Genomic DNA, 57053 nt, shown 5'->3' on the forward strand with positions numbered 1-57053 from the left:
TGACGACGTCGGCGTGAACATTGTCGAGGACCGCCCGCGTCTGCTGGACGGCGCGGCGCACCCGCCCGGGCAGCCGGACCAGATCAGCGGACGGTTTTCGGGGCAGCGGCACCGGCGTGATCAGTTCGAGGTGGTATCCGCGTTCGGGGACGAGTCGGGTCTCCAGCCCCCGTTCGGTGCCCAGTGCGGTGATGCGCACCCCGGGTTCCAGCGCGGTCAGGGCGTCGGCTACCGCCACCGCCGGCGAGAACCACCGAGATCGCCCTCACCCGTAACGCTGACCTTCCAGTGTGCGAGCCCGTCGGCCCTGCTTGCGCTGGCCAGCACCATATCCGACCGACGACCTGCCGACCGAAACCGGCTGCTTGCCACTGGAACGCGCAGACCGGCGCACCGGCCGATCATTCGCGCTGTTCGCCGGGGTCCGCTTTCTGGCCTGCTTCTGTTTGGCCTGTTTCTGTGCAGACTTGGTCGACGGGCCTGCCGAACGCGACTGCAGCCGATCCCGCAGAGCCTCGGCGCGGGTCGGCACGTACGGAGCCGGCAGAGGCAGGCGCAGCAGTCTGTTGACCCGGTCATCGCGGCCGGCCCGCAATGCCGCCACCGCCTCGGGTTCGTGACGCGCGGCGTTGGCCATGATGCCGATCATCAGCAGCGTCGTCGCCGTCGAGGTGCCCCCGGCCGAAATCAGCGGCAGCTGCAACCCGGTGACCGGCAGCAACCCGACCACGTAGCCGACGTTGATGAACACCTGGCTCAGGATCCAGAGGGTGGCCGCCGCGGTGAGCAACCGCAGGAATGGGTCGGCGGACCGACGCGCGATCCGCATGCCGGTGTAGGCGAACAACCCGAACAGACACAACAGTCCGGCGGCACCGATGAAGCCCAGTTCCTCGCCGATGATCGCGAAGATGAAATCGTTGTGTGCGTTGGGCAGGTAGTTCCACTTCGCTGAACCCTGCCCCAGCCCGTCGCCGAAGATACCGCCGTTGGCCAGCGCGAACCTGGCCTGTCGCGCCTGGTACCCCGAACCCTGCGCGTCGGCACCCGGATTGAGCCAGGATTGCACGCGATCGGATCGATAGCCTTCCGACATCGCGAGAATCGCGCCCGAGACGATCACCGCTCCCAGCGAGCTCAGAAACACCCGCAGCGGCAGCCCCGCGTACCAGAGCAGGCCGAGCAGGATCACGCCCATCGACATCGTCTGCCCGAGATCGGGTTGGGCGACCACAAGCGCCAGCGCGATCACCGCCGCCGGTACCAGCGGAACCAGCATCTCGCGCAGCGAGGCCCGCTCCAAACGACGCGCGGCCAGCAGATGTGCGCCCCAGATCGCCAGGGCGATCTTCGCCAACTCCGACGGTTGCATCGAGAAGCCCGCCACCACGAACCAGCCGCGAGATCCGTTGGCCACCTGTCCGATTCCCGGGATCAGCACCATGATGAGCAGGACGACGCTGATGGCGAACCCGGTGAACGCCAGCTTGCGCATCAGATGAACCTTCATCCTCAGCGCGATATAGAACGCGAGCAGGCCGATGACCGTCCACAGCACCTGCTTGCTGAAGACCGACCACGGTGAACCGGCCTGGTCATAGGAGTACACACCCGAGGCCGAGAGCACCATGGTCAGGCCCATCGTGGTCAGTAGTGCCGCGACCGCGATGATCAGGTGGAACGAGGTCATGGGGTGTCCGAGCCAGGCCCCGAACCGGGTGCGCGGGCCATGCGGCACGGCGACCGCCGACGCGCTCCGATCCTCGGCGGCGGGGTTGGCGCGTCGATTGCGCAACCGGGTGAGAATGCTGCTCACAGCATCTTCGCTGTCATCGCCATCGTTGGCCCGACCCTGTCAACTATCCGACGACGGCGCGCACCGCTGCGGCGAACGAGTCCCCGCGGTGTCCGTAGCCGCTGAATTGATCGAAAGAAGCCCCCGCCGGGGCGAGGAGCACGGTGTCACCCGGCCGGGCCAGGTCGCCGGCGGCGTCGACAACCGCCGCCATCACAGCCTCAGCCGCCGACCGTCCCCCGATCTCGACAGCTTGAGTCACATACGTAACACCTGACCCATATGAATCAGTTTTCACAACCACCCCAGAATCCTCCCCTGTCACAAGCTCCACAACGGGGACATCGGGTGCGTGTCGCGATAACGCCTCGCCGACGACCGTTCGGTCCTGCCCGATGAGCACCACACCGACCAGGCGGCCGGCGACCGCCGCGACCAACGCGTCGACCGAGGCGCCCTTGAGGAGACCCCCTGCCACCCAGACCACCCGGGGATAGGCGCTGATCGACGCTTGTGCTGCATGGGGGTTGGTCGCCTTCGAGTCGTCGACGTAGGTGATGCCATCGGCAACCGCCACCACCTCAGCCCGGTGCCTGCCCACCCGGAATGTGGCCAGCGCGTCGGCGATCGCCGATGCCGGCACGTCGACCGCGCGCGCCAGGGTGGCCGCGGCCAGCGCATCGAGGACGCCGACCGGTCCAGCCACCGGAATGCTGGCCGCCGGGGCGAGCACCAGCGCATCGCCGAATGCGTTGTCAACGATCGCTCCGTCACGAACACCGACCTCCCCGGATCCAGGTTCGCCCGACCGGAAACCCACCCGCGTCGCGGCCGGGGCCGCCTTCAGGAGGCGGGCAGCGGCGGGATCATCGAGTCCGCCGACGGCCACCCGCCCGGTCAGGGCACGAGCCTTGGCCTGCGCGTACGCCTGCATCGAGCCATGCCAGTCCAGGTGATCTTCGGCGACATTGAGTACCGCACCCGCTTCGGGGCGCAGTGAGGGCGCCCAGTGCAGCTGGAAGCTCGACAACTCCACGGCCAACACATCGGCGGGCTGGTCCAGCAGGTCGAGAACGGGTTCACCGATGTTGCCGCACAGCAGCGCACGTCGACCAGCCGCCTTGAGCATCGCGTACAGCATCGAGGTCGTCGTGGTCTTGCCGTTGGTGCCGGTCACCACCAGCCACTGCCGCGGCGAACCGAACCGACCCGACTGATCCAGCCGCCAGGCGAGCTCCACATCACCCCAGATCGGGACCCCAGCCGCAGCTGCGGCCGCCAACACCGGCGCCGTGGGCGGGAACCCGGGGCTGGTCACGACCAACGCAAAGCCCGACATCCGTGCGACGGCATCGCCGGGGTCGATCACCGCCACCCCCTGCTGGGCATACGACGTCAGCGCCGAGCGGCTGTCGTCGGTGAGCGTTGCGCTCGCCCCGAGCGGGGCCAGCGCGGCGAGCACGGCGCGCCCGGTGATCCCTGCGCCCGCCACCAAGACAGGAGCGCCGGGTTCGATGGACTCCAACACCTCAGGCACCGACGGTGGTCAGCCACTCGCCGTAGAACAGCGCAACACCCAGCCCGCATGCGATCGCGGTCAACAACCAGAACCGGATGATGACGGTGGTCTCCGCCCAGCCCGCCAGCTCGAAATGGTGATGGAACGGTGCCATCCGGAAAACCCGGCGGCCCGTAGTGCGGAAGGCCATGATCTGCACCACCACCGAGGTGACTTCGGCGACGAACAGAGCGCCGAGCACTACCGCCAGCATTTCTGTGCGGCTGGTGATCGACAGACCCGCGATGATGCCACCCAGGGCCAGCGACCCGGTGTCGCCCATGAAAATCTTGGCCGGCGCGGCGTTCCACCATAGGAAACCGATGCACGCCCCCGCCGAAGCCGCCGCGATGATCGCGAGGTCAAGCGGGTCACGCACGTTGTAGCAGCCCACTCCCGGGCTCGTAGAGCACGCATTGCGGAACTGCCAGAAGGTGATGATCACGTAGGCGGCCGACACCATCGCCATCGCGCCCGCCGCCAGCCCGTCGAGCCCGTCGGTGAAGTTCACCGCGTTCGACCAGGCGCTGACGATCACGACGCAGAACAGTACGAAAACGGCCGGAGCCAACGTCACTGTCGCGATCTCCCGCACGTACGACAATTCCGCGCTGCCCGGCGTCAACCCGTCGGCGTTGCGGAACTGCAGGGCCAGCAGGCCGAACAGCACGGCGGCCACCAGCATCCCGACGGTCTTGGTGGTCTTGTTCAGTCCGAGGTTGCGCGCCCGCCGGATCTTGATCAAGTCGTCGACGAACCCGACGGCACCCAGCGCGGTCGCCAGCCCCAACATGAGCAGTCCCGACGCGGTGGGTCCCCCGCCGCCGATCATCAAACCGACCAGGTGGGTGCCGAAATAGCCGGCCCAGATGCCGGCCACGATCGCCACGCCGCCCATCGAGGGGGTGCCGCGCTTCTTGTGGTGGCTCGGTGGGCCGTCCTCGCGAATCTCCTGACCGAACCCCTGCCGAGTGAACAGCTTGATCAGCACCGGGGTCAGCAGTATCGACACCGTCAGCGCGATCCCGACGGCGATGAGTATCTGCCTCATCGCGGGCCCTCCCCGACGCCGGGGACATCAGCGACCAACGCATCGGCCAACGCGCCCAGCCCCGCAGAGTTGGATGCCTTCACCAACACCACATCGCCGCCGCGAAGCTCAGCCCGCAGCAGCTCCAGGGCCGCGTCCGCGTCAACGACCGCAGTGGCCTCGGACCCCCACGACCCCTCCATCACCGCCCCGTGAAGCATGGCGCTCATAGGCCTCCCGGTTCCGACGACGATCAGTCGAGACACATCTAATCGCACCGCCAGTCTGCCGATGCCGTCGTGCTCGGATATCGCGTCTTCGCCGAGCTCGGCCATCTCGCCCAGCACCGCCCACGTTCGACTTCCCGCAGGGCCCCCTCGCCCCATCCACGCCAGCGCCTTGAGACCGGCGCGCATCGAGTCGGGGTTGGCGTTGTAGGCGTCGTTGATGAGGGTGACGCCGTCCTCGCGGGCGCTGACCTGCATTCGCTGCCGCGAAACCGGGCCGCTGACACCCAGTGCGGTAGCCACCTGGACCAGGTCGGCGCCGCACTCGAGAGCTACAGCCGCGGCGCATAGCGCGTTGGACACCTGATGGTCGCCGTGCACCGCCAGCGAGACGTCGACCCGGGCGCCTCCGGCATGGAGTGTGAAGGCGGCCCGCGCCAGCGGGTCGAGGATGACGTTCTCCGCCCAAATGTCGGCGTGCACCTCGGCTTCGGAGGCATCCGAGCACCGGCCCACCCGCACCACGCGTGCGGCGGTCTTGGCCGCCATCTGCGCCACCACCGGATCATCGGCATTGAGAATTACCACCCCGGATGCCGGAACCGCCTGAGGTAGTTCCGACTTCGTCGCGGCGATGGCCTCGCGTGTTCCGAACTCGCCGAGATGGGCAGTGCCGACATTCAGGACGGCCGCGATGGACGGCGGCGCGATTGCGGCCAATGCAGCGATGTTGCCCGGATGTCGCGCCGACATCTCCAGCACCAGGAAATCCGTGGCTCTGGTGGCCCGCAACACCGTCCAGGGATGACCGAGCTCGTTGTTGAACGAGCCCGGCGGAGCGATGACCTCGCCCAAAGGAGCCAGCACCGCAGCGATCAGGTCTTTGGTCGACGTCTTGCCGGACGAGCCGGTGATGCCGACGATGGTAAGCCCGTCCTCGACCAAGTCGGCGGCCACCGCCGAAGCCAGTTTCGCCAGCGCCGCGAGCACGGCGCCACCCGAGCCGTCGGCGTCGTGTTCGAGGACACCCGCGGTGCGGCCAGAGGCGGCGCCGGAGTCGGCGTCAGGGGCAGGTTCGACGACTATCGCGGGCACACCGACCGGGCGGGCCGCCAACACCGCCACCGCACCCGCGGCGACGGCAGCCGCCGCGAAGTCGTGGCCGTTGGAGCGTGCGCCGGGCAGCGCCAGGAACAGCCCGCCCGAGGTCACCGCCCGCGAGTCGAATTCGACGGTTGCGGTGACGTAAGTGGCTGCGGCCTGCTCCGCGCTGATGTCGGTGAGGCGGCCCCCGACGATCTCGGCGATCCGGGCCAGTGACAGTTCGATCACCTGCGCGACCCTCGCGACGTTACGGCCTCCAGCGCGACGGCCAGTTCATCGCGGTCGTCGAATGCCCGCGTGCGGCCCCTGGTGGTCTGCCCCGCCTCGTGACCCTTGCCCGCGATCAACACGATGTCGTCGGCCCGTGCCCAGGCCACCGCATGCTCTATCGCGGCCCGCCGGTCCCCGATGTCTACGACCTCAGCACCGCCTTTTTTCGCGCCCACCGCGATCGCCGCACGAATAGCCGCCGGATCCTCGTCGCGAGGATTGTCGTCGGTCACCACGACCAGGTCGGCCAGTTCGGCGGCCACCTGCCCCATCGGTTCTCGCTTGCCCTGGTCGCGGTTGCCGCCGGCGCCGAAAACTACCGCGAGCCGGCCGGCAGCCTGCAGGCGCAGGGTCTGCAGGACGGCGCGCAGCGCCCCCGGTTTGTGCGCATAGTCGACCAGGGCCAGGAAGGGTTGTCCACGGTCGACGGCCTCCAGTCGCCCAGGCACGGTTGCCTCCCTCAGCCCCGGCGCGGCCTGCTCCGGCGACACCCCGACCGCATCCAGAAGTGCCACCGCGAGCAGACAGTTGGCCACGTTGTAGGCACCCGGCAGGCTGATCTGCAGCCCGTGCTGGACGCCGGCGGGATCGACGACCAGAAATTGCTGCTCGCCGCCCTCGCCGATGGTGATGTCGTCGACAGCCCAGTCCGCGGTTCCGGTGACACTCACCGTCACCGCCCGGTGCGCACGCGCGGCCATCGCGCGACCCCAGTCCCCGTCAACACACACCACCGACTGCGCGGCGTGGGTATCCGACTCCGAGTCGAAGAGTCGCGTCTTGGCCTCGAAGTAGTCTTCCATCGAATCGTGGAAGTCCAGGTGGTCACGCGACAGATTCGTGAACCCGCCCACCGCGAACGCCACGCCGTCGACGCGGCCGAGCGCGAGCGCATGGCTGGACACCTCCATCACGACGGTGTCCACGCCCTGCTCGACCATCGCCGCCAGCAGCGCCTGCAACTGCGGGGCTTCCGGGGTGGTCAGTCCGCTGGGTTGCTCGCGCCCGTCGATTCGGACGCCGACCGTGCCGATCAGCCCGGCCACCCGGCCGGCCGAACGCAGGCCGGCCTCGATCAGGTACGTCGTCGTCGTCTTGCCCGACGTACCGGTGACACCGATGACCCTCAAGCGCTCCGATGGATTGCCGTACACGGCCGAGGCCACCGCACCCAGCACGGACCGCGGGGCAGGGTGGACCAGCACCGGCACCCCCAGCGGGTCGCCGCCTGAGGATCTGACGATCTCAGAGACCCCGTCCGGGTCGGTCAACACCGCAACCGCACCGCATGCCACGGCCTCGGCGGCATAGCGGCCACCGTGCGCCCTCGCCCCGGGTAGCGCGGCAAACAGGTCTCCGATTTGGGCATTCTGGCCCCGCAGCGTGACCCCGGTGATTCGGACGTCGGATCCTGCGGGTCCCATCGCGGGTTCTACGGACACCCCGGCGAGCAGATCGACCACCGCGGCGAGCGGCAGACCGACGGGCTGGGAGGGGCGCAGATTCATAGCCATGACACAGTACCGGCCTCGACGAACAACACCGGCCTGGACGAACGACTCAGCCAGTCTGAAGTGGCTCAGCCGGCCTGGAGTGTGAGCGGCGCACCCGGATCAGCCGATAGCGGCACATTCTCGCGCTGCAACAACCAGGACGCGATGTTGCGGAACAGCGGTGCGGCCGACGAACCCGGCGAGCCGTCGGCGGCACGATGGGGTGCGTCCAGCATTACTCCGACCACATACCGCGGGTCGTCGGCGGGAGCTATCCCGGCGAAGGTGATCCAGTAGACGTCGTCGTAGTAACAACCGCAGGCCGGGTTGATCTTCTGCGCCGTGCCGGTCTTGCCCGCAACCTGGTAGCCCTCGACGGCCGCCTGCGGACCGGTGCCCTGCTGGATGCCACGCGGATCGCGTTGCACGACCGAGCGGAACATGTTGCGCACCGTACGGGCAGTCTCAGCCGATACCACGCGGACCCCGTCGGGCCGGGCTTCCTCGGAGGGGGTGCCATCGGCTGCGACCGTCGCCTTCACGATCCGCGGGGAGATGCGCACACCGTCGTTGGCGACAGCCTGGTACATACCGACCATCTGCAGCAGCGTCATCGAAAGACCCTGTCCGATAGGCAGGTTGGCGAAGCTACTACCCGACCACTGGTCGATGGGAGGAACCAGCCCGGCGCTCTCGCCAGGCAGACCGACGCCGGTACGCTGACCCAAACCGAACTTGCGCTGCATCTCCGCGTAGCGCTTGGGACCAATACGCTGCGCGAGCATCAGCGTGCCGACGTTGGATGACTTCCCGAAGACTCCCGTGGTGGTGTAGGGCATCACCCCGTGCTCCCAGGCGTCGCTTACCCGCACCCCGCCCATGCCGATCGAACCCGGCACCTGCAGCACCTCATCGGGGTCGGACAACCCGTACTCGATAGCTGCCGCGGCGGTGACGATCTTGTTCACCGAACCGGGTTCGAACGGTGACGACACTGCCAAATTGCCCAGTTGGCGGTCCTCCTGCCGGCTCAGATCCTGGGAGGGGTCGAACGTGTTGTCGTTCGACATCGCCAGCACTTCACCGCTCTTGGCGTCGAGGACCACCGCCGAGGCGTTCTTCGCACCGGACAGGTCCTTGGCCAGCTGCACTTGTTGCTGCACGTAGAACTGGATGTCGTCATCGATGGTCAGCATCACCGTCGACCCGTTCACCGCGTCGTGGCGATTGCGATAGCTGCCCGGGATGACCACGCCGTCAGAACCGCGGTCGTAGGTGATCGAACCGTCGGTTCCGGCCAGCACCGCGTCCAACGAATCCTCCAGGCCGAGCAGGCCATGTCCGTCCCAATCGATGCCGCCGACGACGTTGGCCGCCAGCACTCCACCGGGGTACTGGCGAACGTCCTGGCGCTCGGAGCCGACTTCGGGGAACTTGTCGGTGATCGCTTCCGCGAGGGCGGGATCGACCGCTCGCGCGAGGTAGACGAAAGTCTCGTCGCTGCGCAGTTTCTTGAGCACCGTCGCGCTATCTGGCTTGTTGCCCAGCACGTCGGCCACCCCGGCTGCGATCTCGAGCAGCCTGCGGTCCGGGTCCGGCGCGTCAGACGACTGGGACCTGGCTTCCTCCAACTGCTTGCGCATCTTGAGAGGTTGAAACGTCAGCGCACGAGCCTCAATGGTGAAGGCCAGTTTATCGCCGCGTCGGTCGACAATCGCGCCGCGCAGCGCCGGGTCGATATCAGTCACCTTCAACTGGCTGGCCGCCTCGGCGCGCAACCCTTCGGCGCGTGGCACCTGCAAGGTGAACAACTGGGCCGCAGCCACCACTAGCAGCAGGAAGATCGCCGCGTTGCCCGCGCGGTGCCGGAAGACGAACGAAGCGCTGCGCAAACCATTCGGGGGCGCCGCCTGACGGATACGCCGCGCACGGGCCGAGTGCTCCTGACTCGGCGCAGGTGTCGCCTTATTGGACGTCTTGGCGGCGCGCTCCCGGCGGCCCTGGTCGCGGCTCACGCGGGCGCACCCGGCACTGGCGCAAACTGCTCGGTGACCGACGGAACACCCTGCTGGTTGGCCGCCTCGGGCAACAGCGGCATCTGGTCGGCGTCCAGCGGTGAACCGAGTTGACCTTCCAGCGGTAAACCGAGTTGATCAGTCGGCGGCCCCAGTCCGGCGCCCGGCGCTCCGGGTGGCAGCGGCGGGACGGGCCCCGGAGTTGGCAGCCGGTCGGTAACGGCATGCGGCACCGCGACGCCCGGCGCAACGACGGAAGGCGCTGCGGGTGCTGAGCCCACCCCCAGGGCCGGGCTCGGCGCCGCCCCTGCTGGCCCCTCCAGAGCACCCGGGACAGCAGAAATTCTGACCGGGACCTCAAGAGGTTCGACTATCCGCGGTGCGGGCGGCACCGGGTCCGGCAGTGGTGTGTTCAGCGGCGGTGGCGAAACCCCCTCGGCCGGCTTGGGAGTGCCGACGACCACCCAGTTGCCCGCCGCATCCTGGACGAGATGAGCGGTATCGCGAGAGGGGATCATGCCCAGATCCCGCGCGGCTTCAGCCAGCGCCGGCGCGGCCTGGGCCTCGAGCACATCGCGCTCCAGCGCCTCCTTCTGCTGTATCAGGTCCTGATTCACCTGACGCGCGTTGCCCAGTTGATACGAGCGCTCAGCGGCGTCGGTGGACAACCACAGCGTCACGCCCAGCCCAGTGCCCAGGGCCGCAATGATCAGAACGACGAATGGAACCCGCGCGACGAGGGCGCGGGGATTAACCTCGACGGCAGCCAGCTTGGCCAGAATCCGCTGCCGAAGTGGCGTACGAACTACCTTGGGCGCCTTCGCCTTCCGCGCTTTGGACCGAGCCTTGGCCTGGCTGGCGCTCTTGGGCCGTGCGGGGCTGCCCACGGGCCGACGTATCGGGCCGGCCCGCGGCGCCGACCGCTGCGGACGCGCTTCGCGGGTCGGATTGCGCCTACGCGGCGGCGCGTCGCGTAGGCGCTTGGCTTCCCGCGCAGACCCGCGACCACCGCGGGTCTGCGACCTCTTTCCAGACGTGGTGCCGCGTGCGGGCCGCTTTGCCTTCATCGCTACTCCCCCTCGACTCGTTCCAGTGCGCGCAGCCGAACCGGCGCGCTTCGTGGATTAGCTTTGATCTCGTCGGGACCTGCACGTTCAGCACCGCGGGTCACCGCCACGAATTCGGGTCCGTGCCCCGGCAGTTCGACCGGCAGACCTGGCGGTGTGCGGGACGCGGTCGCGGCAGCGAACTCACTCTTGACGATTCGATCTTCGAGGGACTGGTAAGCCATCACGACGATTCGACCGCCTGGGCGCAAGGCCGCCAGGGCCGCGGGTATCGCGCGGCGTAGCGACTCCAGCTCGGAGTTGACCGCGATGCGCAGCGCCTGGAACGTGCGCTTGGCCGGGTGCCCGCCGGTGCGGCGCGTTGCCGCCGGGATCGCCTGGTAGAGCAGTTCGACCAACTCGCCGGTCGTGGAGAACGGCATGGTCGCGCGGCGGCGCACGATGTGAGCGGCGATTCGGCCGGCGAAGCGCTCCTCGCCGAACTCGCGCAGTAGTCGCGTCAGCGCCCTCTGGTCGAACGTGTTCAAGATCTCCGCCGCGGTCAGGTCCGACTCCGCGCCTTCCGCTATGCCGGCCCCCGTGTCCTCCCCCATGTCCATTCGCATGTCCAACGGCGCGTCCGTCGAGTAGGAGAAGCCGCGCTCCCGACGATCAAGCTGCATCGACGACACACCGAGATCGAAGAGAATCCCGTCGATAACGCCGCCACCTGGCACCGCGTGACCGATACCGGTCATGTCGATGCCGGCCATATTGATGCCGGCCATATTGTCGAAGCGAGTGCGCACCAGCGTGAGGCGATCCGCGAACGGCGCAAGACGCTCCTCGGCGATTCGCAACGCTTCGGGATCGCGATCCAGACCGATCAGGCGGAGGCCGGCGAACTGGGTGAGGAATCGCTGGGCATGGCCGCCGGCGCCGAGGGTCGCATCCACCAGCACCGCCCCCGTGCCGTCGGAGTCATACCGGGTCAGCGCCGGGGCGAGCAGTTCGACGCACCGGTCGAGCAGAACCGGGATATGGGGCTCGTTAACCAACATCGCAGCACCCCGGGAGATTGGGACGGACCGTGCAGCGAGGTCCCTGCCCGAGTAGCCGAACCTGACGTCGGGGAAGTACGCCAGGGTCGGTTCGGGCAGAGGCCACGCTGCACGGGCCTGCGGGCCAGTGGCCGGATCAAAGAATGTCGCCGAGTGCTTCATCGCTGGCCGCGGAGAAGTTCTCTTCGTGAAGTTCCTGGTAGTCGTGCCAAGCTTGCGCGTCCCAGATCTCCAGGAACCCGATCGACCCTGTCACCACGCACTCCTTGGTCAGGTTGGCGTAGCGGCGGTGCTCTGCAGACAGTGTGATGCGCCCTTGGGTGTCGGGGTACTGCTCGTCGGTGCTTGCCGCCAAGTTGCGCAGGTAGGCCCGGGCCTCGGGGTTTCCGCGCTTGGCCTTGCCTGAGATGTCGGCGACCATCGCCTCGAACTCCGCCCGCGGGTGCACCGCCAGGCTGCGATCTTGACTCTTGGTGACCATCAACCCTCCTGCAAGTGCGTCGCGGAACTTGGCGGGCAACGTCAGTCGCCCCTTGTCGTCGAGCTTCGGCGTGTAGGTGCCGAAAAACATCTCGCCACCTCGCTAGCCCTGCTCTCGAACGGAGCTCCGGTCGCTCCGTTGTCCGCCACTTTACCCCACAATCCCCCACATTGCTCCAATTGGAAGGTCGCGTTTCCCTCCATGCCCCACCCGCAGGGCTCGACACACTCGATTCGGGTGCTTCGCCACCGAGTGATGGGCACTTATGCGTCCCGAAATACCTGCTCAACAGCATCAATTGCGGTCTGGTGCGACCCTTGGGGGCGCGGTGGGGCCGGGTGGGGCAAAAAAAGGGGGGCAGTCCTGAGGACTGCCCCTGGTGTGAAGAATCGCTTACTCGTCGAAGCGTCGGCGGAACCGGTCTTCCATCCGACTGGTAAATGAACCGCTCCCGCCTTTGGCCCGCTTCCGTCGGGCTGCGCCGATGTCCGTGGCACCCTCGGGCTTCCCGCTGACTTTCGGGCCGGTGATCGCGAATACCACCCCACCGAACATCACGATGAAACCGATCACCGAAAGTATCGGGAAGCTGCCGATCATCGTGGCCTTGAAAGCCACGCCCGACACCAGCAATGCCAGCCCGGTCACGAAAAGCGCGGCGCCCTGCAACCTGCGCCGAGTGGAGGGCGCGCGCAGAGTTCCGCCACGAACGCTGGATGCGAACTTAGGGTCCTCGGCATAGAGCGCGCTCTCGATCTGGTCGAGCATGCGCTGCTCGTGATCAGAGAGTGGCATTCGTCCCTCCCTCTTGCCGTAGGGGCGTCGCAGTCGTTCGAAGTCGGCGTATGTCCACGTGTGGGGCACTTGCACCATAATGATACGAGCTCAATCTGAGCCGTACCACCTGGTTCAACCGACCATTCTATGACGAACGTCGTCACGGGGAAACAGCACCTGCTTATCTGGTACCCGCCGATAACTCCATTGGATAATGGTGTGAGCCACACGAATCACCCACCGGAGGAACAGATCCTTGGCGATGACCCTCATCGATCTCTCGCCAAGCGATATGGCGCACCGGCTCAGCGACGCGCTGGCCGTGTACGTGGATGCGATGCGTTACCCGCGGGGCACTGAAGGCCAGCGTGCCTCGATGTGGCTCGAGCACACCCGCAGGCGAGGCTGGAAGGCCGTCGCTGCCATCGACCTCGCCGACGCCGACGTCACCACGGCGACCGCGCTGAGCGCTGGGCCCATGCTGGGCATCGCCTACGGCTACCGCGGAGCCCCCGACCAGTGGTGGCAGCGGCAGGTCGTCGCCGGGTTGCGCCTCACCGGCGCTGATCAGACGCAGATCTCGGCGCTGATGGACAACTATTTCGAGCTGACCGAACTCCACATCCACCCCCGCGCCCAGGGCTGCGGTCTGGGTGAAGCGCTGGCCCGGCGGCTACTCGAGGACCGAGGAGAGCAGCACGTCCTGCTTTCCACCCCGGAGATCAACGGAGAAGCAAACCGGGCCTGGCGGCTGTACCGCCGCCTCGGCTTCAACGACATCATTCGCCGCTACCGCTTCGCCGGCGATCCACGCGCGTTCGCGATCTTGGGCCGCCCCCTGCCCCTCTAATGCCGCTCCCGCGGCGCCGCATCTGGCACGATGACCTGGTGCCGACCCGTCATCGCACCTACAAGCGTCTCCTCACCCTGGCTCTTCTGCTGTTGGTGGCCGCGCCTTCGCTGATCGGCTGTGTGCGTATCAGGGCGTCGATCACCGTGTCGCCCGATGACCGGGTGTCGGGCCAGATCGTCGCCGCGGCCAAAGCCCGCGACGCCGACGACAAGGGTCCGCAGTTGCTCAACAGCCTGCCGTTCGCCCGCAAGGTCGCCGTGTCGGAATACAGCCGCGACGACTACGTGGGCACCCAGGCGGTGTTCTCCGACCTCACGTTCGCCGAACTGCCCCAGTTGGCGAACATGAACCGGGATGCCGCCGGCGTCGACATCTCGCTGCGGCGGGCAGGTGACCTGGTAATTCTCGAAGGCCGCGTAGATCTCACCTCGCTCAGCGATTCCGAGGCCGACGTGTCGCTGACAGTCTCGTTTCCCGGCGAGGTGACCTCGACCAACGGTGATCAGATCTCCACCGAAGTCGTCGCGTGGAAGCTCCGGCCGGGCGTGGTCAGCACGATGAACGCTCAAGCCCGATACACGGATCCGAGCGCTCGATCCTTCACCGGAGCGGCGATCTGGCTGGGGCTCGCTTCGTTCCTGGTCGCAGGCATCATCGGCGCGCTGGCCTATGCCAGTCGAGACCGTTCCCCACGTGTCGGCGAACCGTAGGAGCGTCTGCCGCAGGCACGCCGGCCGCCGATCTCCCCCGCCGGCAGCCTGGCTTGTTACAACTTCATCTGCAGGCTCTACTCTGAAGTCCCTCGAGGGCAGAGTGGGGCGGACCGCGACGAACAGAGAAAGGGGCGCCCGCTGAGCGTGGATGCACCGGCGCCATCGGCCGTCGAACTGGCCGCGGCCATCACCGAACAACTGCGGGATCATCTCCGCGATCGCCGCCGCGACGCCGCATACATCGGTGCGGATTACGCGGTGCTGACCGAAGCACTCGAGGAGTTCGTCCTTCGCGGCGGCAAGCGACTCCGCCCGGCGTTCGCCTACTGGGGTTGGCGCGCGGTGGCGGGCACTGAGCCCGAGCCCGAAGTGCTCAGGCTCTTCTCGGCACTCGAATTGCTACACGCCTGCGCGCTCGTGCACGACGACGTCATCGACGCCTCTGCCACCCGGCGCGGTCTGCCCACCGTGCACCGGATATTCACCGAACGCCACCGCAGCAACAACTGGCGCGGATCCGCAGAGCAGTTCGGCCTATCGGCAGCGATCCTGCTGGGCGATCTGGCCCTGGTCTGGGCCGACGACATCGTCGCGACGGCCCCGATCGACATCGACGCCCACCGGCGGGTGCAGCGAGTGTGGGCGGCGATCCGCACCGAGGTGCTCGGAGGTCAATATCTCGACATCGTCGCCGAGTCCAGCAGCGCGGAGACGGTCGCATCGGCACTGACCGTCAACATCTACAAGACGGCCTCGTACACCATCTCGCGTCCGCTGCAGCTCGGGGCGGCCGCTGCCGCCGACTGCCCCGAGATCCTCGAAGCCTTCCACGAACTGGGTACCAGCCTCGGGGTCGCGTTCCAGTTGCGCGACGACGTCCTGGGGGTGTTCGGCGACCCCGCCGTGACCGGCAAGCCTTCCGGTGACGATCTGCGGTCCGGCAAACGCACCGTACTGCTGGCCGAAGCCGTTGGCCTCGCCGAGGAGCACGACCCGTTAGCAGCCCAGCTGCTGCGCGAGTCGATCGGCACCGAGTTGACGGACGCCCAGGTCAAGGAGGTATGTCAGGTGATCGAGTCGGTGGGCGCACTCGCTGCCGTCGAGGGCAGGATAGCTACGCTGTCCCGCCGTGCGCTGGACATCCTCGATGCCGCACCCATCGACGCCCAGGCCAAAGCGGGGCTCACCGACCTCGCAAGATTGGCCGCGAACCGGTCCGCCTGAGAGCATGACGACGCCCGCGCCGGCCCAGGCCCCGAGAACAGGTCTGTCAGAGTACTTTTCCCGGCGTGTTCTGCCGCAATTCCGCCGGCTGAAGGTGTTCACGCTCTCACCGGAAGCCCAACCCGCCCTGGTCGGCGCGATCGGTGCCGTCCTGATCACCGTAGGCGGACTCGGCGCGGGCAGCACCCGCCTGCACGACCCGTTGCTGGAATCGCTTCACCTGTCCTGGCTGCGGTTCGGGCACGGGCTGGTGCTGTCGTCGGTACTGCTGTGGGGCGGCGTGGCGCTGATGCTGATGGCCTGGCTGTGGCTGGGCCGACGAGTGATCGACCGCACCGCCGACGAGTACACGATGGTCGCCACCACCGGATTCTGGCTCGCCCCGTTGCTGCTGAGCGTCCCGGTGTTCAGCCGTGACACCTATTCCTATCTGGCCCAGGGAGCGCTGCTGCGCGACGGATTCGATCCGTATGTCGTCGGACCGATCGAGAATCCGAATTCGTTGCTGGACAACGTGAGTCCGATTTGGACGACCACCACTGCGCCCTACGGCCCGGCTTTCATATTGGTGGCCAAGTTCGTCACGATGCTGGTCGGCAACGATATCGTCACCGGGACGATGCTGCTTCGGTTGTGCATGCTGCCTGGCTTGGCGCTGTTGATCTGGGCGGCGCCGAGGGTGGCCCGCCACGTCGGCGCCAACGGCGCGACCGCGCTGTGGATCTGCGTGCTGAACCCGCTGGTGATCATTCACCTGATGGGCGGGGTGCACAACGAGATGCTGATGGTCGGGTTGATGATGGCGGGCATAGCACTGTCATTCCGCGGACACCACGTCTGGGGAGTCGCCCTGATCGCGGTCGGTGTGGCCGTGAAAGCGACGGCCGGACTCGCACTTCCATTCATGGTGTGGGTGTGGGCACGTAGCCTTCGCGATCGCCGCGGCTACCCGCCGGCGAAGGCCTTCGCGTTGGCCACCGCGGCATCGCTGCTGATCTTCGTGGCAGTGTTCTCGGTGCTGTCGCTGGTCGCGGGCGTCGGCCTGGGTTGGCTCACCGCGCTCGCCGGGTCGGTCAAGATCATCAACTGGCTCACGGTGCCCACGGCGACGGCAAACCTGATCAATGCGGTAGGCGGCCTCTTCGCGCCGGTGAACTTCTATGCGGTGCTCGAGACCACCCGCATCATCGGAATCGCGGCCATCGGGATCTCGGCACCGTTGCTGTGGTGGCGTTTCCGCCGCACCGACCGGGATGCACTGATGGGTATCGCTCTGCTGATGGGCGTGGTTGTGCTCTTCGTTCCCGCTGCGCTGCCGTGGTACTACACCTGGCCGCTGGCGGTCGTCGCCGCGCTGGCGCAATCGCGGCAGGCGATCGCGATCATCGCCGGTCTGTCGACCTGGATCATGGTGATCTGGAACCCCGACGGCGCGCACGGAATGTACTCCTGGGTACGGGTGCTGCTGGCTCTGGCGTGCGCCGCGGGGGCTTGGTACTGGCTGGCCAGAACGACCCCGGCGACCGAGCCCACTGTGGCGGGGATCAATAACCCATCGCCTGGGCGCGACGAACCACCTCACGGGCCTGGTGCGAATGCAGCGCATCGACCGGGCGGGCGTTAGCCTGCCGTTCGTTGGAGTGGTCACGGCTGATGGTCAGCGAAGGGTCGGGGGTGAAGAGCCACCGGACGATCTCGGTTTCGCGAAAACCCCCGTCGTGCAGTACCGAGAGTAGTCCGGACAAACTCTTGACCAAGTTTCCTGATTCATCGAAGAACGCCGCGGGTACCACGACCGAACCCGAGCGGCGGACGGCGAGCAGGTGTCGTTCTCGCAGATGCTGATGCACTTTGGTGACCGGAACCCCCAGCAGACCTGCCACCGTGGGCAGGTCATAGACAGCCTCGTCGGCATCCAAAATGTCCTCGGCCGCTGGAATACTGCTCACCACCCTGAGTTTAGGTGCACAGAGCGCCTGGATGGTTGCTAGGGCCCCGGCTCGTAACATGTGTTCGATGGAGACATCCCAGCAGGCTGACCCGCTCGCCGGGGCCGTGCTGGACAGCCGGTACCGGGTGGACAACCTGGTCGCGACCGGTGGGGTTTCGAGGGTATACCGAGGCTTGGACCTGCGACTGGACCGCCCAGTGGCGCTGAAGGTGATGGACACGCGCTACGCCGGCGACGAGCATTTTCTGATCCGGTTTCAGCGCGAGGCGCGCGCGGTGGCACGGCTGAAGGATCCCGGCCTGGTGGCGGTGTACGACCAGGGTATCGATGGCCGGCACCCCTTCCTTGTGATGGAGCTGATCGAGGGTGGCACGCTGCGGGAGTTACTCCGCGAGCGGGGCCCGATGCCACCGCATGCTGTTGCCGCAGTGCTGCGACCCCTGCTCGGCGGTCTTGCCGTAGCCCACCACGCTGGTCTGGTACATCGCGATATCAAGCCCGAGAACGTCCTGATCAGTGACGAAGGCGAGGTCAAGATTGCCGACTTCGGGCTGGTCCGCGCAGTCGCCGAGGCCAAGATCACCTCCACCAGCGTCATCCTGGGAACTGCGGCGTACTTGTCGCCCGAGCAGGTCGGCACCGGTGACACCGATGCACGGGGAGACGTCTACTCCGTCGGCGTGCTGGTATTCGAGCTGCTGACCGGCGCCACGCCGTTCACCGGAGATACCACGCTGGCCGTGGCCTACCAGCGGATGGACCATGACGTCGCGCCTCCCAGCTCGGCAATCAGCGGCATACCAAGGCAATTCGACGAACTGGTCCGCCGCGCCACGTCGCGCCAACCCGGGCAGCGATTCGCCGACGCGGCCGAGATGCTCGACGAACTCGAGGTGATTGTCCGCGAACTCGGACTTCCCCAATTCCGGGTGCCCGCACCGCGCAACTCGGCGCTGCACGACTCCGCGGCCATGGCGCAGGGGCCGCACCACGCTTCTCAGATCACCGAAAACCTGGACCGCCCCCACGAGATCGCGTCGGTCAGCCGACACACCAAAGCGTTCACCCGTGACGAAATGCCACCACCGGCACCCGGCCCCGACGAGGAATACCAGCATCACGACCAGTACCGGCCTGCCACATTCGCCGGAATCGAGCTGCCCGAGTTCGCCTGGGAGCGCCAGCGGGCCAAGCGTGCGCTGTTCTTCTGGGTCGTGGCAGCAATCACCCTGGCCGGCTTGGTGGCCGCCGGAGCGTGGACGCTCGGCAGCAACCTGAGCGTGCTGCTCTGACCCGTTCGGCACCGCCCCCTGCGGACCGAGATCAGTCGCGCAACATCTCGGCGACCAGGAAGGCCAACTCCAGCGACTGCTGGGTGTTCAGCCGCGGGTCACAGGCAGTCTCGTAGCGACCCGCCAGGTCGGTATCCGAAATATCCTGCGCACCACCGAGACATTCGGTGACGTTCTCGCCGGTGATCTCGACGTGGATGCCGCCGGGATGGGTTCCCAGGCCGTGGTGCACCTCGAAGAAACCCTGCACCTCGTCGACGATGCGGTCGAAGTGCCGGGTCTTGTATCCGGTCGAGGACTCATGGGTGTTTCCATGCATCGGATCACACTGCCAGATCACCTGATGCCCAGAGGCCTGGACCTTCTCGATGATCGGCGGCAGCACGTCGCGCACCTTGCCGTTGCCCATCCGGCTGACCAGTGTCAGGCGCCCGGGCACGTTGTGCGGATCCAGCCGCTCCACGTACTCCACCGCAACCTCCGGCGATGTCCCCGGGCCGATCTTCACACCGATCGGGTTGGCGATCACCTCGGCGAACGCGACATGGGCTCCGTCGAGCTGACGGGTGCGCTCACCGATCCACAGGTAGTGCGCCGACAAGTCGTAGAGCCTCGGGCTGGAGCCGTCGACGTCGACGTCGCCACCGCCCAGGCGGAGCATGGCCCGCTCGTAGTCGAGCACCAGCGCCTCATGGCTGGCGTAGATCTCGGCGGTGTCGAGATTGCGGTCGTTGACCCCGCAGGCGCTGATGAAGCGCAGCCCGCGGTCGATCTCCCCCGCCAGTGCCTCGTACCGGGCACCGGCCGGCGACGTGCGCACGAACTCCCGGTTCCAATCGTGCACCTGGTGCAGCGATGCCAGGCCCGACGAGGCCAACGCGCGTACCAGGTTCATCGCGGCACTGGCGTTGGCGTAGGCACGTACCAGTCGTGACGCGTCGTGCTCACGCACCGCCGGGTCGGGAGCGAAGCCGTTCACCATGTCGCCCCGGTAGGACCTCAGGCCCAGCGCGTCGACATCGGCCGAACGCGGCTTGGCGTACTGCCCGGCGATCCGGGCCACCTTGACCACCGGCATGCTCGCGCCATAGGTCAGCACCACCGCCATCTGCAGCAGCGTGCGGATGTTGCCGCGAATATGGGGTTCGGTGTTGTCGACGAACGTCTCGGCGCAATCCCCGCCCTGCAACAGGAACGCCTCACCGCGTGCCACGTCGGCCAGACGCGATTTCAACCGCTCGATCTCCGAGGGCACGGTGACCGGCGGGACGCTCTCCAACACCGTTCGCATCGCCTTCGCCTGATCGGCGGGCCAGCTGGGCTGCTGCAGAGCAGGCCGGGCGAGCGCCGCGTCCAGCCGTTGCCGCAGCTCCTCGGGCAGCGGCGGAAGGTCCGGCAGCTGGTCGATGGGTACGTCGACGGTCCAATTCACCCGTTCATGGTAACGGGCTCGAGCACGTGGTTCTTACCTGCGCGCGGGCACTTCCCCCGCCCCTGCGCCATGGGTCATCAGACGGAATCGATGCAGGTTGTGCACGGCGTCGACGAGGGCGTCATGGGCATCGCGGGGTCTCGGCGGCATCCGGGGGCACCCGCGCTCCTCCCAGAACTGACGTAACTCGCGGGTGAAGCGTGGTATCGCCGGCGGCAAATCGGTCATGGGCCCCCACAGCTGGCAGAGCACCACGTGGTCGTAGGCACCGACCCAAGCCCACAGCTCGATCGATTCGTCGCCGTCGACTCCCAAGAAATCCTCGAGCTCCGCCCTGATTTCCCGGCGCGAGCGCCACAGCGGCGATGCCGGCGACGGTAGTTTGGGCAGCACATTTTTGCGTACCCACCGACCCGCCCGCTCGGGATCGAATTCTGTTGATATAGCGTAATATTCGCGGCCGTCTTCGGCGGCGACACCAATCGAGATCAACTCGATGGTACGACCGTTGTCGATGAACTCTGTGTCATAGAAGTAACGCACAGTTATCTGACTTCCTGCCGGACGGGGTCGCGATCAGCGATGAACGCAAGAGCGCAACGCACCGTTGCGAGCCCAGAGTGCGGGACCGCGAAGCATACGTCTGGTTCCAAGGATGGATGCACCGGACAAAACTTACGCCGACCTGCGTGTGTCTAGTGCGGGATACCCGCTGAGGTGCCGGCGGGCACAGATAGTCTGTTCTGCGACATGAGTACTCGGCGCTCGCCCGGTGGGGCTGGTTGGGGGCCAACCCTCGCATGGCGGCTGTTTCAACTGCTTACCGCAGCGGCGATGGCCTGGGCGGCTTGGCGGCTCCTGGGGCACACCCCGTACCGGATTGACGTCGATGTCTACCGGATGGGCGGACGGGCCTGGCTCGACAATCGGCCGCTGTACGCCGACAGTGCGACCTTCCAGACCCAGGGTGGCCTGGAACTGCCCTTCACCTACCCTCCGCTGGCTGCCGTCCTGTTCTCCCCGTTCGCGCTGTTGTCGCTGGAGGGCGCGAGCGCGGCCATCACGCTGACCACGCTGATTCTGCTGGTGATATCGACGGTCATCCTGCTGACCCGGCTGGATGTGTGGCCCACGACCCGCGTCACGGGCGAACCGGCGTGGGCCAGGCGGTGCTGGCTGGCCGCCGCGATCGTCGCGCCCGCGGTGATATTCGTGGAGCCGATCCGGTCGAACTTCGACTTCGGTCAGATCAACGTCGTGCTGATGACGTTGGTCATCGCCGACTGCGTGCCGCGCAGGACGCCGTGGCCGCGCGGCCTGCTGCTCGGCATCGCCATCGCACTCAAATTGACGCCGGCTGTTTTCCTGTTGTACTTCCTGTTGAAGCGAGACACCCGCGCCTTGCTGGTCACCGCCGCCTCGACGGCCGTAGGGACAGTGGTCGGCTTCGCGTTCGCATGGCGGGACTCCTGGGAGTACTGGACTGAGACGGTGCGCAACACCGACCGCATCGGAGCCGCGACGCTGAACACCAACCAGAACATCGCAGGCGCGCTGGCCCGGCTGGGCCTGGGTGAAGGCGTGCAGTTCACGCTGTGGGTGGTCGCGTGCTTCGCGGTGCTCGGCCTCACTATCTGGGCCGGACGCCGGGCGCTGCGCGCCGAGCAACCCGTGCTGACGTTGATCTGCGTGGCGATGTTCGGCCTGGTGGTCTCCCCGGTGTCGTGGTCGCATCACTGGGTCTGGGCGCTGCCCACCGTGCTGGTGACAGCCGTGCTCGCGATGCGGCTGCGCAACATCGCACTCGGTGCGGTGTCGATAACCGGGCTGGCGTTGATGGTGTGGACCCCGATCGTCCTGTTACCGGAGCACCGGGAAACCGCGGCGTCCCTGTGGAGACAGATCGTCGGAAGCTCGTATCTGTGGTGGGCACTCGCGGTGATCATCGTCACCGGCGTTGTCGCGGTCCGCGACGCCGGCCAGGACGTACCCTCAGTTGACGCTGCGCCGGTCGTACCGGCCACGTGAAGACCCCGGCGGGCCCGCCGTGATGGTGGGCTGAGCCGGCTCAGCCGGCGGCTGCCTCGGGGAGCCGTGTCGGCGGTTTCACCACTCCCTCACCTTTTCCCTCTTTGATGTCGGCTGCGTAGAGGTCCACGTACTCCTGGCCGGACAACTGCATCAGCTCGTACATCACCTCGTCGATGACGGCCCGTTCGATGAAGCGATTTCCCGCAAGCCCTTCGAATCGGCTGAAGTCCATCGGCGCCCCGAACTTGACCTGCACCCGGCCGAATCGCCACATCTTGCTGCCCGGAGGGTTCACGGTGTCGGTTCCGATCATCGCGACCGGAATCACCGGCACCTGCGTCTGAAGCGCCAGTCGGGCCAACCCGGTCTTGCCCTTGTACAGCCGGCCGTCGGGCGAGCGGGTGCCTTCCGGGTACATCCCGAGGAGTTTGCCTTCTCCGACGATTCGCTGCGCGGTGGTCAGCGCGCTCTGGGCGCTGCCGGCATCAGCGCGGTCGATGGGAACCTGGCCGGCAACCGTGTAGAACCAGCGGGTGAACCATCCCTTGAGTCCAGTGCCGGTGAAATACTCGGCTTTGGCCAGGAAGGTGATCCGCCGATGGACCACCAGCGGTAGATAGAAGCTGTCCGCCACCGCCAAATGGTTGCTGGCCAGAATCACTGCTCCGGACTGCGGAACATGCTCCAGTCCTTCAATTTTCGGACGCCCGAGCATGCTCAGCACCGGCCCCATGAAAATGAACTTGAACAACCAGTACCACATGGACCCTCCGCATCACCCGACCGCGGGGCGGTCACAATGGCCTACCGCCGGCACGGCGCTCTGGGACAACCTTACCCACGGCGTGCGCACACGACTATAGATGCGCTTACTCCACTCAATCCGCCGGCTCAGCTGGCTCCGCCGACTCCTGGACCGTCACCGTGATGTTCTCATAGCGCCCGGGCTCCGGCGCGACGTTCGACGGCGGATCCGACGCGCTGTCCGCAGGCGGGTCGCCCGCCTGCGGCGCCTTGTCATCGAAGTTGTGCAGCATCGCCTCTACCAGCGCCAGCAGCGCAACGCTGTGCTCGGCGACGACGTTGAGCAATGGGTGTTCCTCGCCCGAGATCAGCGCGGCGAGCGCGCACACTGGGCACCAGACCTGCTCGCATTTGCCGGCACCGCCGGCCTGCGCCCGGGCCGCAAGCCCTCGTACCGCGGGGTCGAGCCTATCGAGGATCGAATACGCAAGTTGCCGCAGTTCGGGGGCAATGTCGGAGTGTTGGGACCCGGCTGCGCCGGCGTCGGTGTGAAACTCACTCAAGCCGGCCACACCTCCGGATTCGGTCGAAATCGTACAGTCAACTCGCTGCCGCGGAGACCAGCGTCGATGACAACGCATCGCCGCAACACCGATGCCAGCCGCACGCGGCGCCGCATCCCGCCGACGCCGATGATCAGGTCGTCGTCGACCCTACCCAATGCCAGCGCAGTGGAGTCCACCTGCGGTAGCTCCAGCCGGAGCCGATACACCGCGTCCAGTCCGCTCCCGGATTCCCGGTCGACGACAGGTCGCAACGGGCCGGGAGGTGGCGCACCATCCCGTCTGCGGGCGCGGTCGATCAGCTCGCCGAGCGCCTTGGCTCCGATCGGCTCGCCCGCGAGATGAGGCACCATGACCAGTTGAACGTCTCCGACGACACGATCGAGGTCCACCAGCACCGCCCGCTGCTCAGAGATCCGTTCTGCGTACCAGTCGAATGCCGGATGCTGCGGAAGCCTGGAGTATTCGAACGAATCGTCCTCGACGAGAAGTTGGTTGACGATGAGCTCTGATACCCGCACGCCCATCAACGCCAGCGAGCCCAGCGTGCGCACCGCTTCGGCGGCGACCACCCGCTCAGCTGTCATCACCACGTGGGCAGTAACCCGTGATCCGTCGGTCAGCATGGTGCTGAGCTGATCGGTACCCGCGCCGACCCGCTCGAGCAAGCCGATCAGCGCGGCCGAACGTGCGTCCTCGGCGCCGGACAGCCGGCGGTGCCTGGGCCAGGCACGCTCAAGATACAGAGCGAAGGTGGCGGGCAACGTGAGCATCCGCATAGCGTCGGCGGTAGACGCGCAGTCGACGACGACAAGATCCCACTGTCCCGAGTCCGCCAGCTCACCGACTTCGTGCAGGCCAAGCACCTCTTGAACCCCCGGCAACGCCGAAAGCTCCTCTGGTGCAATGTCTCCGATATCCGATTCGGGAAATCTCTCGGCCAGCAGCGCGGCGCTGTGCCGCCACCGGTCCGCCAGCAGCGCCAGCGTGTCGAGTGCGAGCGCGTCCAGGGACCCGCCGCCGGCATCCACCGTTTCGAGGTCAGCTGATACCCGGGTGGGCTCGCGCCGGCCGGTCGGGGCGATTCCCATTCCCAGCACATCGCCGGTCGAGTGCGCCTGATCGGTGGACACGATCAGGACCCGCATCCCGGACCGTGCGGCACGCACCGCCGTGGCGGTCGCCAGCGTCGACTTACCCACGCCGCCCTTGCCGACGAACAAGTTGATCCGGGTTTGCCGGGACTCCCGGCCCGCGTCGGCGGCGTGCCTGCGCTCAATCAGCCTCTACTCGTTTCTTGAGGTCCTTCAGTGCGGTGTCCGTCAGACGCCGTTCAGCCTTTCTTTTCAGCAGGCCGATCATGGGGATCATCAAGTCAACCGACAGCTCATAGGTGACGTCGGTGCCAGACCCCTTGGGAGCCAGCCGATATGCACCGTCCAGAGACTTCAGCAACGCGCTTGACACCAGCGACCACGTGACCGAGTTGCGGTCTGCGGGCCAGTCGTAGGCCAAAACCATGCTGTCCTTGAGGACTGCGGCGTCCAGAACCAGCCGGGCTACCTTCGGGTAGCCGGCCTCGTCGGTCTCCAGGACCTCGGTCTCGCGGTATTCGGCGACCCAGTCCGGATACGAGCCGATGTCGGCGATGACATCCAGAACCGTCGAAGGGTCGGCATCGATGTATATGGTCTGCGCCGTTTTGTCCGCCACTGAAATCAATCCCCGCTAGGTCTGGTCGCTGGCCAGAAATCTACTCCCCCGATTGTGGGTATGGCCCCGAGGTCCCACGATTGGCGGCTTCCCGGGTCTGCGGCCTCAGGCGTGTCGCGAGACCCCCACCGGACGCCCGGCCTCCAGCGTTCGTTTCACCTCGAAAGCCATCTCCTTGCCCGCCACCCGGCGCCGATGGGTCCGCTGGGCGAGGTTCATCTTCGCCAGTTCCCACGCCGCGGCACCGGCGGGCTCGGCGTGCAGGAAATAGTGCAGAACGACACCATCGGGTCCGTGGTCCATTTTTTCCAGCCAAACCTCCATGGTCCCCGTCACCGCGCCGGTCACCGTCCAACGCTGACCGGCCTCGCCACGGTCCTCGACCACCGTGAGACGCAGATCGGGCCACCACCGCAGCCAGTTCGCCGGGTCGGCGACCGCGTTGCCGACCGCAACCGGGTCCGCCGCGATGAAGGTCTCGTCGGCGATCTGGATGCTGTTCATGAAAGACTAGCTTCACATATGGCGGACCACCGACTCGAGACGGCTGACGTGGACGACTCAGTTGGACACGGCGCAGCCCGTGGAGCCGCCCGAGAACTATGAGAGGGTCCCACCTTGCGCGAGTTCAGCGTTCCCGCAACCTTCACCGTCGGTGAGCACGACAGCATCGTCAGCTCTGTCTACTCCCACGAACGCGACAATCCCGAGCATCCCATCTTCCAGCGTCTCGTGGACGGCAATTGGGTGGACGTGACGTGCGGCCAGGTTGCCGGTCAGATCCGTTCAGCAGCGCAGGGTTTGATCGCCCAAGGGGTTGAGGCCGGCGACCGGGTCGCGGTCCTGTCGGCGACACGGTACGAGTGGCCGATCCTGGACTTCGCCATCCTGTCGGTCGGTGCCGTGACGGTGCCGATCTACGAGACCAGCTCCGACGATCAGGTGCAGTTCGTCCTCGCCGATTCCGGCGCGGTGGCAGTGTTCGCCGAGACCGACGCCCACGTCACCCGGATCGAGGCGCTGCAGGACACCTTGCCGCAGCTGCGGAAGGTCTACTGCATCGAGGGCACGGGCACCTCAGCACTCGAGGAACTGGCCGAGGCGGGTCGGCAGGTCGACGCCGGCGCGGTCGACGAGCGGTTCGCGGCGATCAAGTCCGCCGACCCGGCAACACTGATCTACACATCGGGCACGACCGGACGGCCCAAGGGCTGCCAACTCACCCACTCCAACCTGCTCCACGAGATCCGGGGCGCCAAGGCGTGCTTCCCCGATCACTTGGCCAAAGGGGAGAAGCTGCTCGTCTTCCTGCCGCTGGCGCACGTACTTGCCCGCGCGCTGACCATCAGCGCCTTCGCGAACGGGGTGACGCTGGGCTTCACCAGTGACATCAAGAATCTGGTACCGATGCTCGCAGTGTTCAAGCCGACGCTGGTGGTTTCGGTGCCTCGAGTGTTCGAGAAGGTGTACAACACCGCCGAGCAGAACGCCCAGAGCGGCGGCAAGGGCAAGATCTTCGCGGCCGCCGCCGACGTTGCGATCGAATGGAGCAAGGCCCAGGACACCGGCGGCGCCGGACTCCTGCTCAAACTCAAGCACACGGTGTTCGACAAGCTCGTCTACAGCAAGCTGCGGGCCGCGCTCGGCGGCGAGTGCCATGCCGCGATCTCCGGCGGCGCGCCGCTGGGTGCCCGACTGGGCCACTTCTACCGTGGTGCCGGTCTGAGCATCTATGAAGGCTACGGGCTCACCGAAACCAGCGCGGCGATCACCGTGAACCGGGTCGGCGAGTTGCGCGTCGGTTCGGTCGGAAAGCTGCTTCCCGGTAACAGCATGCAGCTGGGCGAGGACGGGGAGCTTCTGGTCAAGGGCGGAGTGGTGTTCAGCGGTTACTGGGGCAACGAGACCGAGACCGACGCGGTGTTCTCCGGCGACTGGTTCCACACCGGCGATCTGGGGGCAATCGACGACGACGGCTTCCTTTCGATCGTGGGCCGCAAGAAGGAGATCATCGTCACCGCCGGCGGCAAGAACGTGGCACCGGCACTACTGGAGGACCGGCTGCGGGCACATCCCCTGATCAGCCAGGCGATGGCCGTGGGTGACAACCAGCCGTTCATCGCCACGCTGATCACCATCGACCCGGAGGCCTTCCCGGGCTGGAAAGAGCGCCACGGTAAGAACGCCGAGGCATCGGTCGCCGACCTGACCACCGACCCCGACCTCTGCGTGGAGGTCGAGTTGGCGGTCAAGGAGGCCAATCAGGCCGTCTCGAAGGCCGAGCAGATCCGCAAGTTCCGCATCCTGCCGGTCGACTTCACCGAGGAGACCGGCGAGCTGACGCCGACGCTGAAGGTCAAGCGCAAGATCGTAGCCGAGAAATTCGCTGCCGACATCGATGCGCTCTACAGCAACGACACCAAGGCCTGAACCTCCTGAGCGAACCTCTTTAGAGCAGCCGCCCCAAGCGCTGGGCCTGCAGGTGCCACTGCCACTGCTCGACCACCCAGCGTCGGCCGGCCGCGCCCATCGCCGCGGCACGACGGGGGTCGGCGAGCAGGTCGGTGATGGACCCGGCGATGGCGTCGAGGTCCCCGCCGTCGACGACGGCGCCGGTCTCCCCGTCGAGCACCGTTTCCGGCGCCCCGCCCGACCTGCCGGCCACCACCGGCACTCCACAGGCCGACGCCTCGAGATAGACGATGCCCAGCCCCTCGACGTCCAGGCCGGCACCGCGGGTCCGGCAGGGCATCGCGAAAACGTCGGCCATGGCATGGTGGGCGGGCAACTCGTGGGCGGGCACCCCTTCGGTGAACACCACATGCTCGGTCACCCCGAACGTATGGGCGAGGCGATGCAGCGACGTCCGGTAAGGGCCACCACCGACGATCACCAGCGCGGTACCCGGCACCCGTTCCCGGATCGTCGGCAGAGCTCGGATCAGCATGTCCTGGCCCTTGCGAGGAACCAGTCGTGACACGCAGACCACCACCGGGCGCCCGCCGAGGCGGTATCGGGCCCGCAGCTCGGCCCGTGCGACCTCGTCGGGGGCGAACCTGTCGGTATCCACCCCGGGGGGTACCAGCTCCAGCGCTGCGTGCGGCCCGAATGCCGAGGCGATCCGCCCGCGGGTGTAGGAGCTGATGTAGGTGACCACGTCGGCGTCGTTGCCGATGCGGCGCAGCGCCGTTCGTGCCAGCGGCAACATCGACCAGCCCACTTCGTGTCCATGCGTGCTCGCGATGATGCGGTCGGCCCCGGCGGCGCGCGCTATCGGGCTCATCAACGCCAGCGGAGCCGCGGCGCCGAACCACACCGTGTCCACGTCGCGTTCGGCGATGAGCCGTCGCATGCGCAGCGCAACCGTCGGCTCGGGCACCATCAGGGTTCCGGGGTGACGCACGATGTCGTACCCGGCTGCCGCGGCTGATCTGTCATATTCGGGCGCGCCCTTCCACTTCGGCGCGTAGACGGTCACGGTGTGGTCCCCTGAGGCCCCGGCAGACCCTATGACCCCCGGAGGCCCTGAGACCCCGGCGGACCCCGAGGCGGCGGCCGCAGAGCCGGTGAGGTGGGCGACCAGTGCCTCGAGGTAGGACTGGATGCCGCCCCGGCGAGGGGGAAAGTCGTTGGTGACCAGCAGAACCCGGCTCATCGCGTCCCGATCATGGGTTACCCCACTGTCGCCATCCGGTGAGCACCACCGGCAGCTCGACACCGAGTGCATTCCGGACCGCGGTCGCGACATCGGGATGGCCCGGCCTGCCGGCTTCCAGATATAGCGCCCGCAGCCCGTCAGTGCCGTACGCGTCGGCGATGTACGAGGCGAACGACCAGGCCCGGTCGTAGGCCGCCGAGCGGCCGGGGCCCGCGGTAGCCAACTCGGCGTCGGTCGGCAGTCGCCCTGAAAGGGCCGACGGTACCGACGCCGGCGGTTGCGCAATAACCGGTCGGCCGACAAAATCGGCGACCCCCTCGGTGAGCCACGTCGGCGCGTCGGCGGCAGTGTCAGCGCGTGCCGCGTAATGGAAAAGCTCATGGCGCAGGACTATCCGGAGGTCGGCCGTGTCGATCGCGGCGGCACCGGGCGAGAACATGATGCGGTCGGCAGTCGCGGTCGCCGCGACGTCAGCGCCACCGCCTGCCAGGGTGGCGAACTGCTCCGGTGACCCGGCGACGACGATGACGAGATCGCGGCGCCACTGCGGACCCCAGAAGGCGCTGACCGCATCGGTCGCACCGGGCAACTCGGTGGAGATGACATCGAGCAACGCGGCGCCGTCGGGGGCACCCAGATCGATCAGTTTCGCGGTCCGGCCGTCGGGCGTGGTCACGGTGCGAGAGGACGGGGCGGTCGCCACACCCGATGGAACGGCGGTCGCGACGCCCGATGGAACGGAGGTCGCGACGCCCGATGGAACGGAGGTCGCGAGAACTCGCGATGCGGACGCGGGACCGGCGGGAACAATCTGCGGTCCGCCCACCAGGAATGCCGCACAGATCAGCTCGGCGCCGAACACCGCGCCGAGTCGCCGCCGAATCACCGCGCGCCGGTTTACCGCGCGGGCCGCCTCAGTAACGCCGAACCTCAGTAACGCCGCACGTTGTAGATCGGCGCGTTGTACACGTTTTCGACTCGCACCGGGATGCCGTAGGTGGACGCATGCACCATCATTCCGTCGCCGATGTAGATGCCGACATGCGACGCGTCCGAGTATTGAATAACCAGGTCACCGGGCTGCATCTGATCTGTCGAGACCGCCTGCCCGCCATTGGCCAGGGCTTGGCTGGAATGCGGAAGCGAGATCCCCGCCTGCTGGAAGGACCACATCACCAGGCCTGAGCAATCGAAGGCACCCGGGCCGGACCCACCCCATGAATATGGGGAGCCGATCCGGCTCAACGCAGCCTGGATCACCGTGTTCGAGTGGGGCGCTCCGGGAGGCGCGATATCGCCCGGGGGAATCGCCTCGGGCAGGCCCGGTAGCGGTTCGGGGGCCGGGGGTGCAGCCAGGATGGCTGGATCCTGCCCTGGCGGCGCCTCGGCGGGCGGGGCCGGAGGAGGCGGCGGAATCGCGGCGAGTACTTCGCGCTGGATCGGGGTGAGCGCCTCGTATTGAGCCTTGACGATGGCGATCTGCACTTGCAGCTGGCTCTGCTTTGACTGCAGATCGGCACGCACGGCCGCGGCCTGCTCGGCGGCCGTCTTGGCCTCGTTGGCCGATGCGGCCGATGCCTGTTCGGCGAGCTGAGTCTGGACGCCGAGTTCGCGATAGCCGATCATCTGGGCCCGCATCTCGTGAGCCATCACGCGCTGCACGGAGAGCTGGTCGATCAATCCCTGCGGCGATTTGGCGGTCAGCATCGCGTCGAATCCGGAGGTGCGCCCACCCATGTACTGGGCGGCGGCCAGAGTGTTGACCGAATTCTGGAACGTGGCGAGCTTCGCCCTGGCTGATTCCAGCGCAGCAGTATCGGCGGCGTGTTTGGCTTCTGCCTCCTGCTGAACCACCAGTTTGTTGTCCAGATCCAGCTGGGCCGAGTGCATGGCCTCGGTGGTCTGCTCGGCCTGCCGAGAAAGGTCAGTGAGCTTTGCCAGAGCGTCGTCGGCGGGATCGGCCAGCGCCTGGCCGGCCACCGCCGAAACGAAAATAGTCACACCGGCTATCGCGGTGATGACGGGTCCCCAAGGGAGCCAACTGCTCCGGTGCGCGCGATTGAGCCTCAAGGTTTTGTGTCCTTCAACTGCCGTAGAGAATCGTCTCAAACTGCATTTAGGTCTCAGTAAGGTTACGAAACGGCAACGGCCTTGTCCAACGGAAGCCGCAAATTTAGCAGTCGGTCCTGTGATGGGCGCGCCGTCGGTGCCGACGCGTGTCGTCAGGCAACGCCCGTACCGCCATGCCGATGGATCGGCACGAGCCGCAATCGCGGAGCCAGCCCCACGTCAGCGAGCGCTTCTAGCGCCAATCGCTCGTCCACGAGCAATTTTTCGGGCACGCCGAGCAAAACACTGACGACGCAATCCTGACATCCCGCTCCGCGGACGGCGCAGTCGTCGCAGTCGATCTTCACCGTTCCGGTCTCATCTTCGGGATCCGGCAGTGCACCCGGTAGCCGCTGATCCTGTGCCATCGCACTCGTCCTCTCGATCGGTGTTCAGGCGCACCTTATCGGCGGGTACCGACACATCCCCCGTGTGTGAGTCTGCGACGTTCCCGACCGAGATACGGCGGGGTTGGCCTTGGTTGTCAGATGCGGCGCCTAGGTTCAGCACATGGGCCAACTGAGCTTTGCGGACGTCGATCCGTTTGCTGAGCCGACCTTGCGGGAAACCACGTTCGTCGTCGTCGATCTCGAAACCACCGGCGGCCGCTCTTCGGGAGACGGGCACGACTCGATCACCGAGATCGGTGCGGTGAAGATCCGTGGCGGCGAGGTGCTCGGCGAGTTCGCCACCTTGGTCGACCCTGGCCGGGACATCCCGCCCCAGATCGTCGCGCTGACGGGCATCACCTCGGCGATGGTGTTCGACGCCCCGAAGATTGATCTCGTTCTGCCCTCTTTTCTCGAGTTCTCCCGGGGCGCGGTCCTGGTCGCCCACAACGCCGGCTTCGACGTCGGGTTCCTGCGCGCCGCGGCCGAACGCCATCACCTGACCTGGCCCAAACCTCCGGTGTTGTGCACCGTTCGACTAGCGCGCCGCGCGCTCACCCGGGACGAGGCGCCCACCGTCCGACTGTCGGCGCTGGCGCGACTGTTCGGCGCCTCGACAACGCCCACCCACCGGGCCCTCGACGACGCGCGGGCGACCGTCGACGTGCTGCACGCCCTCATCGAACGGGTCGGCAACCAGGGTGTGCACACCTACACCGAGTTACGCTCCTATCTGCCCGATGTGACACCGGCGCAGCGCGCCAAGCGCCACCTCGCCCGAGGCCTGCCGAGCGGCCCCGGGGTATACCTGTTCCGCGGGCCCTCAGGCGAGGTGCTCTACGTCGGTACGGCCGTCAACCTGCGCCGGCGGGTGTCGCAGTATTTCAACGGTGCCGATCCCCGGACCAGGATCAAGGAAATGGCCTCGCTGGCCACTGCGGTCGACCACGTCGAATGTGCCCACGATCTGGAAGCCGGAGTCCGGGAACTACGCCTGCTGGCCGCTCACGCACCCCAGTACAACCGTCGGTCGAAGTTCCCCCGGCGCTGGTGGTGGCTGACCCTGACCGACGAAGCCTTCCCGCGTTTCACCGTGGCGCGGGCGTCACGCGGCGCCAGCACCGTCGGGCCCTTCCGATCCCGCGCCGACGCTCGGGCGGCCGCCACGTTCATCGCGCGGTTCACCGGCGTTCGCACCTGTACCACCCGATTGGGCCGCTCGGCAGTGCACGGGCCGGCCTGTCCGGAACTGGAGGTCTCCGGGTGCCCGGCCGCTCGCGGCGTGAGCGCCGCCGAGTATGCCCCCGCGCCACAAGATGCGCTCGCGCTGATCGACGGGCGCAGCAGCCAACCGCTGGCGGCGGCGCTGTCGCACATCGCCGAGTTGGCCGAGCGCCGGCGCTACGAGACTGCCGCGCGGTTGCGCGACCAGGCCGCGGCCACCATCGACGTGCTGTGGCGCAGTCAGCGGCTTCGGGCGCTGGCCTCCGTCTCCGAGATGGTGGCCGCCAAACCCGACGGCGACCACGGCTGGCACGTCGCTGTGATTCGCCGTGGCCAGCTGGCGGCCGCCGGCGTGGCGCCCCGCGGAGTGCCGCCGATGCCCGTCGTGGACGCCCTCATCGCCGGCGCGCAGGCGATCTTGCCCACGGCTGAACCCCTGGGGGGCGCACTGGTCGAGGAGACGGCGCTACTCACCCGTTGGCTCGCCCAATCCGGAGTCCGGATCGTGCGCGCCGATACGGGCTACTGCTCGCCGATGGGCGCGGCCGGGCGCTGGTCGCCGTGGGCGGCGTCGGCCCGCTCGGCACGCCTTGCCGACCAACAGCTCGCGAACGTCACCGATTCACAGTTGCTGGGTGAACCGCACCCAACGCGCGAGCAGCTGTTCGGCTCCCCCGGAGTCGATCGCCTCGGTCGCGCGGGCCAGACCGGACTCCCAGGCCGGAACCCACTCGGAGTCGCCGGATAGGCCGGTGTGGGCCACCAGCGCACCTGCGGCGTTGAGAACGACCGCGTCGCGAACCGGCCCCCTCGCGCCGCCCAGAACGGCCCTGGCCGCCGCCGCGTTCGATTCGGCGTCGCCGCCAACCAACTCGGAAATCTCAGCGCGCCGGAAGCCGAAATCGGCCGGGTCGAACGTCAAACGTTCGACCGTGCCGTTGTGTACCCGCCAAATCGTGCTCGTCGTGGTGGTCGTCAATTCATCGAGCCCATCGTCACCGTGCACAACCAGAACACTCGACCCGCGGCCGGCGAACACGCCCGCCATCACCTCCGCCAGATCACCCCACGCGCAGCCGATCAGACCGGCGCGCGGAGTAGCCGGATTCGTCAGCGGGCCGAGCAAGTTGAACACCGTCGGCACACCAATCTCTCGCCGTACCGCACCCGCGTGCCGATAGGACGGATGAAATTGCGGGGCGAACGCGAAACCGATGCCGACTTCGGCCACGCTGCGGGCGACCTCATCGGGGCCCAGATCGACACGCACCCCCAGCGCTTCGAGTGTGTCCGCTCCACCGGCCAACGATGAGGCGGCACGGTTGCCGTGTTTGACCACGGGGACGCCGGCTGCGGCCGCCACGATCGATGCCATCGTTGACAGGTTGACCGTGTTGGCCCCGTCACCACCGGTACCGACCACGTCCACCGTCTCGGTGCCGATCGTGTCGGTCGGCACCCGCCGCGCATGCCGCAGCATTATGTCGGCCAATTCGGTGACTTCAGCCGAATTGGGGCCCTTCATCTTCAGCGACACGCCGAAGGCGGCGATCTGCGCCGGGGTCGCGGCGCCCGTCATGATCTGGTCCATCGCCCAGGCCGCCTGCCCGGGCGCAAGCGCCTGATCCGTGGTCAACCTGCCGAGAATCACTGGCCAGGTGTGGATCGCGACCGATTCGTCGTGCGACGCGTGGTGCCCGGAGGTAGGAATCATCGAAAGATTATGACGAATTACTCCACCCGGGTGGAGTTCAACAACTACAAAGCGTCATACTTGCACCTGTGACGAGCGCTGTAGGGACCTCGGGAACGGCTATCACGTCGCGGGTTCATTCGCTGAATCGACCGAACATGGTCAGTGTCGGCACCATCGTGTGGCTTTCCAGCGAGCTGATGTTCTTTGCCGGCCTGTTCGCGATGTACTTCACCGCGCGCTCTCAGGCCGGCGGTGACTGGCCACCCGCACCCACTGAGTTGAACCTCAGCCTCGCGGTGCCGGTGACGCTGGTGTTGATCGCGTCCTCGTTCACCTGCCAGATGGGCGTCTTCGCCGCCGAGCGCGGTGACGTCTTCGGACTCCGTCGCTGGTACACCCTGACCCTGGCCATGGGTACTTTCTTCGTCCTCGGTCAGGCCTACGAATACCTGCATCTCGTCCAGCACGGGACCACCATCCCCGGCAGCGCCTACGGCTCAGTCTTCTACCTCGCGACCGGCTTCCACGGTCTGCACGTCATCGGCGGTCTCATCGCGTTCGTGCTGCTGCTCTTACGCACCCGGATGAGCAAGTTCACCCCCGCACAGGCCACGGCGGCGATCGTCGTGTCGTACTACTGGCATTTCGTCGACATCGTGTGGATCGCCTTGTTCGCCGTCATCTACTTCGTTCGATGACTCCAAAGACGGCAGGCGCCTCTCAAAAAAGGCCGATGAGAAGGGGTTCGATGACCAGCAAGTCCCGACGTCGGCTGCGCCGGCGGCTGTCGGCTGCAGTACTTTTGATTACCGGGCTCACGGTCGCCGGGGGCTTGGCGGCCACTCTCACGCCGGCGCCCCAGGTGGCCGTCGCCGACGAGTCGGCCTCGGCCTTGCTGCGCCAGGGGCAACAGCTCTACGAGTTGTCCTGCGTCACCTGCCACGGTGTCAACCTGCAGGGCGTCGCCGATCGTGGGCCCAGCCTGATCGGGGTCGGCGAAGCTGCGGTGTACTTCCAGGTGTCGACCGGCCGGATGCCCGCGATGCGCGGCGAGGCGCAGGCGCCGCAGAAGCCGGCCCAGTTCGACGAGGTGCAGACCGATGCACTCGGCGCCTACATCCAGGCCAACGGTGGTGGGCCGGTGGTCCCCCGCGACGCCAACGGCCAGATCGCTCAGCAATCCCTGATCGGCGACAACGTAGCCCGCGGCGGTGACCTGTTCCGGCTGAATTGCGCCTCATGCCACAACTTCACCGGCAAAGGTGGTGCGCTGTCGTCAGGTAAGTACGCCCCCGATCTCGGTAACGCGACCGAGGCTCAGATTTACACGGCGATGCTGACGGGTCCCCAGAACATGCCGAAGTTCTCTGAACGGCAACTGTCGCCGGAAGAGAAGCGCGACATCGTGGCCTACGTGCGGGAAGCAGCCGCGACACCGACCCCCGGCGGCCTCGGGCTGGGCGGCTTCGGCCCCACCTCTGAAGGCATGGTGATCTGGATCATCGGAATGGTGGCGGCCATCGCAGCCGCCCTCTGGATCGGAGCACGGGCATGAGTGAGGATCGCAGTCAGCCCACCGATGCCGAGCTGGCCGAGATGTCGCAGGAAGAGCTGCTCGAACTCGGCGGCAAGCTCGACGGCGTCGAGATCGTCCACAGGCAAGATCGGTGGCCGGTTCCCGACACCAAGGCGGAGAAGCGCGCCGAGCGGACGGTGGCCTACTGGTTGCTGCTCGCCGGGTTTTCGGGTCTGGCGCTGCTGCTGATCTTCCTGTTTTGGCCCTGGGAGTACGTGCCGTACGGAGGCGAGGGTGAGTTCCTATACACACTCACGACTCCGCTGTACGGCCTCACGTTCGGATTGTCGATCCTGGCGATCGGCGTCGGCGCGGTGCTGTTTCAGAAGAAATTCATCCCCGAAGAAATCTCCATCCAGGAACGCCACGACGGCCCCTCCTCCGAACTGCAGCGCAAGACCGTCGCCGCCAACCTGGGCAACGCGCTGGACAGCTCGACTCTGAAGCGCCGCAAAATGATCGGCCTCAGTCTCGGTATCGGGTTCGGGGCGTTCGGCCTGGGCACGCTCGTGGCTTTCATGGGCGGTTTGATCAAGAATCCGTGGAAGCCCGTGGTACCTACGGCCGACGGCCTCAAGGCGGTGCTGTGGACCTCGGGGTGGACCCCGCGCTTCGCCGGCGAGACCATCTACCTGGCCCGGGCCACCGGTAGGTCAAGCGATTCACCGTTCGTCAAGATGCGCCCAGAGGATATCGATGCGGGCGGCATGGAGACGGTGTTCCCCTGGCGGGAGTCCGATGGCGACGGAACGACTGTCGAGTCCGAGCACCATCTGACCGAGATCGCCTATGGCGTCCGCAACCCCGTCATGCTCATCCGTATCAAACCCGGCGATATGTCGCGGGTGGTCAAGCGACAAGGCCAGGAGAGCTTCAACTTCGGCGAGCTTTTCGCCTACACCAAGGTGTGCTCGCACCTGGGCTGCCCGTCCTCGCTCTACGAGCAGCAGACCTACCGCATCCTGTGCCCCTGCCATCAATCGCAGTTCGACGCGTTGCATTTCGCGAAGCCCATTTTCGGTCCCGCGGCCCGCGCATTGGCTCAGCTGCCGATCACCATTGACCAGGATGGATACCTGGTTGCCAACGGCGACTTCATCGAACCTGTCGGACCGGCATTCTGGGAGCGAAAGTCATGAGCCCACGACCCACCATGGCCGAGATCGCCGCCAAGCAAGGTGAGGCGATCGATTCGCGGTACCACCCTTCAGCAGCGGTTCGCCGGCAGCTCAACAAGGTGTTCCCGACTCACTGGTCCTTCTTGCTGGGCGAGATCGCTCTGTACAGCTTCGTCGTGCTGCTCATCACCGGCGTTTGGCTGACGTTGTTCTACGATCCATCGATGGCTCACGTCATCTACGACGGGGTCTACCAGCCGTTGCGCGGTGTGCAGATGTCGCGTGCCTACGAGACAACCCTGGAAATCAGCTTTGAGGTCCGCGGCGGTTTGTTCGTACGCCAGATTCACCACTGGGCCGCGCTGCTGTTCGCCGCGTCGATCATGGTCCACCTCGCCCGCATCTTCTTCACCGGCGCGTTCCGTCGGCCCCGCGAAGCCAACTGGGTGATCGGCTCGCTGCTGCTGATCCTGGCGATGTTCGAGGGCTTCTTCGGCTACTCGCTCCCCGACGATCTGCTCTCGGGTACCGGCCTCCGCGCTGCGTTCTCGGGCATCACCTTGGGAATACCGCTCATCGGCACGTGGATGCACTGGGCGCTGTTCGGCGGCGACTTCCCGGGCGAAATCATCATTCCGCGACTGTATGCCCTGCATATCCTGGTGGTTCCGGGCATCATCCTGGCGCTCATCGGGGTGCACCTGGCACTGGTGTGGTTCCAGAAGCACACCCAGTTCCCCGGCCCGGGACGCACCGAGAAAAATGTCGTCGGTGTGCGGGTCATGCCGGTGTTCGCGGTGAAGTCCGGCGCGTTCTTCGCGGTCACCCTCGGCATCCTCGGCCTGATGGGCGGGCTTCTCCAGATCAATCCGATCTGGGCGCTCGGCCCGTACAAACCATCCCAGATTTCGGCGGGCAGCCAGCCCGACTTCTACATGATGTGGACCGACGGGCTGATACGTCTCTGGCCGGCCTGGGAGTTTTACCCGTTCGGTCACACCATTCCCCAGGGCAACTGGGTCGCGGCCGGAATGGGTTTGATCTTCACCCTGTTGATCGCCTACCCATTCTTGGAAAAGAAGTTCTCCAAGGACGACGCCCACCACAACCTGCTGCAGCGCCCGCGGGACGCTCCGACGCGCACCGCGGTAGGCGCCGCGGCGATCTCGTTCTACATTCTGCTGACCTTCGCCTGCATGAACGACATCATCGCGCTGAAATTCGACATCTCGCTCAACGCGACGACGTGGATCGGTCGCATCGGCATGGTCATGTTGCCGACCATCGTGTACCTCGTCGCCTACCGGTGGGCCGTCGGCCTGCAGCGCAGCGACCGCGCGGTGCTCGAGCACGGCATCGAGACCGGCATCATCAAGCGGCTCCCGCACGGCGCCTACGTCGAACTGCATCAACCGCTGGGTCCCGTGGACGAGCACGGCCACGCCATCCCGCTGGAATACCAGGGTGCGGCACTGCCGAAGCGGATGAACAAGCTGGGATCGAGCGGCTCGCCCGGTTCCGGCAGCTTCCTCTCTGCCGATCCGGTCGAGGAGAACGAGGCGCTCAATGCGGCCGCGCACGCCGCGGAACACCGGGCCCTCACGGCGTTGAAAGAGCACCAGGATTCCACCAGCGAGTCCAACGGCTCAAACGGCTCAAACGGTTCGTCCAACGGCCACCGATAAGGACAGCACCGGACGCATCCGATCGGTGTCAGCTCACCGGGGCCACCGCTGCGGCTACACTGCGGGTTCCTGTTGGGTCGCGCAGTGAATTCCGCCGCCGCCCTCGGCGACGGTATCGATCCTCATCTGCACAACTTCGCGGCCCGGGTGGAGTTCTGCGACGATCGACTTTGCATCGGCGTCGGCACGGCGGTCACCGAACCGCGGAACCAGCACGCCGCCGTTGACCACGTAGTAGTTCGCGTACGACCCAAGGAACGCCTCGCCACGGTCGGCGAGCGTTGCGGGGTCCGGCTCGGGTAGTTCGACGATTTCGAATTGGCGTCCACGGGCGTCGGTCGCCTGTTGCAGCACTGTGACGGCCTGTCGATACGCGCGTGTCCACACGTCGTCGGCCGGGGCCGGCCGGCTGATCAGCACGGTGCCCGGCTCGGCAAACCGGGCAAGGGAATCAACGTGGTAGTCGGTGATGTCCTGGCCCCGCACACCGTCGAACCAGATCACCTTGGACACCCCGGTCAGGTCTTTGAGCGCAGTTTCGATCGCCTCGCGGGACACGCCGGGATTGCGGTTCGGGTTGACCAACGAACTCTGGGTGGCCATCAGAGTGCCCTCCCCGTCGACTTCCAACGACCCGCCCTCCGCGGTGATCGGAGCGTCGATCCTGGTAACGCCGATGCGAGAAAGAAGTGACGCGGCGACCATCTCGTCTCGTGCGTGCTCTTGCTTGCCGCCCCAACCGTTGAAATGGAAATCGATGCCCGCCAGTCCGCTGGTCCCGATCACGAAAGTCGGTCCGCTGTCCCGCATCCACAGGTCGTCCGTGGCGATCGGGATCACCTCGACCCCAGATCCGCAAGCTCGTTGAGCCGCCCGCATTTCCGCAGGCGCGGCGAGTAGCACTACTGGCTCGAACTCGGCGACAGCGCGCGCAATGGCGGCGATGTCGCTCTGCACCGCGGGGCCGTCCTTGCCCTTCCAGACCGAGCCGAGCGGCGGCCAGGACATGAACGTGCGGGCATGCCGGGCCGACTCGGCAGGCATGCGCCACCGCCCGGCTGACTCAGCGGCAAACGAATCCGTGGCCGGCGAAAGCACGGCGTCCTCCTTGGTTGACGAGCAGGACAGCAGGCCCGCGCCGCCGAGTAAGACGCTCGCCCCCGCGCGGAACAGCCTCCGGCGCGGCAGCTCGCTCATCGTGACCCCAATCCGCTTGATCCGCAGCAGTTCTGCTGGTCCTGCTCATCGCGAACTCGGAGCAGACGCGCCCGAATCGGTCGTCAGCGATCGTCGATCAGGGTTCGCAGCTCACGCAGTGCATACCACGGGATGGCTGCCATCCCGAGCGTGATCGCACCGGCGATACCGTAGAAGACCCAGGCCACGGTGTTGTTGTCGACGGCGACCAGGTACGTCGATATTGCGGTCAACAGCGTCGCAACACCCGCCGCGCAGGCGAGTCCCGCAGCGCACCGCAGCCACAGCTGATCGATGGCCTGCGCGTTGGCCGTGGCCGGCTCATCAACGCCCGCAGCCCCTTGCGGCTCATCAGCGTCCGCCGCAGCCCCTTGCGACTCACTCGTCGGGCGGCCGCCGGACTCGGAGGCTGCACCTGGTGCCACCACCTGGAATTTCTCCGTCGGCGCGTCGGCTCCAGCGCCGCGCGCCGGGGCCTGCGGTGGTGTCGCCGCTGCCTGAGGCCGTGACTCGGGGTCGGGTTCCTCCAGTGCAGCGCGACGTGCACGAAGCAGCAGCGGCACCGCCGCCAGGATCACCGCGGCGGAGACCGCGATGACCGTATAGAGAATCCAGGGGGTGCCCGAATCGCTACTGGAGGCGGTGTGTCCCCGGGAAAGGTCGACAAGGGCCACCGTCGCGGCGACGCCAGCCCCCAGGGCTGCCAGCCAGACAGCCGCACAGCTGCCGAGCAGGATCCGGTCTATCCGATCCAGCGCGGCGAGGTCGAAGCTCAGGCTCGGTCGCGAGCGGTCTGCGGTATCAGTGAGGTATGTCATCAGCGTGTTATCTGCCTAGCAACTAGTCTGTGCGGCGTTGTTCGTGTTCGACGACAGTACTGCGCCGTCGCTCGTAGTGATGGAGCAGTTCAGTCGGCTCACCAAGAACAGGCTGGACGCCTGCACAGAACCGACCTCGGATTGCGAGATGGGCGTCACGGTCAGCGACCACGGGATATAGACGTTGCGCTGGGTACGGCTTCGGCCGGACGCATCGACGTAGGTCACAGAGATGATGTCGCCGGGCGCCTTGGTTCCGGTGACCGAGTAGGTCACCTGCCGTGGGCCCGCCCGTGTCGTCGGTGGCGGCGGCGGTGGCGGCGCCTCTTCGACGACCGGCGGCGGCGGCGCCTCCTCGACGACAGGTGGCGGCGGCGGCGGCTGGGTGACCGTTACCGTCTCGGGCGGAGGCGGGGGTGGCGGCTCCTCGGTCGTGGGCGGCGGCGGTGGAGGCGGCGGCCTCGTCGTGGTGAATTCGTCCTGGACCGGCGGAGGCGAACTGGTGCTGGTCTGAGGCGTCGCCAGGTTATCTGTGTCGGTGCGGGTCACCAGTACCGAGACCGAGACGACCAGAGCGACCGCTGCGACGATCGCGACGACGCCGACCACCCACGGCCAGCGCGGCGGGACCGGCGGCTCGCCGACATCGTTTTCGGGGTCGTAGCTGTCGTAGTCGTAGAGCGATGCGTCGGCGGGCAAATACGGGCTGCTGCCGATCTGCTCTGATTCGGGCGCGGAATAGGCCTGGGAGTAATGATCGGTGTCGCTCTGATCGGGTCGGGTGCTCCGGTCGGGTGAGGCGCCGACACCATCTCGCGTGGGTTCATTCGAGGAGGGGCCACCCGGCTCCTCACCTCCTCGGCGATCCGCTCCGCCAGAGTCCCGCCCGGGGGGATTCGGCCCGCTCATCTACGTCTATCCTTCTCGACTGCTTGTCTGACGGCGGTGGTGCCGCAAGAGGACCACGACGCCTGCGCAACAGTACCCAAAGGAGCCAACCGAACAGGACGCACAGCGCGGGTTGCGGGCGAACTCATCTCCTGATTGTGACCTTGTCCGCGACGCGGGCGCCAAGGGAGGGCACCGGCGGCTGCGCAGTGCTTCTCGGAATCAGTGCTTCTCGGCTCCTGTGTGGTACTCGAAAACCAGCCCGGCCACCGTGGCCAGCACGAAGCAGACGCCAGCGACGATCAGCCACGAAAGCCACAGCGCCACACCTACGGCTGTGATGGAGGCTGACAATGCGATGAACACCGGCCACCAGCTATGCGGGGGGTAAAAGCCCAGCTCACCGGCGCCATCGGCGATCTCGGCGTCCTCGTAATCCTCGGGTCGGGTGTCCAGGCGCCGTGCGACGAAGCGGAAGAACGTACCGATGATCATCGTCAGACCGGTGGTCAGCACAAGGGCTGTGGTGCCGGCCCATTCGATGCCACCCTGGGCGTACATCGCCGTCAGAACGCCGTACACGACGGAGGCCAGTGCGAAGAACGCGGTCAGAAACTCGAAGACCCTCGCTTCGATGTGCATGTGCTGTCCTACCTGCTCGCCTGTGGGACCTGCGGCGCCTGCTCTCCGCGGCGGGTGTCGAACGGTTCAGTGGTGATCGCCAGCGGTGGCTGGTTGATCGCCTGGAGCGCCTCCGCGTTCGTCTTCCCCGCGCTGCGCTGGTCGATGTACGCCTTGAAGTCGTTGGGCTCGACCACGCGCAGCTCGAAGTTCATCATCGAGTGATAGGTGCCGCACATCTCCGTGCACCGGCCGACGAAGGCGCCGGTCTGGTTGATCTCACTGACCTGGAAGACATTGTCGGAGTTGTTCTCCGCCGGGTTGGGCAGCACGTCGCGCTTGAAGAGAAACTCTGGCACCCAGAAACCATGGATCACGTCGGCCGCCGCCATTTCGAATTCGATCCGCTTACCGACCGGCAGCACCAGCACCGGGATTTCCGACGATGAGCCGAGCGTCTCGATCTTGTTGAAGTTCAGGTATGTGCGGTCCTCTGGGTTGAGACCGCGGATCGGCCCGACAATCTCCTCACCTTCGCTGTCGACACCCTCGGGCTTGGAGACCATCGTCTCCTTGCGCTCGTTGTCGTCGCCGTCGTAGGTGAAGCTGCCGTCGGCGAAGTCGATACTCTGATAGCCGAACTTCCAGTTCCACTGGAAGGCGGTGACGTCGATCACGACCTCTGGGTTGGGATCCTTGTACAGCATCTTCTCCTGCACCACGATCGTGAAGTAGAACAGCACCGAGATGATCACGAACGGCGCCACGGTGAGGCCCAACTCGAGCGGCATGTTGTAGCCGAACTGACGGGGCAGCTCTTTGTCGTCCTTCTTCTTGCGGTCGAAAACCACCGTCCAGAAGAGCAGGAAGTAGACCAGGGCGCCGACAACGAATGCCGCGATCACCGAGCCGATCCATAATTCACGGTTGAGTTGGGCCTCGGGAGTAATGCCTCTGGGCCAGCCCAGTCCGAGCGCCTCGGACCAGCTACATCCGCTGAGCAGGACCGCAGTCCCACCCAAGAGCACGGACAATGCCACCAACTTCAGGCCGCGAGCGGACACGTTGGCGCCTCCTTGAAGTCAACGGGCGGTCGTTCGACCGGCGGGCGGGCGGACGGCTGCACTGAATACTACGCAGCGTAGACCACCTTGTGGGTGCGGAGCGAAGCGACCGGAGAATGTGTCGGCCGCGGATCTCCGAGTCGGGCGCCGGGCCGGTCCGGGAACGTCGGTCCGATTAGGCATACTGGCGCGGTGTGCGGATTGCTGGCGCTGGTTACGAACCCCTCTCATGGAGGGCAGGAGCACAGGGCCATCGTCGACGCGGTCTCCGGCGCCACCGCCCTGATGCGCCACCGCGGCCCCGATGAGCCCGGGACCTGGAGTGACACCGTAGGGGCTGAAGGTTCGCCGGCCGAAGGCCAGGTCGTACTCGGCTTCAACCGCCTCGCGATCATCGACATCGCCCACAGTCACCAACCGCTGCGCTGGGGACCGGGCGATGCACCGGACCGCTACGTTCTCGTGTTCAACGGGGAGATCTACAACTACTTGGAATTACGTGAAGCGCTGCGGTCCGAATTCGGCGCGGTCTTCCACACCGACGGCGACGGCGAGACGATCCTGGCCGCCTACCACTATTGGGGCACCGAGGCGCTGCGGCGGCTACGCGGCATGTTCGCTTTCGCGTTGTGGGACAGCGTCGAGCAGGAATTGTTCTGCGCGCGGGATCCCTTCGGCATCAAACCGCTGTTCATGGCTACCGGGCCTGGTGGCACCGTGGTGGGCAGCGAGAAGAAGTGCCTTCTGGAGGTGGCCGATCTACTGGCCCTAGATCTGGCCATCGACGAACGCGCCGTCCAGCACTACACAGTGCTGCAGTACGTGCCAGAGCCAGAGACCCTGCACCGGGGTATCCGCAGGCTGGAGTCGGGCAGTTATGCGCGCTTGCGGCCCGGCGGGCAGCCGAAGGTGACCCGCTACTTCACGCCGCACTTCGATGCCGTGCCCTTCGCCGCGGGCTCCGCGCCGGGATCGTCACGACCCAACGAGCAGCGCCGCTATGACGAGATCACCGCGGTGCTCGAGGACTCGGTCGCCAAACACATGCGCGCCGACGTGACGGTTGGGGCGTTTCTCTCCGGCGGAATCGACTCGACGGCCATCGCGGCACTGGCGATGCGACACAACCCGAGGTTGATCACGTTTACCACTGGCTTCGAACGCGAAGGGTTCTCTGAGGTCGACGTCGCCGTCGCATCCGCCGAAGCCATCGGCGCCCGACATGTCACCAAGGTCGTCAGTCAGGCGGAGTTCGTCGCCGCGCTTCCCGAAATCGTCTGGTACCTGGATGAACCCGTCGCCGACCCCGCTCTGGTACCGCTGTTCTTCGTGGCCCGCGAGGCACGTAAACACGTCAAGGTCGTCTTGTCGGGGGAAGGCGCCGACGAATTGTTCGGCGGCTACACGATCTATCGGGAGCCTTTGTCGCTGAAACCGTTTGACTACCTGCCCCGTGGGCTTCGCAAGTCCGTTGCCAAGATGGCCGGGCCGCTGCCGGAGGGAATGCGGGGCAAAGGCTTGCTGCACCGCGGTTCGCTCACCCTGGAAGAGCGTTACTACGGCAATGCGAGGAGCTTCTCCGACGAACAACTGCGCGCGGTGTTGCCACGATTCCGCGACGACTGGATCCACACCGACGTCACCGCGCAGGTATACGCACAGTCGAAAGGCTGGGATCCCGTCGCTCGCATGCAGCACATCGACCTGTTCACCTGGTTGCGCGGCGATATCCTCGTCAAGGCCGACAAGATGACGATGGCCAATTCACTGGAATTGCGGGTCCCGTTCCTGGACCCCGAAGTGTTCGCGGTGGCTTCACGACTGCCCTACGACCAGAAGATCACCCGGGCCACCACGAAATATGCGTTGCGGCGGGCACTGGCGCCCATCGTGCCCGCGCATGTACTCAATCGACCCAAGCTGGGCTTCCCCGTGCCGATCCGGCACTGGCTGCGCGCCGGGGAGCTGTTGGACTGGTCGTACTCGATGATCGGCGCTTCCGCGGCCGGCGACCTGATCGACCTGGGCGCAGTTCGGTCGATGTTGGACGAACACCGAAGCGGAGCAACCGACCACAGCCGCCGACTCTGGACCATGCTGATCTTCATGCTATGGCATGCGATCTTCGTCGAGGGAAGTGTGACGCCCGAGATCAGCGAACCGAGCTACCCCGTACAACTCTGACGCGCGCTGAGGGCTCTGGTGAGTCGTTGGGAGTCGGCTATCTGTCGGCGCCAAGCGCCTCGGCAATCTCCCTGCCCGCCTCAGCGCCGTACGCGTCGCTCAGTCGCTGCACGGCAGAATCGCGGTCCCAGGCCCACTCCTGGGGGCCCGGCGCCTCCAGCACCAGGGTCGCCACCAGTGATGCCAGTTGCGCTGCCCGCTCCAGCGACAAACCAGCGTCGCGCCCGGTGAGGAACCCGGCGCGGAACGCGTCGCCGATACCGGTCGGATCCTCCTTGTGCGTCTCGGGCACCACGTCGACGTGGATGAACGTCCCATCGCGACCGACGAGGTCCACGCCATTCTCGCCCAGCGTGGTGATGCGCATCTCGATCTGCGTCATCACTTCGGCCTCCGACCACCCGGACTTCTGCAGCAACAAATCCCATTCGTAGTCGTTGGTGAACAGGTACGTGGCGCCATCGATCAGCCGGCGGATTTCCTCACCGGACAGCCGGGCCAACTGCTGGCTCGGGTCGGCGGCAAAGGCCAGGCCCAGTGACCGGCATTCCTCGGTATAGAGGAACATGGCTTCCGGGTCGTTCGCGCCAATAATCACGAGATCCGCTGCACCAGTGGCAGATACGACATCGGCCAACTTGATATCGCGGGCCTCCGACATTGCCCCCGGATAGAACGAGGCGATCTGGGCCATGTCCACGTCGGTGGTGCACACGAATCTGGCCGTGTAGGCCGACTTCGATACCAGCACGCTGTCGCAGTTCACGCCGTGCGAGGTGAGCCATTGCCGATATTCGTCGAAATCTCTGCCGACCGCCCCAACCAGCGTCGGACGGCCACCCAGCACACCCATGGCAAAGGCCATGTTTCCCGCGACGCCTCCGCGATGCACCACCAGGTCATCGACGAGAAAGCTCAGCGACACCTTCTGGAGGTGGTCAGCGAGGAGTTGCTCGGAGAACCGACCCGGAAACCGCATCAAATGGTCGGTTGCGATCGATCCGGTCACCGCGATGGCCACAGGAGTCCGCCCTTCATGTGTCGTCGATACCCGTCCTGGTTTCACCCTCCTGTGCTCGACGAATCGCACGGAGAACGCCGTTCACCCTACTGTCGGCCACTTCGCTGATCCCGTGTCGGCCCCCCGGATCGTCCCGCCGACCCGGCGGGCACCACCGTCAGTTGCGCTAACCTGCCTACAAGTACCCACGCGGCCAATCTGAATGCCAGAGAATCCGACCGACCTCCCTGGGAGCAACTTTATGACTGGTCCGTACCCGCCCCAATACGGCGCTGGACCGGTCGGCCCGCAACCACAACCGCAACCACAACCGGGGTATCCGGATTCCTTCGTCCAGTCCTATCCCTCGGCTCCCTCGGCGCAGCCCTACCCGGACGGCGGCATCAACGCGACATACCCGGGAATGCTTCCGCCGCCAGTTCCATATCCGCACCGCAATCGCCGCAGGTGGATCATCGCGGCAATCGTCGCGCTGGCCGTCGTCACGGTAGTCGGCGTGATCGCCGCGGTAGCGCTCACCGGCGGCCGGGACGAGCAGCGCTCCGACGCGTTGTTGACCGAGTCCTCGGCGCAAGTCGCCATTCAGAGCTATCTCGACGCGTTGTCCAACGGCGATGACGAGACCGTGGCCCGCAACACCCTCTGCGGACTGTTTGACGCCGCCAAGGAGCGCCGGGCCGATCTCGCGCTCGCCGATCTGTCCAGTGAGGCGTTCCGCAGGCAGTACAGCGTCGCCGAGGTGACCTCGATCGACAAGTTGGTTGCCTGGTCACCCACGCAGGCACAGGTGCTGTTCACCATGCGGGTAGAGCCAGGGCGCGGCGCCCGGGGGAACCAGCCGCAGGAGGAGGAAGAGCAGGCCATCGCCCAATTGCTGTCGATCGACGATGAGATTCTGGTGTGCTCTTACCTGCCGCGAACCACGGGTCGGTTCTGACCAGGCAGCGTCAGCGGGCCCAGGGCACTCAGTTGAAGGAGTCGCCACAGGCGCATGAGCCGCTGGCGTTCGGGTTGTCGATCGTGAAGCCCTGCTTCTCGATGGAGTCGACGAAATCGATGCTGGCGCCCTGTACATAGGGGGCGCTCATCCGATCCACCGTGAGCGCCACACCACCGAACTCCACGGTCAAGTCTCCATCGAGAGTGCGGTCGTCGAAGAACAGGTTGTATCGCAGCCCAGCACACCCGCCGGGCTGCACTGCCATCCGCAGCGCCAGATCATCACGGCCCTCTTGGTCCAGCAGTGCCTTGGCCTTGGCGGCCGCGGCATCGGTCAGGAGCACGCCGTGCGCCTCGGTAGCCTGGTCAGCCTGCGCTGCCGATTCTTCCTGAAGAGTCATGGAATCTCCTGTGTGGACGTATGTGGGTGGAAGCGCCCCTACCCATCGGTCGGATGGAACGGACTGCTGCAGATGAGCTCCACATGGACAACGGTACCCTGTTGCACCCGTATTCCCCATCGCTCACCAGGCCATCGCTCACCAGGCCGAGGCCACCGAGGATGCCAGACCGGTGAGCTGGTTGGCCGCATCCTCGATTGCGCGTTGCACCGACCCGGCGTGGTCGGTGAGGGAGAACGCCGCGGCGATACCGGCCGCCGCCACCGCGGATTCGTCCAAAGTCACCTGGCCTGCCAGTACCAACAGTGGAACCTGCTGCGAGCGCGCCCCGGCGGCCAGCGCGCTGACCACCTTGCCGTGCAGAGATTGATCGTCGAGGCGTCCTTCTCCGGTGATGATCATGTCTGCCGAGGCGACATCGGCGGGAAGTCCGGTGTGCTCGGCGATGATCGCCGCCCCGGATTCCCGGCGCCCGCCCAGTGCGATCAGGGCCGCGCCGATGCCTCCGGCGGCACCCGCCCCGCGGTCGTCGCTGACTCGGCGGCCGGCGAATAGCTGAAGTTCCTCGGCCCACGCCTGCAGGCGGCCCTCGAGGATCGCGACCGAGCCCGGGTCGGCGCCTTTTTGCGGCCCAAACACCGCCGCAGCACCCATCGGGCCCAGAAGCGGGTGCTCGACGTCGCTGGCAGCGATGAGCTCGACCCCGGCGAGCAGCTTCCGCGCGGCAGACAGACCGCCCATCGCCTCGACCATGCCCCGGCCGCCGTCCGTGCAGCTGCTGCCTCCGAGACCGACGACGATTCGGGCAGCGCCGGCTTCTCGGGCGGCGGCGATGATCTGACCGACTCCCCTGCTGTGCGCGTCGAGCGCGGTGCGCACCGTCGGCGGGCCGCCCAGGAGCGCGAGACCGCAAGCCTGCGCGCACTCGATGTAGGCGGTAACCGGTGGGTCCGGGACGAGCACCCACCGTGCCGCCACCTCGTCCGCCAACGGTCCGCTGACCTGCACGGTGTGCACTTCGCCAAGCCGACCCGCCAGCACCTCCACGAACCCGGGTCCCCCGTCGGACTGCGGGGCGAGAATGAGTCGGTCCAAGCTGCGCGAACTGCGCCAGCCCCGGGCGATCGACTGGGCTGCCTGCACGGCGGTGAGGCTGTCGCCGAAGCAGTCCGGAGCTATCAGCACGGTGCGGGCGGCGCCCCGGTCGGCGTCGGTGTCGCTGCCCGCCATCGCGGCAGACTTCATTCCCGCAGACTAGGGCCTCCGGCGCCGAACCGCATGCGGGGACGGGTTGGCCTCGCCGGTCCGCCGACAGGGCCGGCGAAGTAACCTGGCAGTGTGAAATTGCTGGGCCGCAAGAAAGACGATTCCGAGGGTTCACGGGATGACGGGGGTGCTGGGGACGAAGGGCACCAAATGCCCACCGACTCCGCCGATGGCACGCCTGCCCGCTCGTCCAACCAACGCGCGACCACGGCCCCCAAGGGCAAGCCGACGCCGAAGCGCAGTGCGGCGAGCCGCAAGCGCGGCCCGGTCGCGCCCGCCCCGTTGACTAGCGCAGAGGCACGGCGACGCCGCAAGGCACTGGGCGGCCCGAAGCTGTCCCGCGAGGAGAAGAAGGCGCAGCGCGCGGAGCGTCGCACGACCATGTCGGAGCGCCGGGAGCGGATGATGTCCGGTGAGGCCGCCTACCTGCTGCCCCGGGACCAGGGACCGGTGCGCCGCTATGTGCGCGACGTGGTGGATTCGCGGCGCAATCTGCTCGGCCTGTTCATGCCGTCGGCACTCGGCCTGGTCTTTGTCATGCTGGCGGTGCCCTCGGTACAGGTGCAGCAACTGTTATCACCGGCAATGCTCGTGCTGGTGTTGATCATGGTCATCGACGGCTTCGTGCTGGGGCGCAAGGTCAACCGGCTGGCGGACGAGAAGTTCGGAGAAGACAGCGAGTCCGGTTGGAAGCTTGGCTTCTACGCCGCCAGCCGTGCCTCGCAATTGCGCCGGATGCGCGCACCGCGGCCTCAGGTCGAACGCGGCACCCGCGTCGTGTGACGCCGTCAGTGACGCACTTTCCCGCGATTTCCCCGCCTGATGCGCCCGCCGCGGCCGCCGCCCGGGATCGGCAGGCTACGTTGACCAAGCCCCCCGGCGCGCTGGGCCGCCTTGAAGAACTCTCCGTCTGGGTGGCGGCATGTCAGGGCACCTGCCCCCCAAAGCAATTCGAGCGGGCACGGGTGGTGGTGTTCGCCGGGGATCACGGTGTGTCCGCCGTAGGTGTGTCCGCGTACCCCGCCGAAATCACGGCCGCGATGGTGGCGAACTTCGGCGCCGGTGGCGCTGCGGTCAACGTGCTCGCCGCCTTAGCGGGCGCCGGAGTCCGAGTCGTCGATATCGCAGTCGACACTGCCGAACCGCTGACCCCCTCGATCGGCTCCCACAAGATACGGCGCGCCAGCGGAAACATCGCCAACACCGACGCCTTGACGGCCGATGAGGTGATCGAAGCGGTCGATGCCGGGCGACAGGTCGCCGACGAGGAGGTGGACGCCGGGGCCGATCTGCTGATCGCCGGCGACATGGGGATCGCGAACACCACGCCCGCGACCGCGCTCATCGCTGCACTCACCGAAACTGAGCCGGTCGCCGCGGTCGGCAGAGGCACCGGAATCGATGACGCCGGTTGGGCGCGCAAGACCGCCGCGGTTCGCGACGCCCTGTACCGGGCACGCGGGCTCTCCGCCGATCCTATTGCGTTGCTGAGGATTTGCGGTGGTGCGGACCTGGCGGCAATCACCGGATTCTGCGCGCAGTCTGCGGTGCGGCGCACCCCCGTGCTGCTGGACGGCGTCGTGGTGACGGCCGCAGCGCTGGCGGCCGAACGACTTGCGCCCGGCGCGAAACAGTGGTGGCGTGCCGGGCACCGCTCGACCGAGCCCGCGCATTCGCTGGCGCTGCGCGACCTGGAATTGGATCCCATTGTCGACCTCGGCATGCGCCTGGGCGAAGGGACCGGAGCGTTGGTTGCGCTACCGGTCCTGCGCGCCGCTGTAGGCACTCTTGCATCGATGGCAACTTTCGAAGAAGCTGGTATCGATACATGATCCGTTCTGTCGCAGGCGCTTTCGCGCTAGCGACGGTTTTGCCCACCCCGGCAGCGGTCAAAACGAGCGTTGGCCGAGGCGTGTTGACCGCGCTTCCGGTCGCCGGAGTGGCGCTGGGCGCACTGACCGCCGCGGTGCTGTGGATCGGCACGCAGGCGTTCGGCGACGGCAGCGCACTGGCGGGGGTGCTGGCGGTGGCAGCGCTGATTGCGACCACCCGCGGCCTGCACATCGACGGCCTGTCGGACACTGCCGACGCGCTCGGTTGCTATGGCCCGCCGGAGCGGGCGTTGGCCGTGATGCGCGATGGCTCGGCGGGGCCGTTCGGTGCCGCCGCCGTGGTCGTGACGATCCTGCTGCAGGCCCTCGCCTTCGCGCACACCAACTGGCTGGCGGTGCTTGTCGCGGTTGCCGCCGGCCGGGTGGCCGCTGTGGCCGCGTGCCGCCGATCGGTTCCGGCGGCCGTCGGCAGCGTCTTGGGCGGGCGAGTCGCGGGCACCCAGCCCCTCTGGATAGTCGGCGCCTGGACGCTCGCGGTGACCGCCATGGCAATCCCCGCGTGTGCGCACCGCTGGCAGGGTCCACTGGTGGTGCTCATCGCGCTCACGTGCAGCGTCGCACTGGTTGCACACTGCGTGCGCAGATTCGGCGGCATCACCGGCGATGTGCTGGGCGCCGCGGTCGAGGTGACGACCACGGTCGCCGCGGTCGGGATGGCGATCGGCTAGAAACGGCTCAACTGAGCCGAGCCATCCACCCATGCGTGTCGGCAAAGGTGCCACGCTGGATGCCGGTGAGCGTGTCGCGCAGCGCCATGGTGATCTCGCCAGGCTCACCATCAGCGATGGTGAATTCGCCAGCCGAATCCCCGAGGCCGTGCTTGACGTGGGACACCGGGGTGATGACCGCCGCGGTACCACAGGCGAATACCTCGGTGATCTCACCTGCAGCAGCCTTCTTCTGCCATTCGTCGACATCGATCTTGCGTTCTTCGACCGTGAAGCCTGCATCAGAAGCCAACTGCAGCAACGAATCCCGGGTGATGCCCGGCAGGAGTGAGCCAGATAGCTCGGGCGTCACCAGACGGGCGGTGCCCCCGCTGCCGAACACGAAGAACAGGTTCATGCCGCCCATTTCCTCGACATATCTGCGTTCGATCGCGTCCAGCCACACCACCTGATCACAGCCTTGGCCGGCGGCCTCGGCCTGCGCCAGCAGCGAGGCGGCGTAGTTCCCGCCGAACTTGGCCGCTCCGGTACCGCCGGGGCTGGCCCGCACGTACTCAGTGGACAACCACACGCTGACAGGCTTGATGCCGCGGGGGAAGTAGGCACCCGCTGGTGACCCGATCACGAGGTAGCGATACTCGTTGGCCGGACGAACACCCAGGCCGGGCTCGGTGCCGAAGATGAACGGCCGCAGATACAACGATTCCTCGCCGCCGGGAGGTGGGACCCACGACTCGTCTACGGCGATCAATCTTCGCAGCGACTCGATGAACAACTCCGGCGGCAACTCTGGAATGGCCAGTCGCCGCGCCGACGTCCGCAGTCGAGCAGCGTTGGCTTCGGGCCGGAAAGACACAATGGCGCCGTCGGTCCAGCGATAAGCCTTCAATCCTTCGAAGACTTCCTGCGCGTAGTGCAGAACGATCGCCGACGGATCGAGTTCTATCGGGCCGTAGGGAAGGACTTTCGCGTCGTGCCACCCCTGATCGACGGTGTAGTCGATCGAGACCATGTGGTCGGTGTGGAACATGCCGAATCCTGGATTCGACAGGATCTCGGTCCGCACCTCGTCGCTCGCCGGATTCGCGTTGCGCTCGACGGTGAACTCGAGGCCTTCAGTCATGACCGAGATTGTATAGCCGCCAAGCCCGGTGATCATTGGCTGCCCGACAGCCTCCGACGTGGCTGCTCATCGAGTCCGCGGGTCGATGAACGGGGGCTTGACCACTTCGCAGCCGACCATGCGGCCGCGCACGTCGACGACTACCTGTTGCCCGTCGGCGACCTCGGCCGCACTGTCGAGCAGGGCCAGCGCGATACCGGCTTTCAGTGTCGGAGAGAACGTTCCCGATGTGGTGATCCCGATCGGTGTGGGATCGTCTTGGGCTCCCTCGCTGCCTTGAGCGCTGCCAAGAACGGTGAGACCCTCGCGCAAGACGCCGCGTCCGGTCGCCCGCAATCCGCGCAGCGTCCGCCGGGGTCCGGCTTCCTTCTCGGCGAGCAGCGCCGCGCGACCCCAGAACCTATCCTTGCGCCATCCGACCGCCCAGCCGCACCGCGCCTGCAGCGGTGAGATGTCCGGGGACAACTCGTGTCCGTGCAGCGGATAGCCCATCTCGGTGCGAAGGGTGTCACGCGCGCCGAGTCCGGCCGGTTCGCCGCCGGCCGCGGCGACCGCCTCGACCAGTGCGTCGAACAGCGGCACGGCCTGATCCCACAGTGGCAGCAACTCGTAGCCGTGCTCCCCGGTGTAGCCGGTACGGCATACCCGCACGTCAACGCCGCCGAACGCCGCGTCGGCGTAGGCCATGTAGTCCATCTCGGTGGGCAGACCCAGGCTTCCGACGACCTCGGCTGACTTCGGGCCCTGCACTGCCAGCACGGCGCGTGAGCGGTGCTCGTCGGTGATGGTCAGGCCTGCAGGCGCGCGCCCCTGCAGCGCAGCGACGACCGCGGCCGTGTTCGCCGCGTTGGGGACCAGGAAGATCTCGTCGTCGGAGACGTAGTAGGCGATCAGGTCGTCGATCACGCCGCCCGAGTCGGTGCAGCACAGCGTGTACTGCGCCTTTCCCGGACCGATGCGACCCAGGTCGTTGGTGAACGCGGAGTTCACGAACTCTGCCGCCCCCCGACCCTGCACCAGCGCCTTCCCGAGATGGCTCACGTCGAAAAGACCGACCGTCGTTCGGGTGGCGGTGTGCTCGGAGACCGTACCGGCATAGGACACCGGCATGAGCCAGCCGCCGAACTCGGCGAAGCTCGCACCGAGTTCGCGATGACGGTGCTCCAATGGGCCCTGCTTTGGGTTGTCACTCACGGCACACCACACTAGTGGCCCATTAGGGTGATTCCTCGTGAGCACACCAGCCGGTTACCAGTCCCCCGCCGTCACCGTCGCGAGCACGCTACCCAAGCGCAGGGTTGCCTCCTCGGTACTGATCGTGCCCGTTGTGGCGGCCGCCGACGACGTCGATAGCGCTGACGCCAGAGCCACCGTGGTCGCCAATCCGTATCTGGACGCCGAGGCCGTCGGGGAGATCGAGGTCGCCCTGGAGGCGCTCGACGCCAAGGGCGGCGCCGAGCAGTTGACCCGGGTGGTGGCGCCGTCGCTGCCGTTCGACAGCGTGCTGGCCGTGGGACTCGGCAAGCGTCGCGACGAATGGCCGGCCGAGATGATCCGCCGGGCTGCCGGTGCGGCCGCGCGCTCGCTGAGCGGGGTCGAGACCGCGTTCACCACGCTGTCGGATATCGACTTGGAGGCGGCCATCGAGGGGCTGATTCTGGGCGCCTACCGGTTCACCGAGTTTCGCAGCGCCAAAACTGCTCCGAAGGACCCGGGATTGCGCAAGATCACCGCGCTCACACCCGACACGAGGTCGCCAACCAAGGAGGCGGCGGCTCGGGCCGAGGCGATAGGAACTGCCGTCGCGACTGCTCGAGACTTCGTGAACACCCCGCCCAGCCACCTACATCCGGTCGAATTCGCCAAGCGCGCAAAAGCGTTGGGAGATAGCGCCGGATTGGAGGTCGAGGTGCTCGATGACAAGACCCTCGCCAAGCAGGGTTACGGCGGGATCATCGGCGTGGGCAAGGGGTCGTCCCGGCCGCCCCGACTCGTACGGCTGAAGTACAAGGGGGCCAAGAGCAAGAGCGCAAGGAAGGTGGCGCTGGTCGGCAAGGGAGTCACCTTCGACACCGGCGGCATCTCGATCAAGCCAGCCGCCAACATGCACCACATGACCTCGGACATGGGCGGTGCTGCCGCCGTCATCGCAACGGTGGTGCTGGCGGCCCGACGACGGCTGCCGATCGACGTGGTTGCGACCGTGCCGATGGCCGAGAACATGCCGTCGTCCACCGCGCAGCGGCCCGGCGATGTGTTGACTCAATACGGTGGAATCACCGTCGAGGTGCTCAACACCGACGCCGAGGGACGACTGATCCTGGCTGACGCGATTGTGCGGGCCTGCGAAGACGGCCCCGACTACTTGATCGAGACTTCGACCCTGACGGGCGCCCAGATGGTGGCGCTGGGTTCTCGCACCCCCGGCGTGATGGGCAGCGACGAGTTCCGCGACCGCGTCGCCGAGATCTCTCAGGGCATCGGCGAGAACGCCTGGGCGATGCCACTTCCCGAGGAGTTGAAGGACGACCTCAAGTCCACGGTGGCTGACCTGGCCAATGTGAGCGGTTCTCGCTTCGCGGGCATGCTGGTTGCCGGCACCTACCTGCGGGAGTTCGTCGCCGAAGGCGTCCAGTGGGCGCATATTGACGTCGCGACCCCCGCGTACAACTCGGGCGGGCCATGGGGCTACACGCCGAAAGGCGGCACCGGGGTACCGACGCGCACCATGTTCGCAGTACTGGAAGACATCAGCGAGAACGGCTAGCGCGTCCGATCTGGAGTTGCTCAGGCTCACCAATCCAGTGATGGGGGCCGGTTGGCAAGCTTTTGAACGATCCACTGGTTGAGCGACACGTGCTGCTCGGCAGCCTCGATCGTCAACCGCGCATGCAATTCCTGTGACGTGCGAACGAGGAAGGTCCCGCTGAAGTTGTGCTCGGTGAGCGGTGTTGGCGGCTCGCCGCCGAACAACTCGTCCATCTGCACAAGGTCTTCGCTCACTGCCTTCTCGGCGCAGGCCATAGCCTCAGGCGCGGTGGGCGCCGAGCCTGACACACGCGGTAACTCCAGGCAGCGGGCGACGTACTGCCCGCTTCTGGACGACCATTCGACACGATAGGTGTAGCGGATGGCCTCTGCTGGCCCCGGAGCTGGCACACCTCAACGCTAACTCGATCCGAGGCCCGCATGGATCACCAATCGCGCTCATAGCCTCGACATTCACATCCAGCACAGGCGACACCGGAGCAGGCCGGTGGTCAAACTCCGAAAGCGATATCGCATGCGATATCGCTTCCGCCGGAGCACCTGAGTCCGGGTGAGGGCAAGACCCCCGCCCCGCAAGACCAACGTTGCGGCCCGCAAGACCAACGTTGCGGCCCGCATGACAGCGCCGCGAGCGGACGCTAACTATCGGCCATCGAACCTATCGGCCATCGAACTCCTCACGCTGGGCGCGCTTGCGCTCGATCCGCTGTCGTGCGTCGTAGTCGCGCATGCGTTTCGGGTAGCCGATTTTCTGGACGTCGTACACCGGAATCTTGAGGCGGTCGGACAGGCGCCGAGCCCCGGAGTCTCCTCCAGCCCTGCGCCGCGTCCACTCGCCGTCAGCCGCGACCAGGACGACGGTGACCTCGGTGACCGTTGTCTTCGGCTCGATAAAGGCCTCCACGCCACGGTGCTCGGCCACCCACTTCCGTAGGTAACGAAGGTCTGCTGCCGGGTCGCTGGTGCCGGTACCACCGCCGCCGCGCCGGCGACGAAGCTTGTCGAACAGTCCCACCTGGGTTTGCTCCTTCCGGCCTACGTTCGCTGGTTTTTGCCTCTTTCGATAGTGCCAGAGCGGCGAGTACCCGCGTCTACGAGGAAACGCGACGGTAGTCATGACAGGATGGGCGGCGACACTTCAACCACCTGCGACTGACCGTGCAAGGGAGCCACGACATATGGCCATCTCCGTTCAGATGCCCGCACTCGGCGAGAGCGTTACCGAGGGGACCGTCACCCGTTGGCTCAAGCAAGAGGGTGACACAGTCGAGGAGGATGAGCCCTTACTGGAGGTCTCGACCGACAAGGTGGACACCGAGATCCCCTCCCCGGCCGCCGGTGTGCTGACGAAGATCGTCGCCCAGGAGGACGACA

At 66.6% G+C, this 57053-nt stretch carries 54 protein-coding genes and 1 pseudogene (1 of these 55 running past the window's edge); 19 read left to right on the top strand and 36 right to left on the bottom strand.

Features of this window, described 5'->3' with window-relative positions; genetic code table 11:
* The 11 genes from ACPGXI_RS07085 to ACPGXI_RS07135 form a co-directional block, all read right to left on the bottom strand.
* Nucleotides 1-238 (bottom strand): glycosyltransferase (locus tag ACPGXI_RS07085; protein ID WP_526651236.1); only part of this gene is annotated, 238 nt, incomplete at its 3' end.
* Between the two features lie 27 nt (nucleotides 239-265).
* Entirely contained in the window at nucleotides 266-1816 is a 1551-nt protein-coding gene (ftsW, locus tag ACPGXI_RS07090; protein WP_526651238.1) for a putative lipid II flippase FtsW, read from the bottom strand.
* A 43-nt stretch (nucleotides 1817-1859) separates the two neighbouring features.
* The gene (gene murD, locus ACPGXI_RS07095; protein ID WP_526651240.1) at nucleotides 1860-3332 is read right to left on the bottom strand and encodes a UDP-N-acetylmuramoyl-L-alanine--D-glutamate ligase; all 1473 of its coding nucleotides are present in this window, start codon (nucleotides 3330-3332) and stop codon (nucleotides 1860-1862) included.
* The gene (mraY, locus tag ACPGXI_RS07100; protein ID WP_526651242.1) at nucleotides 3325-4404 is read right to left on the bottom strand and encodes a phospho-N-acetylmuramoyl-pentapeptide-transferase; all 1080 of its coding nucleotides are present in this window, start codon (nucleotides 4402-4404) and stop codon (nucleotides 3325-3327) included. Before mraY ends, murD begins: the two co-directional genes overlap by 8 nt.
* Nucleotides 4401-5942, bottom strand: coding sequence for a UDP-N-acetylmuramoyl-tripeptide--D-alanyl-D-alanine ligase (locus ACPGXI_RS07105; RefSeq protein ID WP_526651244.1), 1542 nt, complete (start codon nucleotides 5940-5942; stop codon nucleotides 4401-4403). The genes mraY and ACPGXI_RS07105 overlap by 4 nt, the downstream gene beginning before the upstream one ends.
* Complete coding sequence (locus ACPGXI_RS07110; RefSeq protein ID WP_526651246.1) at nucleotides 5939-7492, bottom strand: UDP-N-acetylmuramoyl-L-alanyl-D-glutamate--2,6-diaminopimelate ligase; 1554 nt, start codon at nucleotides 7490-7492, stop codon at nucleotides 5939-5941. The genes ACPGXI_RS07105 and ACPGXI_RS07110 overlap by 4 nt, the downstream gene beginning before the upstream one ends.
* Before the next feature lie 71 nt (nucleotides 7493-7563).
* Nucleotides 7564-9396: a peptidoglycan D,D-transpeptidase FtsI family protein gene (locus ACPGXI_RS07115; RefSeq protein WP_526651378.1), complete on the bottom strand. Its 1833-nt coding sequence runs from the start codon at nucleotides 9394-9396 to the stop codon at nucleotides 7564-7566.
* 92 nt (nucleotides 9397-9488) lie between these two features.
* A complete protein-coding gene (gene ftsL, locus ACPGXI_RS07120) occupies nucleotides 9489-10559 on the bottom strand; it encodes a cell division protein FtsL (protein ID WP_526651248.1) in 1071 nt (356 codons plus the stop codon).
* A gap of 2 nt (nucleotides 10560-10561) precedes the next feature.
* Nucleotides 10562-11761: a 16S rRNA (cytosine(1402)-N(4))-methyltransferase RsmH gene (gene rsmH, locus ACPGXI_RS07125; RefSeq protein WP_526651250.1), complete on the bottom strand. Its 1200-nt coding sequence runs from the start codon at nucleotides 11759-11761 to the stop codon at nucleotides 10562-10564.
* On the bottom strand, nucleotides 11736-12170 hold the full coding sequence (locus tag ACPGXI_RS07130; RefSeq protein ID WP_526651252.1) for a division/cell wall cluster transcriptional repressor MraZ: 435 nt from the start codon (nucleotides 12168-12170) through the stop codon (nucleotides 11736-11738). The genes rsmH and ACPGXI_RS07130 overlap by 26 nt, the downstream gene beginning before the upstream one ends.
* Before the next feature lie 303 nt (nucleotides 12171-12473).
* On the bottom strand, nucleotides 12474-12875 hold the full coding sequence (locus ACPGXI_RS07135; RefSeq protein ID WP_526651254.1) for an SCO2097 family morphological protein: 402 nt from the start codon (nucleotides 12873-12875) through the stop codon (nucleotides 12474-12476).
* A 238-nt stretch (nucleotides 12876-13113) separates the two neighbouring features.
* On the opposite strand from ACPGXI_RS07135, the gene ACPGXI_RS07140 reads away from it, so the two are divergent.
* From ACPGXI_RS07140 to ACPGXI_RS07155, 4 genes are all read left to right on the top strand, one after another.
* A complete protein-coding gene (locus ACPGXI_RS07140) occupies nucleotides 13114-13707 on the top strand; it encodes a GNAT family N-acetyltransferase (protein ID WP_526651256.1) in 594 nt (197 codons plus the stop codon).
* Nucleotides 13707-14420 carry an LppM family (lipo)protein gene (locus ACPGXI_RS07145; protein ID WP_526651258.1) on the top strand — a complete coding sequence of 238 codons (714 nt, stop codon included), beginning with the start codon at nucleotides 13707-13709 and terminating at the stop codon, nucleotides 14418-14420. Before ACPGXI_RS07140 ends, ACPGXI_RS07145 begins: the two co-directional genes overlap by 1 nt.
* A gap of 147 nt (nucleotides 14421-14567) precedes the next feature.
* Nucleotides 14568-15647 (top strand): bifunctional (2E,6E)-farnesyl/geranyl diphosphate synthase, encoded by a 1080-nt coding sequence (gene idsA2 / locus ACPGXI_RS07150; RefSeq protein WP_526651260.1) that lies wholly within the window; start codon nucleotides 14568-14570, stop codon nucleotides 15645-15647.
* Between the two features lie 4 nt (nucleotides 15648-15651).
* Nucleotides 15652-17271, top strand: a complete 1620-nt coding sequence (locus ACPGXI_RS07155) for an alpha-(1->6)-mannopyranosyltransferase A (protein WP_526651262.1) — start codon at nucleotides 15652-15654, stop codon at nucleotides 17269-17271.
* Here ACPGXI_RS07155 and ACPGXI_RS07160 read toward each other — a convergent pair.
* A complete protein-coding gene (locus ACPGXI_RS07160; RefSeq protein WP_526651264.1) occupies nucleotides 17192-17596 on the bottom strand; it encodes an Rv2175c family DNA-binding protein in 405 nt (134 codons plus the stop codon). The genes ACPGXI_RS07155 and ACPGXI_RS07160 overlap by 80 nt on opposite strands.
* A 58-nt stretch (nucleotides 17597-17654) precedes the next feature.
* On the opposite strand from ACPGXI_RS07160, the gene ACPGXI_RS07165 reads away from it, so the two are divergent.
* Nucleotides 17655-18890 carry a protein kinase domain-containing protein gene (locus ACPGXI_RS07165; RefSeq protein WP_526651266.1) on the top strand — a complete coding sequence of 412 codons (1236 nt, stop codon included), beginning with the start codon at nucleotides 17655-17657 and terminating at the stop codon, nucleotides 18888-18890.
* A gap of 31 nt (nucleotides 18891-18921) precedes the next feature.
* On the opposite strand, the gene ACPGXI_RS07170 is transcribed toward ACPGXI_RS07165, so the two are convergent.
* A complete protein-coding gene (locus ACPGXI_RS07170) occupies nucleotides 18922-20322 on the bottom strand; it encodes a class II 3-deoxy-7-phosphoheptulonate synthase (RefSeq protein ID WP_526651268.1) in 1401 nt (466 codons plus the stop codon).
* Nucleotides 20323-20355: 33 nt separating this feature from the next.
* Nucleotides 20356-20865 carry a polyadenylate-specific 3'-exoribonuclease AS gene (locus tag ACPGXI_RS07175; RefSeq protein ID WP_526651270.1) on the bottom strand — a complete coding sequence of 170 codons (510 nt, stop codon included), beginning with the start codon at nucleotides 20863-20865 and terminating at the stop codon, nucleotides 20356-20358.
* Nucleotides 20866-21072: 207 nt separating this feature from the next.
* On the opposite strand from ACPGXI_RS07175, the gene ACPGXI_RS07180 reads away from it, so the two are divergent.
* Nucleotides 21073-22350: a glycosyltransferase 87 family protein gene (locus tag ACPGXI_RS07180; RefSeq protein ID WP_526651272.1), complete on the top strand. Its 1278-nt coding sequence runs from the start codon at nucleotides 21073-21075 to the stop codon at nucleotides 22348-22350.
* Between the two features lie 40 nt (nucleotides 22351-22390).
* On the opposite strand, the gene ACPGXI_RS07185 is transcribed toward ACPGXI_RS07180, so the two are convergent.
* The 5 genes from ACPGXI_RS07185 to ACPGXI_RS07205 all read right to left on the bottom strand — a co-directional run bounded on the left by ACPGXI_RS07185 (nucleotide 22391) and on the right by ACPGXI_RS07205 (nucleotide 25877).
* On the bottom strand, nucleotides 22391-23116 hold the full coding sequence (locus tag ACPGXI_RS07185; RefSeq protein ID WP_526651274.1) for a lysophospholipid acyltransferase family protein: 726 nt from the start codon (nucleotides 23114-23116) through the stop codon (nucleotides 22391-22393).
* 115 nt (nucleotides 23117-23231) lie between these two features.
* Nucleotides 23232-23660: a hypothetical protein gene (locus ACPGXI_RS07190; protein ID WP_526651276.1), complete on the bottom strand. Its 429-nt coding sequence runs from the start codon at nucleotides 23658-23660 to the stop codon at nucleotides 23232-23234.
* Entirely contained in the window at nucleotides 23657-24889 is a 1233-nt protein-coding gene (locus tag ACPGXI_RS07195) for an ArsA family ATPase (protein ID WP_526651380.1), read from the bottom strand. Before ACPGXI_RS07195 ends, ACPGXI_RS07190 begins: the two co-directional genes overlap by 4 nt.
* Before the next feature lie 46 nt (nucleotides 24890-24935).
* The gene (locus ACPGXI_RS07200; RefSeq protein WP_526651278.1) at nucleotides 24936-25373 is read right to left on the bottom strand and encodes an SRPBCC family protein; all 438 of its coding nucleotides are present in this window, start codon (nucleotides 25371-25373) and stop codon (nucleotides 24936-24938) included.
* 105 nt (nucleotides 25374-25478) lie between these two features.
* A complete protein-coding gene (locus ACPGXI_RS07205; RefSeq protein WP_526651280.1) occupies nucleotides 25479-25877 on the bottom strand; it encodes a polyketide cyclase / dehydrase and lipid transport in 399 nt (132 codons plus the stop codon).
* A gap of 114 nt (nucleotides 25878-25991) precedes the next feature.
* On the opposite strand from ACPGXI_RS07205, the gene ACPGXI_RS07210 reads away from it, so the two are divergent.
* A complete protein-coding gene (locus tag ACPGXI_RS07210; protein WP_526651281.1) occupies nucleotides 25992-27803 on the top strand; it encodes an AMP-dependent synthetase/ligase in 1812 nt (603 codons plus the stop codon).
* Nucleotides 27804-27822: 19 nt separating this feature from the next.
* Here ACPGXI_RS07210 and ACPGXI_RS07215 read toward each other — a convergent pair whose 3' ends face one another.
* From ACPGXI_RS07215 to ACPGXI_RS07230, 4 genes are all read right to left on the bottom strand, one after another.
* Complete coding sequence (locus tag ACPGXI_RS07215) at nucleotides 27823-29028, bottom strand: glycosyltransferase family 4 protein (protein WP_526651283.1); 1206 nt, start codon at nucleotides 29026-29028, stop codon at nucleotides 27823-27825.
* Nucleotides 29029-29038: 10 nt separating this feature from the next.
* Nucleotides 29039-29917 carry a peptidase gene (locus ACPGXI_RS07220; protein WP_526651285.1) on the bottom strand — a complete coding sequence of 293 codons (879 nt, stop codon included), beginning with the start codon at nucleotides 29915-29917 and terminating at the stop codon, nucleotides 29039-29041.
* Between the two features lie 44 nt (nucleotides 29918-29961).
* Nucleotides 29962-31101, bottom strand: coding sequence for a peptidoglycan hydrolase RipC (gene ripC, locus ACPGXI_RS07225; protein ID WP_526651287.1), 1140 nt, complete (start codon nucleotides 31099-31101; stop codon nucleotides 29962-29964).
* A 152-nt stretch (nucleotides 31102-31253) separates the two neighbouring features.
* Complete coding sequence (locus ACPGXI_RS07230) at nucleotides 31254-31508, bottom strand: hypothetical protein (RefSeq protein WP_526651289.1); 255 nt, start codon at nucleotides 31506-31508, stop codon at nucleotides 31254-31256.
* A gap of 142 nt (nucleotides 31509-31650) precedes the next feature.
* Here ACPGXI_RS07230 and ACPGXI_RS07235 point away from each other — a divergent pair.
* Nucleotides 31651-33438 (top strand): annotated as a pseudogene (locus tag ACPGXI_RS07235) (DEDD exonuclease domain-containing protein); the annotation flags it as partial.
* On the opposite strand, the gene trpD reads toward ACPGXI_RS07235, so the two are convergent.
* Entirely contained in the window at nucleotides 33376-34467 is a 1092-nt protein-coding gene (gene trpD, locus ACPGXI_RS07240) for an anthranilate phosphoribosyltransferase (protein WP_526651291.1), read from the bottom strand. The pseudogene ACPGXI_RS07235 and the gene trpD sit on opposite strands and share 63 nt — an antisense overlap.
* Nucleotides 34468-34535: 68 nt before the next feature.
* On the opposite strand from trpD, the gene ctaE reads away from it, so the two are divergent.
* From ctaE to qcrB, 4 genes are read left to right on the top strand one after another with little or no spacing between them, the layout of a single operon-like run.
* Nucleotides 34536-35147, top strand: coding sequence for an aa3-type cytochrome oxidase subunit III (gene ctaE / locus ACPGXI_RS07245; protein WP_526651293.1), 612 nt, complete (start codon nucleotides 34536-34538; stop codon nucleotides 35145-35147).
* A 35-nt stretch (nucleotides 35148-35182) separates the two neighbouring features.
* A complete protein-coding gene (qcrC, locus tag ACPGXI_RS07250) occupies nucleotides 35183-36004 on the top strand; it encodes a cytochrome bc1 complex diheme cytochrome c subunit (protein WP_526651295.1) in 822 nt (273 codons plus the stop codon).
* On the top strand, nucleotides 36001-37164 hold the full coding sequence (gene qcrA / locus ACPGXI_RS07255) for a cytochrome bc1 complex Rieske iron-sulfur subunit (protein WP_526651297.1): 1164 nt from the start codon (nucleotides 36001-36003) through the stop codon (nucleotides 37162-37164). Before qcrC ends, qcrA begins: the two co-directional genes overlap by 4 nt.
* Nucleotides 37161-38828, top strand: coding sequence for a cytochrome bc1 complex cytochrome b subunit (gene qcrB, locus ACPGXI_RS07260; protein ID WP_526651299.1), 1668 nt, complete (start codon nucleotides 37161-37163; stop codon nucleotides 38826-38828). The genes qcrA and qcrB overlap by 4 nt, the downstream gene beginning before the upstream one ends.
* A 54-nt stretch (nucleotides 38829-38882) precedes the next feature.
* Here qcrB and ACPGXI_RS07265 read toward each other — a convergent pair whose 3' ends face one another.
* The 5 genes from ACPGXI_RS07265 to ctaC form a co-directional block, all read right to left on the bottom strand.
* On the bottom strand, nucleotides 38883-40025 hold the full coding sequence (locus ACPGXI_RS07265) for an agmatine deiminase family protein (RefSeq protein ID WP_526651301.1): 1143 nt from the start codon (nucleotides 40023-40025) through the stop codon (nucleotides 38883-38885).
* Nucleotides 40026-40108: 83 nt separating this feature from the next.
* Nucleotides 40109-40843, bottom strand: coding sequence for a DUF2561 family protein (locus tag ACPGXI_RS07270; RefSeq protein WP_526651303.1), 735 nt, complete (start codon nucleotides 40841-40843; stop codon nucleotides 40109-40111).
* A 15-nt stretch (nucleotides 40844-40858) separates the two neighbouring features.
* Entirely contained in the window at nucleotides 40859-41752 is an 894-nt protein-coding gene (locus ACPGXI_RS07275; RefSeq protein ID WP_526651305.1) for an MmpS family transport accessory protein, read from the bottom strand.
* 201 nt (nucleotides 41753-41953) lie between these two features.
* Nucleotides 41954-42373 (bottom strand): aa3-type cytochrome oxidase subunit IV, encoded by a 420-nt coding sequence (gene ctaF, locus ACPGXI_RS07280; RefSeq protein WP_526651307.1) that lies wholly within the window; start codon nucleotides 42371-42373, stop codon nucleotides 41954-41956.
* Between the two features lie 8 nt (nucleotides 42374-42381).
* Nucleotides 42382-43416 (bottom strand): aa3-type cytochrome oxidase subunit II, encoded by a 1035-nt coding sequence (gene ctaC / locus ACPGXI_RS07285; protein ID WP_526651309.1) that lies wholly within the window; start codon nucleotides 43414-43416, stop codon nucleotides 42382-42384.
* A 192-nt stretch (nucleotides 43417-43608) separates the two neighbouring features.
* On the opposite strand from ctaC, the gene asnB reads away from it, so the two are divergent.
* Nucleotides 43609-45600, top strand: coding sequence for an asparagine synthase (glutamine-hydrolyzing) (gene asnB / locus ACPGXI_RS07290; protein WP_526651311.1), 1992 nt, complete (start codon nucleotides 43609-43611; stop codon nucleotides 45598-45600).
* 37 nt (nucleotides 45601-45637) lie between these two features.
* On the opposite strand, the gene ACPGXI_RS07295 is transcribed toward asnB, so the two are convergent.
* Entirely contained in the window at nucleotides 45638-46621 is a 984-nt protein-coding gene (locus tag ACPGXI_RS07295) for a carbohydrate kinase family protein (protein WP_526651313.1), read from the bottom strand.
* Nucleotides 46622-46862: 241 nt separating this feature from the next.
* On the opposite strand from ACPGXI_RS07295, the gene ACPGXI_RS07300 reads away from it, so the two are divergent.
* Nucleotides 46863-47558 carry an Rv0361 family membrane protein gene (locus ACPGXI_RS07300; RefSeq protein ID WP_526651315.1) on the top strand — a complete coding sequence of 232 codons (696 nt, stop codon included), beginning with the start codon at nucleotides 46863-46865 and terminating at the stop codon, nucleotides 47556-47558.
* Nucleotides 47559-47586: 28 nt separating this feature from the next.
* Here the strand turns inward: ACPGXI_RS07300 and ACPGXI_RS07305 are convergent, their stop codons facing one another.
* Nucleotides 47587-47961, bottom strand: coding sequence for a HesB/IscA family protein (locus tag ACPGXI_RS07305; RefSeq protein ID WP_526651317.1), 375 nt, complete (start codon nucleotides 47959-47961; stop codon nucleotides 47587-47589).
* 138 nt (nucleotides 47962-48099) lie between these two features.
* Nucleotides 48100-49206: a glycerate kinase gene (locus tag ACPGXI_RS07310; RefSeq protein ID WP_526651319.1), complete on the bottom strand. Its 1107-nt coding sequence runs from the start codon at nucleotides 49204-49206 to the stop codon at nucleotides 48100-48102.
* A 93-nt stretch (nucleotides 49207-49299) separates the two neighbouring features.
* Between ACPGXI_RS07310 and ACPGXI_RS07315 the strand changes: the two genes are divergently transcribed.
* The 3 genes from ACPGXI_RS07315 to ACPGXI_RS07325 are packed head-to-tail and all read left to right on the top strand — an operon-like array spanning nucleotide 49300 to nucleotide 51787.
* A complete protein-coding gene (locus tag ACPGXI_RS07315) occupies nucleotides 49300-50010 on the top strand; it encodes a DUF3043 domain-containing protein (protein WP_526651321.1) in 711 nt (236 codons plus the stop codon).
* An 8-nt stretch (nucleotides 50011-50018) separates the two neighbouring features.
* Nucleotides 50019-51059: a nicotinate-nucleotide--dimethylbenzimidazole phosphoribosyltransferase gene (gene cobT, locus ACPGXI_RS07320; RefSeq protein ID WP_526651323.1), complete on the top strand. Its 1041-nt coding sequence runs from the start codon at nucleotides 50019-50021 to the stop codon at nucleotides 51057-51059.
* A complete protein-coding gene (locus ACPGXI_RS07325; RefSeq protein ID WP_526651325.1) occupies nucleotides 51056-51787 on the top strand; it encodes an adenosylcobinamide-GDP ribazoletransferase in 732 nt (243 codons plus the stop codon). The genes cobT and ACPGXI_RS07325 overlap by 4 nt, the downstream gene beginning before the upstream one ends.
* Nucleotides 51788-51794: 7 nt before the next feature.
* Here ACPGXI_RS07325 and ACPGXI_RS07330 read toward each other — a convergent pair whose 3' ends face one another.
* Together ACPGXI_RS07330 and gcvT are read right to left on the bottom strand one after the other, a co-directional pair.
* On the bottom strand, nucleotides 51795-52910 hold the full coding sequence (locus tag ACPGXI_RS07330; protein ID WP_526651327.1) for a branched-chain amino acid aminotransferase: 1116 nt from the start codon (nucleotides 52908-52910) through the stop codon (nucleotides 51795-51797).
* Between the two features lie 66 nt (nucleotides 52911-52976).
* Nucleotides 52977-54116, bottom strand: coding sequence for a glycine cleavage system aminomethyltransferase GcvT (gene gcvT / locus ACPGXI_RS07335; RefSeq protein ID WP_526651329.1), 1140 nt, complete (start codon nucleotides 54114-54116; stop codon nucleotides 52977-52979).
* Between the two features lie 25 nt (nucleotides 54117-54141).
* Between gcvT and ACPGXI_RS07340 the strand changes: the two genes are divergently transcribed.
* Nucleotides 54142-55677, top strand: coding sequence for a leucyl aminopeptidase (locus ACPGXI_RS07340; RefSeq protein ID WP_526651331.1), 1536 nt, complete (start codon nucleotides 54142-54144; stop codon nucleotides 55675-55677).
* Between the two features lie 26 nt (nucleotides 55678-55703).
* On the opposite strand, the gene ACPGXI_RS07345 is transcribed toward ACPGXI_RS07340, so the two are convergent.
* Together ACPGXI_RS07345 and ACPGXI_RS07350 are read right to left on the bottom strand one after the other, a co-directional pair.
* Nucleotides 55704-56069, bottom strand: coding sequence for a type II toxin-antitoxin system HicB family antitoxin (locus ACPGXI_RS07345; protein ID WP_526651333.1), 366 nt, complete (start codon nucleotides 56067-56069; stop codon nucleotides 55704-55706).
* Between the two features lie 268 nt (nucleotides 56070-56337).
* Nucleotides 56338-56694 (bottom strand): oxidoreductase, encoded by a 357-nt coding sequence (locus ACPGXI_RS07350; RefSeq protein ID WP_526651335.1) that lies wholly within the window; start codon nucleotides 56692-56694, stop codon nucleotides 56338-56340.
* Between the two features lie 163 nt (nucleotides 56695-56857).
* Between ACPGXI_RS07350 and sucB the strand changes: the two genes are divergently transcribed.
* Nucleotides 56858-57053: the 5' end (the start) of a 2-oxoglutarate dehydrogenase, E2 component, dihydrolipoamide succinyltransferase gene (gene sucB / locus ACPGXI_RS07355; RefSeq protein WP_526651337.1), read on the top strand. 1523 nt of this gene lie beyond the right edge of the window; the window shows 196 of its 1719 coding nt (coding positions 1-196); its start codon is at nucleotides 56858-56860; its stop codon lies off the right edge, out of view.

This window comes from Mycobacterium sp., from assembly GCF_049608025.1.
Classification (GTDB): Bacteria; Actinomycetota; Actinomycetes; order Mycobacteriales; family Mycobacteriaceae; genus Mycobacterium.

What these genes read in the sequence shown, in the direction of transcription:
- mraY (WP_526651242.1), bottom strand. Translation starts at nt 4,404, where the DNA reads ATGAGGCAGATACTCATCGCCGTCGGGATCGCGCTGACGGTGTCGATA.
- ACPGXI_RS07110 (WP_526651246.1), bottom strand. Translation starts at nt 7,492, where the DNA reads ATGAATCTGCGCCCCTCCCAGCCCGTCGGTCTGCCGCTCGCCGCGGTG.
- ftsL (WP_526651248.1), bottom strand. Translation starts at nt 10,559, where the DNA reads ATGAAGGCAAAGCGGCCCGCACGCGGCACCACGTCTGGAAAGAGGTCG.
- rsmH (WP_526651250.1), bottom strand. Translation starts at nt 11,761, where the DNA reads ATGAAGCACTCGGCGACATTCTTTGATCCGGCCACTGGCCCGCAGGCC.
- ACPGXI_RS07130 (WP_526651252.1), bottom strand. Translation starts at nt 12,170, where the DNA reads ATGTTTTTCGGCACCTACACGCCGAAGCTCGACGACAAGGGGCGACTG.
- ACPGXI_RS07135 (WP_526651254.1), bottom strand. Translation starts at nt 12,875, where the DNA reads ATGCCACTCTCTGATCACGAGCAGCGCATGCTCGACCAGATCGAGAGC.
- ACPGXI_RS07145 (WP_526651258.1), top strand. Translation starts at nt 13,707, where the DNA reads ATGCCGCTCCCGCGGCGCCGCATCTGGCACGATGACCTGGTGCCGACC.
- ACPGXI_RS07155 (WP_526651262.1), top strand. Translation starts at nt 15,652, where the DNA reads ATGACGACGCCCGCGCCGGCCCAGGCCCCGAGAACAGGTCTGTCAGAG.
- ACPGXI_RS07165 (WP_526651266.1), top strand. Translation starts at nt 17,655, where the DNA reads ATGTGTTCGATGGAGACATCCCAGCAGGCTGACCCGCTCGCCGGGGCC.
- ACPGXI_RS07180 (WP_526651272.1), top strand. Translation starts at nt 21,073, where the DNA reads ATGAGTACTCGGCGCTCGCCCGGTGGGGCTGGTTGGGGGCCAACCCTC.
- ACPGXI_RS07185 (WP_526651274.1), bottom strand. Translation starts at nt 23,116, where the DNA reads ATGTGGTACTGGTTGTTCAAGTTCATTTTCATGGGGCCGGTGCTGAGC.
- ACPGXI_RS07205 (WP_526651280.1), bottom strand. Translation starts at nt 25,877, where the DNA reads ATGAACAGCATCCAGATCGCCGACGAGACCTTCATCGCGGCGGACCCG.
- ACPGXI_RS07215 (WP_526651283.1), bottom strand. Translation starts at nt 29,028, where the DNA reads ATGAGCCGGGTTCTGCTGGTCACCAACGACTTTCCCCCTCGCCGGGGC.
- ACPGXI_RS07230 (WP_526651289.1), bottom strand. Translation starts at nt 31,508, where the DNA reads ATGGCACAGGATCAGCGGCTACCGGGTGCACTGCCGGATCCCGAAGAT.
- trpD (WP_526651291.1), bottom strand. Translation starts at nt 34,467, where the DNA reads ATGATTCCTACCTCCGGGCACCACGCGTCGCACGACGAATCGGTCGCG.
- qcrC (WP_526651295.1), top strand. Translation starts at nt 35,183, where the DNA reads ATGAGAAGGGGTTCGATGACCAGCAAGTCCCGACGTCGGCTGCGCCGG.
- qcrA (WP_526651297.1), top strand. Translation starts at nt 36,001, where the DNA reads ATGAGTGAGGATCGCAGTCAGCCCACCGATGCCGAGCTGGCCGAGATG.
- qcrB (WP_526651299.1), top strand. Translation starts at nt 37,161, where the DNA reads ATGAGCCCACGACCCACCATGGCCGAGATCGCCGCCAAGCAAGGTGAG.
- ACPGXI_RS07265 (WP_526651301.1), bottom strand. Translation starts at nt 40,025, where the DNA reads ATGAGCGAGCTGCCGCGCCGGAGGCTGTTCCGCGCGGGGGCGAGCGTC.
- ACPGXI_RS07270 (WP_526651303.1), bottom strand. Translation starts at nt 40,843, where the DNA reads ATGACATACCTCACTGATACCGCAGACCGCTCGCGACCGAGCCTGAGC.
- ACPGXI_RS07275 (WP_526651305.1), bottom strand. Translation starts at nt 41,752, where the DNA reads ATGAGCGGGCCGAATCCCCCCGGGCGGGACTCTGGCGGAGCGGATCGC.
- ctaF (WP_526651307.1), bottom strand. Translation starts at nt 42,373, where the DNA reads ATGCACATCGAAGCGAGGGTCTTCGAGTTTCTGACCGCGTTCTTCGCA.
- ACPGXI_RS07300 (WP_526651315.1), top strand. Translation starts at nt 46,863, where the DNA reads ATGACTGGTCCGTACCCGCCCCAATACGGCGCTGGACCGGTCGGCCCG.
- ACPGXI_RS07305 (WP_526651317.1), bottom strand. Translation starts at nt 47,961, where the DNA reads ATGACTCTTCAGGAAGAATCGGCAGCGCAGGCTGACCAGGCTACCGAG.
- ACPGXI_RS07310 (WP_526651319.1), bottom strand. Translation starts at nt 49,206, where the DNA reads ATGAAGTCTGCCGCGATGGCGGGCAGCGACACCGACGCCGACCGGGGC.
- ACPGXI_RS07325 (WP_526651325.1), top strand. Translation starts at nt 51,056, where the DNA reads ATGATCCGTTCTGTCGCAGGCGCTTTCGCGCTAGCGACGGTTTTGCCC.
- ACPGXI_RS07330 (WP_526651327.1), bottom strand. Translation starts at nt 52,910, where the DNA reads ATGACTGAAGGCCTCGAGTTCACCGTCGAGCGCAACGCGAATCCGGCG.